General features: G+C 70.8%; 50 protein-coding genes, 1 pseudogene and 1 riboswitch (1 of these 52 cut by a window edge). Of the genes and pseudogenes, 36 read left to right on the forward strand and 15 right to left on the reverse strand.

Annotated features, from left to right (window positions below):
* Positions 1–770, reverse strand: partial view of a bifunctional adenosylcobinamide kinase/adenosylcobinamide-phosphate guanylyltransferase gene (locus OOK38_RS22180; RefSeq protein ID WP_266757879.1) — the 5' portion only. The gene continues 430 nt to the left of window position 1, outside the view; only the first 770 of its 1,200 coding nucleotides appear in the window; its start codon is at positions 768–770; the stop codon falls past the left edge of the window.
* A gap of 113 nt (positions 771–883) precedes the next feature.
* On the opposite strand from OOK38_RS22180, the gene OOK38_RS22185 reads away from it, so the two are divergent.
* On the forward strand, positions 884–1,096 hold the full coding sequence (locus OOK38_RS22185; RefSeq protein ID WP_261706966.1) for a hypothetical protein: 213 nt from the start codon (positions 884–886) through the stop codon (positions 1,094–1,096).
* An 800-nt stretch (positions 1,097–1,896) separates the two neighbouring features.
* Here the strand turns inward: OOK38_RS22185 and OOK38_RS22190 are convergent.
* Complete coding sequence (locus OOK38_RS22190; RefSeq protein WP_266848729.1) at positions 1,897–2,598, reverse strand: bifunctional 2-polyprenyl-6-hydroxyphenol methylase/3-demethylubiquinol 3-O-methyltransferase UbiG; 702 nt, start codon at positions 2,596–2,598, stop codon at positions 1,897–1,899.
* 83 nt (positions 2,599–2,681) lie between these two features.
* Entirely contained in the window at positions 2,682–3,308 is a 627-nt protein-coding gene (locus OOK38_RS22195; RefSeq protein WP_266757877.1) for a DUF3043 domain-containing protein, read from the reverse strand.
* Between the two features lie 246 nt (positions 3,309–3,554).
* On the opposite strand from OOK38_RS22195, the gene OOK38_RS22200 reads away from it, so the two are divergent.
* From OOK38_RS22200 to OOK38_RS22225, 6 genes are all read left to right on the forward strand, one after another.
* Positions 3,555–4,349 carry a PspA/IM30 family protein gene (locus OOK38_RS22200; RefSeq protein WP_266765642.1) on the forward strand — a complete coding sequence of 265 codons (795 nt, stop codon included), beginning with the start codon at positions 3,555–3,557 and terminating at the stop codon, positions 4,347–4,349.
* A gap of 30 nt (positions 4,350–4,379) precedes the next feature.
* Positions 4,380–4,658 (forward strand): hypothetical protein, encoded by a 279-nt coding sequence (locus OOK38_RS22205; RefSeq protein WP_266757876.1) that lies wholly within the window; start codon positions 4,380–4,382, stop codon positions 4,656–4,658.
* Between the two features lie 516 nt (positions 4,659–5,174).
* Positions 5,175–6,395, forward strand: coding sequence for a sensor histidine kinase (locus OOK38_RS22210; protein ID WP_266757875.1), 1,221 nt, complete (start codon positions 5,175–5,177; stop codon positions 6,393–6,395).
* Positions 6,392–7,072, forward strand: a complete 681-nt coding sequence (locus OOK38_RS22215) for a response regulator transcription factor (protein ID WP_266757874.1) — start codon at positions 6,392–6,394, stop codon at positions 7,070–7,072. The genes OOK38_RS22210 and OOK38_RS22215 overlap by 4 nt, the downstream gene beginning before the upstream one ends.
* Before the next feature lie 156 nt (positions 7,073–7,228).
* Positions 7,229–10,354 carry an efflux RND transporter permease subunit gene (locus tag OOK38_RS22220; RefSeq protein WP_266757873.1) on the forward strand — a complete coding sequence of 1,042 codons (3,126 nt, stop codon included), beginning with the start codon at positions 7,229–7,231 and terminating at the stop codon, positions 10,352–10,354.
* A 210-nt stretch (positions 10,355–10,564) separates the two neighbouring features.
* Positions 10,565–11,677 carry a glycoside hydrolase family 19 protein gene (locus tag OOK38_RS22225; RefSeq protein ID WP_266848731.1) on the forward strand — a complete coding sequence of 371 codons (1,113 nt, stop codon included), beginning with the start codon at positions 10,565–10,567 and terminating at the stop codon, positions 11,675–11,677.
* A gap of 116 nt (positions 11,678–11,793) precedes the next feature.
* Here OOK38_RS22225 and nadA read toward each other — a convergent pair whose 3' ends face one another.
* Positions 11,794–12,978 carry a quinolinate synthase NadA gene (nadA, locus tag OOK38_RS22230; RefSeq protein WP_266757871.1) on the reverse strand — a complete coding sequence of 395 codons (1,185 nt, stop codon included), beginning with the start codon at positions 12,976–12,978 and terminating at the stop codon, positions 11,794–11,796.
* A 338-nt stretch (positions 12,979–13,316) separates the two neighbouring features.
* Between nadA and OOK38_RS22235 the strand changes: the two genes are divergently transcribed.
* The gene (locus tag OOK38_RS22235) at positions 13,317–13,673 is read left to right on the forward strand and encodes an iron-sulfur cluster assembly accessory protein (protein ID WP_261706957.1); all 357 of its coding nucleotides are present in this window, start codon (positions 13,317–13,319) and stop codon (positions 13,671–13,673) included.
* 181 nt (positions 13,674–13,854) lie between these two features.
* Here the strand turns inward: OOK38_RS22235 and OOK38_RS22240 are convergent, their stop codons facing one another.
* Positions 13,855–15,960 carry a hypothetical protein gene (locus OOK38_RS22240; RefSeq protein ID WP_323178820.1) on the reverse strand — a complete coding sequence of 702 codons (2,106 nt, stop codon included), beginning with the start codon at positions 15,958–15,960 and terminating at the stop codon, positions 13,855–13,857.
* 209 nt (positions 15,961–16,169) lie between these two features.
* A complete protein-coding gene (locus OOK38_RS22245) occupies positions 16,170–16,391 on the reverse strand; it encodes a hypothetical protein (protein ID WP_266757870.1) in 222 nt (73 codons plus the stop codon).
* A 135-nt stretch (positions 16,392–16,526) separates the two neighbouring features.
* Between OOK38_RS22245 and OOK38_RS22250 the strand changes: the two genes are divergently transcribed.
* Entirely contained in the window at positions 16,527–17,501 is a 975-nt protein-coding gene (locus tag OOK38_RS22250; RefSeq protein ID WP_266848733.1) for a carbohydrate kinase family protein, read from the forward strand.
* Between the two features lie 93 nt (positions 17,502–17,594).
* Here OOK38_RS22250 and OOK38_RS22255 read toward each other — a convergent pair whose 3' ends face one another.
* Positions 17,595–18,977, reverse strand: coding sequence for a cysteine desulfurase/sulfurtransferase TusA family protein (locus tag OOK38_RS22255; RefSeq protein ID WP_266757868.1), 1,383 nt, complete (start codon positions 18,975–18,977; stop codon positions 17,595–17,597).
* A gap of 341 nt (positions 18,978–19,318) precedes the next feature.
* On the opposite strand from OOK38_RS22255, the gene coxB reads away from it, so the two are divergent.
* The 4 genes from coxB to OOK38_RS22275 all read left to right on the forward strand — a co-directional run bounded on the left by coxB (position 19,319) and on the right by OOK38_RS22275 (position 23,772).
* Entirely contained in the window at positions 19,319–20,245 is a 927-nt protein-coding gene (coxB, locus tag OOK38_RS22260; RefSeq protein ID WP_266765640.1) for a cytochrome c oxidase subunit II, read from the forward strand.
* Positions 20,242–21,975: a cytochrome c oxidase subunit I gene (gene ctaD / locus OOK38_RS22265; protein ID WP_266757867.1), complete on the forward strand. Its 1,734-nt coding sequence runs from the start codon at positions 20,242–20,244 to the stop codon at positions 21,973–21,975. Before coxB ends, ctaD begins: the two co-directional genes overlap by 4 nt.
* Positions 21,972–22,370, forward strand: a complete 399-nt coding sequence (locus OOK38_RS22270) for a cytochrome c oxidase subunit 4 (protein WP_266757866.1) — start codon at positions 21,972–21,974, stop codon at positions 22,368–22,370. Before ctaD ends, OOK38_RS22270 begins: the two co-directional genes overlap by 4 nt.
* Before the next feature lie 130 nt (positions 22,371–22,500).
* Positions 22,501–23,772 (forward strand): Ig-like domain-containing protein, encoded by a 1,272-nt coding sequence (locus OOK38_RS22275; RefSeq protein WP_266757865.1) that lies wholly within the window; start codon positions 22,501–22,503, stop codon positions 23,770–23,772.
* A 28-nt stretch (positions 23,773–23,800) separates the two neighbouring features.
* Here OOK38_RS22275 and OOK38_RS22280 read toward each other — a convergent pair whose 3' ends face one another.
* On the reverse strand, positions 23,801–24,202 hold the full coding sequence (locus OOK38_RS22280) for a hypothetical protein (RefSeq protein ID WP_266757864.1): 402 nt from the start codon (positions 24,200–24,202) through the stop codon (positions 23,801–23,803).
* Positions 24,203–24,404: 202 nt separating this feature from the next.
* Here OOK38_RS22280 and OOK38_RS22285 point away from each other — a divergent pair, with 202 nt between their 5' ends.
* From OOK38_RS22285 to OOK38_RS22310, 6 genes are all read left to right on the forward strand, one after another.
* The gene (locus OOK38_RS22285) at positions 24,405–25,025 is read left to right on the forward strand and encodes a heme-copper oxidase subunit III (RefSeq protein WP_266757863.1); all 621 of its coding nucleotides are present in this window, start codon (positions 24,405–24,407) and stop codon (positions 25,023–25,025) included.
* Positions 25,026–25,087: 62 nt separating this feature from the next.
* Positions 25,088–25,897, forward strand: a complete 810-nt coding sequence (locus OOK38_RS22290; protein WP_266757862.1) for a c-type cytochrome — start codon at positions 25,088–25,090, stop codon at positions 25,895–25,897.
* Positions 25,894–26,970 (forward strand): ubiquinol-cytochrome c reductase iron-sulfur subunit, encoded by a 1,077-nt coding sequence (locus OOK38_RS22295; protein WP_266757861.1) that lies wholly within the window; start codon positions 25,894–25,896, stop codon positions 26,968–26,970. The genes OOK38_RS22290 and OOK38_RS22295 overlap by 4 nt, the downstream gene beginning before the upstream one ends.
* Positions 26,967–28,607, forward strand: a complete 1,641-nt coding sequence (locus tag OOK38_RS22300) for a cytochrome bc complex cytochrome b subunit (RefSeq protein WP_266757860.1) — start codon at positions 26,967–26,969, stop codon at positions 28,605–28,607. The genes OOK38_RS22295 and OOK38_RS22300 overlap by 4 nt, the downstream gene beginning before the upstream one ends.
* A 137-nt stretch (positions 28,608–28,744) precedes the next feature.
* Positions 28,745–29,809, forward strand: coding sequence for an anthranilate phosphoribosyltransferase (gene trpD / locus OOK38_RS22305; protein ID WP_266757859.1), 1,065 nt, complete (start codon positions 28,745–28,747; stop codon positions 29,807–29,809).
* Positions 29,810–29,895: 86 nt separating this feature from the next.
* Positions 29,896–30,012: riboswitch (SAM riboswitch) on the forward strand.
* Positions 30,013–30,201: 189 nt separating this feature from the next.
* Positions 30,202–31,563 (forward strand): aminotransferase class V-fold PLP-dependent enzyme, encoded by a 1,362-nt coding sequence (locus tag OOK38_RS22310; RefSeq protein ID WP_266848735.1) that lies wholly within the window; start codon positions 30,202–30,204, stop codon positions 31,561–31,563.
* 37 nt (positions 31,564–31,600) lie between these two features.
* Here the strand turns inward: OOK38_RS22310 and OOK38_RS22315 are convergent, their stop codons facing one another.
* Together OOK38_RS22315 and OOK38_RS22320 are read right to left on the reverse strand one after the other, a co-directional pair.
* Positions 31,601–31,882, reverse strand: a complete 282-nt coding sequence (locus OOK38_RS22315) for an Lrp/AsnC family transcriptional regulator (RefSeq protein WP_266757857.1) — start codon at positions 31,880–31,882, stop codon at positions 31,601–31,603.
* Positions 31,883–31,924: 42 nt separating this feature from the next.
* Positions 31,925–32,680 (reverse strand): rhomboid family intramembrane serine protease, encoded by a 756-nt coding sequence (locus tag OOK38_RS22320; protein WP_266757856.1) that lies wholly within the window; start codon positions 32,678–32,680, stop codon positions 31,925–31,927.
* A 155-nt stretch (positions 32,681–32,835) separates the two neighbouring features.
* On the opposite strand from OOK38_RS22320, the gene OOK38_RS22325 reads away from it, so the two are divergent.
* The 5 genes from OOK38_RS22325 (at position 32,836) to OOK38_RS22345 (ending at position 38,510) form a co-directional block, all read left to right on the forward strand.
* Positions 32,836–33,075 carry a hypothetical protein gene (locus OOK38_RS22325; RefSeq protein ID WP_261706939.1) on the forward strand — a complete coding sequence of 80 codons (240 nt, stop codon included), beginning with the start codon at positions 32,836–32,838 and terminating at the stop codon, positions 33,073–33,075.
* Between the two features lie 34 nt (positions 33,076–33,109).
* Positions 33,110–34,459 (forward strand): NYN domain-containing protein, encoded by a 1,350-nt coding sequence (locus OOK38_RS22330; RefSeq protein WP_266757855.1) that lies wholly within the window; start codon positions 33,110–33,112, stop codon positions 34,457–34,459.
* A 454-nt stretch (positions 34,460–34,913) separates the two neighbouring features.
* On the forward strand, positions 34,914–35,948 hold the full coding sequence (locus tag OOK38_RS22335) for a C40 family peptidase (RefSeq protein ID WP_266757854.1): 1,035 nt from the start codon (positions 34,914–34,916) through the stop codon (positions 35,946–35,948).
* A 239-nt stretch (positions 35,949–36,187) separates the two neighbouring features.
* Positions 36,188–37,210, forward strand: a complete 1,023-nt coding sequence (locus OOK38_RS22340; protein WP_266757853.1) for an NlpC/P60 family protein — start codon at positions 36,188–36,190, stop codon at positions 37,208–37,210.
* A 64-nt stretch (positions 37,211–37,274) separates the two neighbouring features.
* Complete coding sequence (locus OOK38_RS22345) at positions 37,275–38,510, forward strand: hypothetical protein (protein WP_266848737.1); 1,236 nt, start codon at positions 37,275–37,277, stop codon at positions 38,508–38,510.
* 13 nt (positions 38,511–38,523) lie between these two features.
* On the opposite strand, the gene OOK38_RS22350 is transcribed toward OOK38_RS22345, so the two are convergent.
* Complete coding sequence (locus OOK38_RS22350) at positions 38,524–39,048, reverse strand: PadR family transcriptional regulator (RefSeq protein ID WP_266757851.1); 525 nt, start codon at positions 39,046–39,048, stop codon at positions 38,524–38,526.
* A 278-nt stretch (positions 39,049–39,326) separates the two neighbouring features.
* Between OOK38_RS22350 and OOK38_RS22355 the strand changes: the two genes are divergently transcribed.
* A complete protein-coding gene (locus OOK38_RS22355; protein ID WP_266848739.1) occupies positions 39,327–40,646 on the forward strand; it encodes an MATE family efflux transporter in 1,320 nt (439 codons plus the stop codon).
* Here OOK38_RS22355 and OOK38_RS22360 read toward each other — a convergent pair.
* Complete coding sequence (locus OOK38_RS22360) at positions 40,607–41,848, reverse strand: glycosyltransferase family 87 protein (protein WP_266848740.1); 1,242 nt, start codon at positions 41,846–41,848, stop codon at positions 40,607–40,609. The two genes, OOK38_RS22355 and OOK38_RS22360, sit on opposite strands and share 40 nt — an antisense overlap.
* A gap of 146 nt (positions 41,849–41,994) precedes the next feature.
* Between OOK38_RS22360 and OOK38_RS22365 the strand changes: the two genes are divergently transcribed.
* Entirely contained in the window at positions 41,995–43,137 is a 1,143-nt protein-coding gene (locus tag OOK38_RS22365; protein ID WP_266849376.1) for a glycosyltransferase family 4 protein, read from the forward strand.
* 323 nt (positions 43,138–43,460) lie between these two features.
* Here the strand turns inward: OOK38_RS22365 and OOK38_RS22370 are convergent, their stop codons facing one another.
* Entirely contained in the window at positions 43,461–45,257 is a 1,797-nt protein-coding gene (locus tag OOK38_RS22370) for a long-chain fatty acid--CoA ligase (protein WP_266848741.1), read from the reverse strand.
* 296 nt (positions 45,258–45,553) lie between these two features.
* Here OOK38_RS22370 and OOK38_RS22375 point away from each other — a divergent pair, with 296 nt between their 5' ends.
* The 6 genes from OOK38_RS22375 (at position 45,554) to OOK38_RS22400 (ending at position 51,217) form a co-directional block, all read left to right on the forward strand.
* Positions 45,554–46,351, forward strand: coding sequence for a metallophosphoesterase (locus tag OOK38_RS22375; RefSeq protein WP_266757846.1), 798 nt, complete (start codon positions 45,554–45,556; stop codon positions 46,349–46,351).
* A 124-nt stretch (positions 46,352–46,475) separates the two neighbouring features.
* Positions 46,476–46,913, forward strand: a complete 438-nt coding sequence (locus tag OOK38_RS22380; RefSeq protein ID WP_266757845.1) for an SRPBCC family protein — start codon at positions 46,476–46,478, stop codon at positions 46,911–46,913.
* A 496-nt stretch (positions 46,914–47,409) separates the two neighbouring features.
* A complete protein-coding gene (locus OOK38_RS22385) occupies positions 47,410–48,579 on the forward strand; it encodes an ArsA family ATPase (protein WP_266757844.1) in 1,170 nt (389 codons plus the stop codon).
* A 93-nt stretch (positions 48,580–48,672) separates the two neighbouring features.
* The gene (locus OOK38_RS22390; protein ID WP_266757843.1) at positions 48,673–49,158 is read left to right on the forward strand and encodes a DUF5304 domain-containing protein; all 486 of its coding nucleotides are present in this window, start codon (positions 48,673–48,675) and stop codon (positions 49,156–49,158) included.
* Positions 49,159–49,212: 54 nt separating this feature from the next.
* Complete coding sequence (locus OOK38_RS22395) at positions 49,213–50,166, forward strand: ROK family glucokinase (protein WP_266757842.1); 954 nt, start codon at positions 49,213–49,215, stop codon at positions 50,164–50,166.
* A 286-nt stretch (positions 50,167–50,452) separates the two neighbouring features.
* Positions 50,453–51,217: an endonuclease/exonuclease/phosphatase family protein gene (locus OOK38_RS22400; RefSeq protein ID WP_266848743.1), complete on the forward strand. Its 765-nt coding sequence runs from the start codon at positions 50,453–50,455 to the stop codon at positions 51,215–51,217.
* A 32-nt stretch (positions 51,218–51,249) separates the two neighbouring features.
* Here the strand turns inward: OOK38_RS22400 and OOK38_RS22405 are convergent, their stop codons facing one another.
* Both OOK38_RS22405 and OOK38_RS22410 read right to left on the reverse strand, forming a co-directional pair.
* Positions 51,250–52,032 carry a hypothetical protein gene (locus OOK38_RS22405; protein WP_266848745.1) on the reverse strand — a complete coding sequence of 261 codons (783 nt, stop codon included), beginning with the start codon at positions 52,030–52,032 and terminating at the stop codon, positions 51,250–51,252.
* Positions 52,025–52,834 carry a carboxylesterase gene (locus OOK38_RS22410; protein WP_266848747.1) on the reverse strand — a complete coding sequence of 270 codons (810 nt, stop codon included), beginning with the start codon at positions 52,832–52,834 and terminating at the stop codon, positions 52,025–52,027. Before OOK38_RS22410 ends, OOK38_RS22405 begins: the two co-directional genes overlap by 8 nt.
* 158 nt (positions 52,835–52,992) lie before the next feature.
* Between OOK38_RS22410 and OOK38_RS22415 the strand changes: the two are divergent.
* From OOK38_RS22415 to OOK38_RS22430, 4 genes and pseudogenes are all read left to right on the forward strand, one after another.
* A pseudogene (locus OOK38_RS22415) lies at positions 52,993–53,748 on the forward strand (lysophospholipid acyltransferase family protein); the annotation flags it as partial.
* A 258-nt stretch (positions 53,749–54,006) separates the two neighbouring features.
* Positions 54,007–55,236 (forward strand): MacS family sensor histidine kinase, encoded by a 1,230-nt coding sequence (locus tag OOK38_RS22420; protein WP_266757838.1) that lies wholly within the window; start codon positions 54,007–54,009, stop codon positions 55,234–55,236.
* A gap of 76 nt (positions 55,237–55,312) precedes the next feature.
* Positions 55,313–55,960 (forward strand): response regulator transcription factor, encoded by a 648-nt coding sequence (locus OOK38_RS22425; RefSeq protein WP_323178847.1) that lies wholly within the window; start codon positions 55,313–55,315, stop codon positions 55,958–55,960.
* A gap of 142 nt (positions 55,961–56,102) precedes the next feature.
* The gene (locus tag OOK38_RS22430; RefSeq protein WP_266757836.1) at positions 56,103–57,131 is read left to right on the forward strand and encodes a 6-phosphofructokinase; all 1,029 of its coding nucleotides are present in this window, start codon (positions 56,103–56,105) and stop codon (positions 57,129–57,131) included.
* The last annotated feature ends 48 nt before the right edge of the window (positions 57,132–57,179 follow it).

A 57,179-nucleotide genomic window follows, 5' to 3' on the forward strand; every position in this document is an offset into this window, starting at 1 on the left:
CGCGAGCCTCCCGTGGCGACGTAGAGGACGTCGGGGAACGCCTCCAGCCGTCGTTCCGCCTCCACCGACTTGCCCGAACGCGCCCCGCCGAGCACCAGCGTCCTGCGCGGCACGTCGGGCACGTCCTCGTAGACGCCCACGTCGAGCGTCGCCCCGTCGGGCACGGCCCGCGCGCCCGCCGCGGCGAGCCGCCGCCGCAGTTCGGGACCCGGGGGCACGTCGTGGTCGAGGTGCACCGCGATCACGTCCGTCGTCGGGCCGACCGCGCCGACCGATCGCAGCTTCGCCAGGGCGTCCGGCCGCCCCACCACGTCGAGGAGCACCATGTGGTAGGCGTCGCCGTTCTCGTCCAGACCGGCCGGGGCCGCCCCCGGCGGCAGGTACAGCAGCCGCTGCCCGTCCGGTCCGGTCACCGCGTACCCCGTGCCCGGCGAGTCCATCGGCACCGCCCGCACCCGGTGTCCCGTCATCAGCGCCAACTCCCGTCCGTCGGGCACCCGGCCGGGCTGCGGCAGCCCGGCCGGCACCTCCACGGCGGGTCCGTCGTGCGGATGCGAGAGCAGTACCTGCCGTACGCCGCCCAGCGAGTGTCCGGCCCGGGCGGCCGCGAACGCGGCGCCGGGGGTGAGGTCGAGCAGCAATGTGCCGTCCACGAGCAGCGCGGTGGCCGCCCGCGCCCTCTCGCCGAGCGCGGTCGCGCAGGCAGCGCAGGGACAGTCGGGGCGGGGCAGGCCCGCGGGGGCGCCGGTGCCGAGCAGAGTCAGTTCCACGCCGTCGATTTTTGCGTGTCCCCGCAGGTCTTGCGCGTCCGGCTAGGCTTCGGACGGGAGCCGGATCTTGTCCGGCGCCCGCTGTGCAGTGTGCTCACACCTTGGAGGCGTACATGGCGGCATGGACGTGGCGGTTCGAGAAGTCCGACGGGACAGAGGTCCAACCCGCGGTGCAGCCCGAGGAGTTCACCACCCAGGGCGACGCCGAGTCCTGGATCGGCGAGGTGTGGAAGGACCTTCTGGCGGGCGGCGCGGACCAGGTGTTCCTCTTCGAGGACAGCACGCAGATCTACGGTCCGATGAGCCTGCACGCCGAGCCGGAGTAGGCCGGTCGGGGTTGCCGGGGGCACACCCCGGCAACCCGCCACGCCCCTCGAGCGAGCGGCACCACCGGCTCCCCCGGCGCCGCGATCCCGCCGACCCGACCGACTCCTCGTCGTCCACCACGGCCAGAAACGGGCAGCCGCCCGGCGCCACCGGGAAGGGCTGGTCGTCCGGCTCTGCCGGGAAGGACCAGTCGTCCCGGCGCCCTGAGGAAGCACAGTCATCCGCCCCGGCCAGGAGGGCTGGTCGTCCGGCTCCGTGAGGAACCACGGTGGTCCGGCTCTGCCGGGAAGCGACGGTGATCCGGCCCGGCCAAGAGAGGACGCTCGTCCGGCGCTCCGTGGAAGCACGGTCATCCGGCTCCCGCCGGGAAGGGCTGGTCGTCCGGCTCCGTGAGGAACCACGGTGGTCCGGCTCTGCCGGGAAGCGACGGTGGTCCGGCCCGGCCAAGATGGGACGTTCGTCCGGCGCCCCGTGGAAGCCTGGTCGTCCAGTTCCCGCTGGGAAGGGCTGGTCGTCCGGCTCCGTGAGGAAGCACGGTCGTCCGGCCCGGCCAAGAGGGGACGCTCGTCCGGCGCTCCGTGGAAGCACGGTCATCCGGCTCCCGCTGGGAAGGGCTGGTCGTCCGGCTCCGTGAGGGAGCGTGTTCGTCCGGCGGGAATGTCCGGCTTCGCCGGGAAGGGGAGGGTCTCCGGCTTCGCCGGGAAGGAAGCCCCGACGGCATCCGGGGTGTCCGGCCCCGGTCGGGGGGCGGAATCCCGTCTCCCCCCGAAGGGGTCGTCCGGCCCCGCCCCGAGGGGGGTCAGCCCCGCACGCCGCACAGGTGCAGCAGCGCCGCCACCTGGCGGTACGGATCCGTCCGTCCGGCCCGCTCCTCCGCGGCCAGCAGCGTCTCCGCGTCCGGCGGAAGCGGCGCGCCGTCGGCGGCCGTGTCCGTGAAGACCCGCACGCCGTACCAGGCGTGCAGCGGAGCCCCGATCCCGGCGAGCGTGCCGGTCAGCGTGGCGAGCCGGTCGGCGCGGACGTCGAGGCCGAGCCGGTTCGTGTACGCGGTCGTGTCGAACGAGGCCAGCGTCGTCGCCCAGTCCCCGCCGAGCCCGGGCCGCATGGCCAGCGCGTCCGCGTTGCGCACCAGCAGCGAGAGCAGCCCGCCGGGGGCCAGCATCCGGGCCATGCCCGCCAGCAGCGCGTCCGGATCCTCGACGTACATCAGGACGCCGTGGCACAGCACCACGTCGAAACTGCCCGGCAGGAAGTGGACGCCGGTCTCGCGCCCGTCGCCCTCGATGAGGCGCACCCTGCCGCGGATGCCCTCGGGCTCGGCGGCCAGGGCCTCCCGGGCCACGGCCAGCATCGTCGCGTCCTGCTCGAGCCCGGTCACCTGATGGCCGGCCCGGGCCAGCCGCAGGGCCTGCGTGCCCTGGCCCATCCCGACGTCGAGCACCCGAAGCCGCTGACCCACCGGATACCGCCCGGCTATCTGCTCGTCGAGCTGCCGGGCCACCAGTTCCTGTCGTACGACATCACGCAGCCCGCCCAGCTTGTTCAGCCAGGCATCCGCCGCGCCCCCGGAGAAAGACGTCGTGCTCAGGGCCGCTCTCCGCGCTTGACCTGCGGCTTCGGCAGCCGGAGTCGACGCATCTGGAGGGTGCGCATCAGCGCGTAGGGGACCGCGCCCTTCTTGGGCAGGTCGGGGAAGCGCGTGTTGAGCTGCTTCTTCAGGCGGATCGCGATGCCGATCGAGTCGACCACGATCATCACGATGACGACCAGCCACAGCAGCAGCGCGATGTTCTGGAGCGAGCCGACCCGCACCATGCTCAGGACGAGGATGACCACGGCCATCGGCAGGAAGAACTCGGCGATGCAGAAGCGCGAGTCGACGAAGTCACGCGCGAACCGGCGGACCGGGCCCTTGTCGCGTACGGGCAGATAGCGCTCGTCGCCACTGGCCAGCGCCTGGCGCTGCTTCTCCATCTGGGCACGGCGGTCGTCGCGCTGCCGCTTGGCCGCCTCCTTGCGCGTCGTCGGCGTCTGGGCGACGCTGCGACGCTGGGTCTGGGCCTCACTGCGCTTGGGCGTGGGGCGGCCCTTGGGGGCCTGCGGATCACGGGTCACTTTGGAGTCGGTCACCGGCGCCTTGTCGGCGGGGGCCTTCTCTTCCTTCGCACGGCTACGGAACACAAAACCCAAGGGTACGGGGTCCGCGGGCATGGACGTCGTTCGAGTGGGGAACGATCCGGCAACGCCGTGCGTCTGTAGTGGGACAGAGGGGACGTCCTTCCCGGGTGGACCCCGGGTGTCACCTACTCCCTACGCCGGAGCGGTGGAGAACGCAGTCGTCCTTGGGGATGAGCGCATCCGTCCCCGAACAGTGCGGTAATGGATGCAGGGCCCGTACTGTGGGTCCTGTTGCAGTACCTGGAGCTGGAGTCCGTCAGAAGGGGGCGCGCGAAGCCCATGAGCGGTGTCATGAAGCGTATGGGGATGATCTTCCGCGCGAAGGCGAACAAGGCCCTTGACCGGGCCGAGGACCCGCGCGAGACCCTCGATTACTCGTACCAGAAGCAGCTGGAGCTGCTCCAGAAGGTCCGGCGCGGTGTCGCCGACGTGGCGACCAGCCGAAAGCGCCTCGAACTGCAGCTGAACCAGCTCCAGAACCAGTCCTCCAAGCTGGAGGACCAGGGGCGCAAGGCTCTCGCGCTCGGTCGTGAGGACCTGGCCCGTGAGGCGCTGTCGCGCCGTGCCGCGCTCCAGCAGCAGGTCACCGACCTGGAGACGCAGCACCAGACCCTGCAGGGCGAGGAGGAGAAGCTCACCCTCGCGGCCCAGCGTCTCCAGGCCAAGGTCGACGCCTTCCGCACCAAGAAGGAGACGATCAAGGCGACGTACACGGCGGCCCAGGCACAGACCCGGATCGGGGAGGCCTTCTCCGGCATCTCCGAGGAGATGGGTGATGTGGGGCTTGCCATCCAGCGTGCCGAGGACAAGACCGCGCAGCTCCAGGCGCGGGCCGGCGCGATCGACGAGCTGCTCGCCTCCGGAGCGCTCGACGACCAGTCCGGGCTGGCCAAGGACGACATCCAGAGCGAGCTGGACCGGCTCTCCGGTGGTACGGATGTAGAGCTGGAGCTGCAGCGCATGAAGGCGGAGCTGGCAGGCGGCTCCTCGTCACAGCAGGCGATCGAGGGCGGCACGGGCCAGTCCCAGCCGTCGTCGCAGCCCCAGGACACGCCGCGCTTCGACAAGCAGTGACCGACAGGGCCCACGCCTGAGGAGGGCGACATGATCGTACGGATCATGGGGGAGGGGCAGGTGAGGCTGGACGACGGCCACCTCACCGAACTGAACAAGCTGGACGACGAGCTGCTCTCCGAGATGGAGCGCGGCGACGAGTCCGGCTTCCGTCGCACCCTGGGAGCCCTGCTGGACGCGGTGCGCGGCGCCGGGAGCCCGCTCCCCGACGACTCGCTGGAGCCGTCGGAGCTCATCCTCCCCTCTCCGGACGCCACGCTCGAAGAGGTCCAGGAGATGCTCACCGGCGACGGCCTGATCCCCGGCTGAGCACTACCTCCCCGACCGAGCGCGGCCGCTCCCCACTCTCCGCTCCCGCGTGCCCCGGTCCGCAGCCGGGCGAGGCCGGTCCGGCCCTCGGCCAGGCGAGGTCGACCCCACCTGGCCTCTCGCCGGGGGTGAGCGCACCGCACCGTCCGCCAGTCGGCGGGCCTCGGTCCGCAGCTCGGTGAGGCCGGTCCGGCCCTCGGCCAGGCGAGGTCGACCCCACCTGGCCCCTCGCCGGAGATGAGCGCACCGCACCGTCCGCCAGTCCGGCGTGCCCCGGTCCGCAGCTCGGTGAGGCCGGTCCGGCCCTCGGCCAGGCGAGGTCGGCCCCACCTGTCCCCTAGCCGGGGATGAGCGCACCGCACCCTCCGCCAGTCCGGCGGGCCTCGGTCCGCAGCCGGGGCGAGGCCGGTCCGGCCCGCGCGCTCGGCGGGGTCGGCCCCGCCTGGCCCCCGGCCCGGCGAGAGCGGGCCGTACCGTCCGGTTCCCCGCCCGGCAGGGACCCGTACCGTTGAGCGGGTGAGCACCCTGGAGCGCACGAGGGACTGGCTGCGTGCCCACCCCCTCGCCCTGGACGCCGCCCTCGCCGCAGGCGTCCTCGTCTGCATGGTGGCCGGCTCCTTCGTCGACCCGCACGGCGCCGACGGCACGACCTGGGGCGTCCGCACGCCGGACGCCCTGAGCCTCGCCCTGATGGTCCTCGGCGCCGCCGCCCTGGTCTTCCGCCGCCGCGCCCCGATGAAGGTCCTCGCGGCGACCGTCGCCGTCTCCCTGGTGGAACTGGTCACCGGCGACCCCCGGGCCCCGGTGGCGATGTGCGCCGTCGTCGCCCTCTACACCGTGGCCTCGGCCACCGACCGCCCCACCACCTGGCGTGTCGGCCTGGTCACCATGACCGTGCTGACGGCGGTCGCGATGCTCGCCGGGCCATTGCCCTGGTACGCCCAGGAAAACCTCGGCGTCTTCGCCTGGACCGGCATGGCCGCCGCGGCGGGCGACGCCGTCCGCAGCCGGCGCGCCTTCGTGCACGCGATCAAGGAGCGCGCCGAACGGGCCGAGCGCACCCGCGAGGAGGAGGCGCGCCGCCGTGTCGCCGAGGAGCGGCTGCGGATCGCCCGCGATCTGCACGACGTCGTCGCCCACCACATCGCCCTCGTCAACGTGCAGGCCGGAGTCGCCTCCCACGTCATGGACAAGCGCCCCGACCAGGCCAAGGAGGCGCTCGCCCACGTACGGGAGGCCAGCCGGTCCGCGCTGAACGAACTGCGCGCCACCGTGGGGCTGCTGCGCCAGTCCGGCGACCCCGAGGCCCCGACCGAGCCGGCCCCCGGGCTGGCCCGGCTCGACGAGCTGGCCGACACCTTCCGCAACGCGGGACTCCCGGTGGAGGTGGCCCGCTCCGACCACGGCACCGCGCTGCCCGCGGCCGTCGACCTCGCCGCGTACCGCGTGATCCAGGAGGCCCTCACCAATGTGCGGAAGCACGCCGGCGCCGGGGCGAAGGCCGAGGTCAGCGTGGTCCGGGTCGGGCCGAACGTGGAAGTGACCGTCCTCGACAACGGGCCCGGACAGGACACGGCCCCGCAGGAGGGCGGCGGGCACGGACTGCTCGGCATGCGCGAGCGGGTCACCGCGATCGGCGGGAGCTGCACGGCGGGTCCCCGATACGGAGGCGGCTTCCGCGTCCATGCGATCCTTCCGGTCAAGAACCGCGTGCCTGCCCTGGGGGACCCCGTATGACGATCCGTGTCGTGCTCGCCGACGACCAGGCACTGCTGCGCAGCGCGTTCCGTGTCCTGGTCGACTCGGAGCCGGACATGGAGGTCGTGGGGGAGGCGTCCGACGGCGCGGAGGCGCTGGCCGTGACCCGGGACGAGCGGGCCGACGTGGTGCTGATGGACATCCGGATGCCCGGGACCGACGGCCTCACCGCCACCCGGCTGATCACCGCCGACCCGGGCCTCGCACACGTACGGGTCGTGATGCTGACGACCTTCGAGGTCGACGAGTACGTGGTGCAGTCGCTGCGGGCCGGCGCGTCCGGGTTCCTCGGCAAGGGCGCCGAGCCCGAGGAGCTGCTGAACGCCATCCGGATCGCCGCCGGCGGCGAGGCGCTGCTGTCCCCGGCGGCGACGAAGGGTCTGATCGCCAAGTTCCTCGCGCAGGGCGACGGTGACGACGGGCGGGGTCCCATCGGCTCCGACCGGCTCGACGCGCTCACCGGCCGTGAGCGCGAGGTGCTCGTCCAGGTCGCCGGAGGCCACTCCAACGACGAGATCGCCGAGCGCCTCGAAGTGAGCCCGCTCACGGTGAAGACACACGTCAACCGGGCCATGGCCAAGCTCGGCGCCCGGGACCGGGCGCAACTGGTGGTCATCGCGTACGAGACCGGCCTGGTACGTCCGAGGGTGGACTGACGGTTACCTGCGCGTACTGCGCCTGGAGTAGGTTCCCGGTAAGGAAATGGACCCAGGGGCTACGGATCGTCGCCCGTTCATGGCCCAAGGTGTGACGTGGGGCGTTCCCCAGTCCACCGCCTTCCGCTCGAACCACAGAAGAGAGACCCACCACCCATGTCCTGGCTGTCCAGATTCAGCCTCGCGCAGCGGGCCCTCATCGGGCTGATGTCGATCATCGCGCTCGCTTTCGGGGCGATAGCGATCCCCCAGCTCAAGCAGCAGCTGCTGCCCACCATCGAACTGCCCATGGTGTCCGTGCTCGCGCCGTACCAGGGTGCGTCTCCGGATGTGGTCGAGAAGCAGGTCGTCGAGCCCCTCGAGGACAACCTCGAAGCCGTCGACGGCATCACCGGTGTCACCTCCACCGCCAGCGAGGGCAACGCCGTGATCATGGCGTCCTTCGACTACGGCAACGACACCAAGCAGCTCGTCGCCGACGTCCAGCAGGCCGTCAACCGGGCTCGCGCCCAGCTCCCGGACGACGTCGACCCGCAGGTCATCGCCGGTTCGACGGACGACATGCCGACCGTCGTCCTCGCCGTCACCTCCGGCAAGGACCAGCAGGCCCTGGCGGACCAGCTCGACCGCACGGTCGTCCCCGCCCTCGACGGCATCGACGGTGTCGGCCGGGTCGCGGTCACCGGTGTGCGGGACCTCCAGGTCACCGTCACGCCCGACGAGAAGAAGCTGGCGAAGGCCGGCCTCACCACGGCCGCCCTCGGCCAGGCCCTCCAGGCGGGCGGGGCGACCGTCCCGGCCGGTTCCTTCGACGAGCGCGGCAGCAACCAGACCGTGCGGGTCGGCGGCGGCTTCACCTCGCTGGGGCAGATCCAGGACCTGATGGTCGCGGGGCAGCCCGGCAAGAAGCCGGTGCGCCTCGGCAGTGTCGCCACCGTGAAGCAGGAGCAGGCCAAGGCCGACTCCATCACGCGCACCGACGGCAGCCCGAGCCTCGCCGTGATGGTGACCATGGACCACGACGGCAGCGCCGTCGCCATCTCCGACGCGGTCAAGGACAAGCTGCCCGGCCTGCGGGCGGACCTGGGCGCGGGGGCGAAGATCACCGTCGTCAGCGACCAGGGCCCGGCGGTCTCGAAGTCCATCCACGGACTGACCACCGAGGGCGCCCTCGGTCTGCTCTTCGCGGTCCTGGTCATCCTGGTCTTCCTGGCGTCGGTCCGCTCGACGCTGGTCACCGCCGTGTCCATCCCGCTGTCCGTGGTGCTGGCCCTGGTCGTGCTGTGGACCCGGGACCTGTCGCTCAACATGCTGACGCTGGGCGCGCTCACCATCGCGATCGGCCGGGTCGTCGACGACTCGATCGTCGTCCTGGAGAACATCAAGCGGCACCTCGGGTACGGCGAGGAGCGTGAGGAAGCGATCCTCACGGCGGTCCGCGAGGTGGCCGGCGCGGTCACCTCCTCGACCCTCACCACGGTCGCCGTCTTCCTGCCGATCGGTCTGACCGGCGGCATGGTGGGCGAGCTGTTCGGCTCCTTCAGCCTGACGGTCACGGCGGCGCTCCTCGCCTCCCTGCTCGTCTCGCTGACGGTCGTCCCGGTGCTCTCGTACTGGTTCCTGCGTGCCCCCAAGGGCACCTCCGCGGACGCGGAGGAGGCCCGGCGCCAGGCCGAGGCGAAGGAGGAGCGCAGCCGTCTGCAGCGCTTCTACGTCCCCGTCCTGCGCTTCGCGACCCGTCGCCGGCTGACCAGTGTGCTGATCGCGGCCGCGGTGCTCGTCGGCACGTTCGGCATGGCGCCCCTGCTGAAGACGAACTTCTTCGACCAGGGCGAGCAGGAAGTCCTCACCGTCAAGCAGGAGTTGAAGCCGGGCGCCAGCCTGGCGGCGACCGACGAGCAGGCGCGGAAGGTCGAGAAGCTCCTCGACGGCGTCAAGGGCGTCAAGGACTACCAGGTCACCATCGGATCCTCCGGCTTCATGGCGGCCTTCGGCGGCGGTACGGACACCAACCAGGCGTCGTACCAGGTCATGCTGGAGGACTCGGCGTCCTACAAGGACGTCCAGGACCGCATCGAGAAGGGCCTCGGCGAGCTCTCCGGGCTCGGCACCACCACGGTCGCGGCCGGTGACGGTTTCGGCAGCCAGGACCTCAGCGTCGTCGTGAAGGCGGCCGACGGGGACGTGCTGCGCAAGGCGGCCGACCAGGTCCGCGACGAGGTCGCGAAGCTCGGCGACGTCACGGACGTCACGAGCGACCTGTCCCAGAGCGTGCCGCGCATCTCGGTCGAGGCCAACTCCAAGGCGGCGGCGGCCGGTTACAACGACGCCACGCTCGGCGCGGCCGTTGCCCAGGCGGTACGCGGCACGACCAGCGGCAAGGCGATCCTGGACGACACCGAGCGGGACATCGTCATCAAGTCCGCCGAGCCGGCGACCACGCTGGCGGAGCTGCGCGGGCTGAAGCTCGGCGCGGTGAAGCTCGGTGACATCGCGAAGGTGGAGGTCGTCGACGGGCCGGTCTCGATGACCCGGATCGACGGCCAGCGGGCGGCCACCATCACGGCCAGGCCGACCGGTGACAACACCGGCGCGGTCAGCGCGGACCTCACGGCGAAGCTGAAGAAGCTGAAGCTGCCGGCCGGTGCCACGGCATCGATCGGTGGTGTCTCGCAGGACCAGGACGACGCGTTCGCGTCGCTCGGCCTCGCGATGCTGGCGGCGATCGCGATCGTCTTCATGCTGCTGGTGGCGACCTTCCGCTCGCTGGTCCAGCCGCTGATCCTGCTCGTGTCGATCCCGTTCGCGGCGACCGGCGCGATCGGCCTGCTCGTCGTCACGGGCACCCCGATGGGTGTCCCCGCGATGATCGGCATGCTGATGCTCATCGGCATCGTGGTGACGAACGCGATCGTGCTGATCGACCTCATCAACCAGTACCGCGCGCAGGGTCACGGCGTGGTCGAGGCCGTTATCGAGGGCGGCCGTCACCGGCTCCGCCCGATCCTGATGACGGCACTGGCGACGATCTTCGCCCTGCTGCCGATGGCGCTGGGCGTGACCGGCGAGGGCGGCTTCATCGCGCAGCCGCTCGCGGTGGTCGTGATCGGTGGCCTCATCACGTCGACACTGCTGACGCTGCTGCTCGTTCCGACGCTCTACGCGATGATCGAACTCCGCAAGGAGCGCCGGGCGAAGAAGAAGGCGGCCAAGCGGGAGGCGAAGGCCGGCGGGACTGCCGTCGGCCAGGAGGACAAGTCCCCGGAGCCGGCCGGAGTCTGACCCGGTTCCAGGAAGGGGCCCCCGCCCCGGCGTTCACGCGCCGGGGCGGGGGCCCCTTCCTTTTCGGCCTGCTCCGAGCCGCCCGTAAATGGTCCATACCAAAGCCTTGACGAGGTTTTACTCACGCCTTAAAACAACTGATGAAGACCTCTCTTTCGACCCCCCACCGGAGCGCCAGGAGCGCACCTCGGCGAAAGGTATGACATGGGCATGCATATGAGATGGAGACGAGCCGCGTACGCCGCGGCCGGCACCCTTGTCCTCGGACTGCTGAGCGTGCTCCCGGCGTCGCCCGCCGCGGCCGCCACGGGGCAGATCAGTGGCCTCGCGGGCAAGTGCGTGGACGTGGCGGGAGCGGGCACCGCCAACGGCACGGCCGTCCAGCTCTACGACTGCAACGGCACCGCCGCACAGCAGTGGAACGTCGGTGCGGACGGCACGATCCGGGCGCTCGGCAAGTGTCTGGACGTCACCGGCAACTCGACCGCCTCCGGCGCCCAGCTCCAGCTGTGGGACTGCAGCGGCGGCCCCAACCAGAAGTGGGTCGTCACCGCGGCCCGGGACATCGTGAACCCCCAGGCCGACAAGTGCGCCGACGTCACCGGGAACAACTCGGCCAACGGCACCCGGCTGCAGATCTGGACCTGCACCGGCGGTGCGAACCAGAAGTGGACGGCGCCGGCCACCGGCGGCGGCACCCCGAGCGGATTCGTCGTCTCCGAGGCGCAGTTCAATCAGATGTTCCCGAACCGGAACGGCTTCTACACCTACAGCGGCCTGACCGCGGCCCTCGGCGCCTACCCCGCCTTCACCGGAACCGGCAGTGACACGGTCCGGAAGCAGGAGGCGGCCGCGTTCCTCGCCAACGTCAACCACGAGACCGGCGGTCTGGTCTACGTGGTGGAGCAGAACACCGCCAACTACCCGCACTACTGCGACTGGAGCCAGTCCTACGGCTGCCCGGCCGGCCAGGCGGCGTACTACGGGCGCGGCCCGATCCAGCTCAGCTGGAACTTCAACTACAAGGCCGCGGGCGACGCCCTCGGCATCGACCTGCTGGGCAACCCCTGGCTCGTCCAGAACGACTCGGCCGTGGCCTGGAAGACCGGCCTCTGGTACTGGAACACCCAGTCCGGTCCCGGCACCATGACCCCCCACAACGCGATGGTCAACAGCGCCGGCTTCGGCCAGACCATCCGCAGCATCAACGGCTCGCTGGAGTGCGACGGCAGGAACCCCGCACAGGTGCAGAGCCGCGTGGACGCCTACCAGCGCTTCACCTCGATCCTCGGCGTCGCGCCGGGAGCCAACCTCTACTGCTGATGGCTCATCGGCAAGGGGCGCTCCTCGTGTCCGAGGGGCGCCCCTTGCCGATGAGCCAGGTCCGCGGCGACGACGTGTCGCCTCCGGGCCGGAGGCGGCGCCGCGTGACGCGCGGTCTACGGCAGTGCCAGCATCCGCTCCAGCGCCAGCTTCGCGAACGCCTCGGTCTCCTTGTCGACCTCGATGCGGTTGACGAGGTTGCCCTCGGCGAGGGACTCCAGGGTCCACACCAGGTGCGGCAGGTCGATGCGGTTCATCGTCGAGCAGAAGCAGACCGTCTTGTCGAGGAAGACGATCTCCTTGCCCTCGGGCGCGAAACGGTTCGCGAGGCGCCGTACGAGGTTCAGCTCCGTGCCGATCGCCCACTTGGAACCGGCAGGGGCGGCCTCCAGGGCCTTGATGATGTACTCCGTGGAGCCGACGTAGTCCGCCGCCGCGACGACCTCGTTCTTGCACTCGGGGTGCACGAGGACGTTGACGCCGGGGATGCGCTCGCGCACGTCGTTCACCGAGTCCACGCTGAAGCGGCCGTGCACCGAGCAGTGGCCGCGCCACAGGATCATCTTCGCGTCGCGCAGCTGCTCCGCGGTCAGCCCGCCGTTCGGCTTGTGCGGGTTGTAGAGCACGCAGTCGTCCAGGGACATGCCCAGGTCGCGGACGGCGGTGTTGCGGCCGAGGTGCTGGTCGGGCAGGAACAGCACCTGCGAACCCTGCTCGAAGGCCCACTCGAGGGCCCGCTGGGCGTTCGACGACGTGCAGATCGTGCCGCCGTGCTTGCCGGTGAAGGCCTTGATGTCCGCGGACGAGTTCATGTACGAGACGGGCACGACCCGGTCGGCTATGCCGGCCTCGGTCAGCACGTCCCAGCACTCGGCGACCTGCTCGGCGGTGGCCATGTCGGCCATCGAGCAGCCCGCGGCGAGGTCCGGCAGGACGACCTTCTGGGCGTCGCCCGTGAGGATGTCGGCCGACTCCGCCATGAAGTGCACACCGCAGAAGACGATGTACTCGGCCTCCGGACGGGCCGCCGCGTCCCGGGCCAGCTTGAAGGAGTCGCCCGTGACGTCCGCGAACTGGATGACCTCGTCGCGCTGGTAGTGGTGGCCGAGCACGAAGACCTTGTCGCCGAGCTTCTCCTTGGCCGCACGGGCGCGCTCGACCAGGTTCGGGTCGGACGGCGAGGGCAGGTCGCCGGGGCACTCGACGCCCCGCTCGCTCCTCGGGTCGGCCTCGCGGCCGAGCAGCAGCAGGGCGAGGGGCGTCGGCTGTACGTCGAGCTCCTGGGTCTGGGCGGTGGTCACGACACGCACCCTTTCTGTTTCTGCGGCTCGCCGGGCCTCGTAAGGAAGCGGGCCCGGCGGAACGATGCCTTTTCGTCGAATTGACGCTATCTATCATAACCGCTTCACGTCACGTTGACGATGGCCATAGCGTCCATGTGACGTGAATCCCGGTCGCCTCTCCGGCGGGGGACACCCGGGTGTACGTGGGGTTGTCCACAGGCCGGTGTTCGTGCGCAGGCGCATGTGCGAGCATGAAGAGACAAGGCAAAGACATGAGCTCGGCCCGGAATGAATCCGCGGCCCCGCCGGTTGCAACCGTCGGCAAGCAGTCTCCGTACAACCCGGGAGAGAAGCAGATGTCCGTATCGGACGAGACCACCACCGTGAGCGACGGCATCATCCTGTCCGACGCCGCCGCGGCCAAGGTCAAGGCCCTGCTCGACCAGGAAGGCCGCGAGGATCTGGCGCTGCGCGTCGCCGTTCAGCCCGGCGGCTGCTCCGGCCTGCGGTACCAGCTCTTCTTCGACGAGCGCTCGCTCGACGGCGATGTCCTCAAGGACTTCGACGGTGTGAAGGTCGTCACCGACCGTATGAGCGCCCCGTACCTGGGCGGCGCCTCGATCGACTTCGTGGACACCATCGAGAAGCAGGGCTTCACGATCGACAACCCGAACGCGACGGGCTCCTGCGCCTGCGGCGACTCCTTCAGCTAGGTCCGGGACCGGCGGGGCCCGGGATCGACCGGGCCCGGTTCGGTCGGCCCCGATTGCCACTGAGCCGAGCCCGCGGCTCACGGCTCCGGCTGAACGCGCACGCACGCGCCGAGTACGGACGAAGGCGGCGTCCCCCTCCGACAGGGACGCCGCCTTCGCGTATCCGGGACCGGGACGGCCGTTAGCGGGGCCCCGCGGACGCCGCTCCGGACGCCTCGGGCATCGTGATCCTGCCCTCGTGGATCGCCTGGCCGTCCGTCCCCACGACCTTCCGGCCGTCGAGCGGCTTCTCCAGGTGCACCGTCTTCTCGTAGATCTTGGCGATCAGGATGCAGACCTTGTTCTTCCAGGGCTTCTCCGTCACGGTCACGGTCACCGTGCCGGAGCTCTCGCTCGCCGACACCGTGTAGTCGGCGCACACCCCGCCGGTGAAGCCGACCGTCAGGTCCTTGCCCTCCGCGGTGTAGCCCTGGATGTCCACGTCACGGGTGGCCGCCGGCGAGGACGGCTCGTCCTGCGGCGCGGTCGGCACCGGGGTCGGCTGCGCCGACGGTGCCGTCGAGGCCAGGAACTTCGGGTCGACCGCCGGATGCGTCACGGTGTAGGTGTCCTCGGAGCCCGGCGACCGCACCTCGAACAGCCAGGACGGCACGAGGGCCTGCCGCCCGTTCGCGCGGTGCGCCGCCAGTCCGAAGGTGGCCTTCTCGACGGTCACCGCCTCCGGCTTCGGCGCCGGGGTCGGGTGCTCGCACGGCATCTCGTCCCGGTCCTTGAGCGGTACGGGGCTGGCGCAGCCGCCGATGCCCATGCGCCCGTCGCCCGACGCCGACCCGTTCATCAGGTCCAGCGTCTTCTGCGCGCCGACGACCGGGTAGGTGTCCCCTTCCACGGGCGCCTTCAACTGGCCGCTGCCGCCGATGACATGACCGTCCACGTCGATCCGGAGGCCGGTCGTCCATCCGTACGTGGGCAGTCCGCCCACCAGCGGGTCGGCGTTCACCACCCGCACCCGGTCCATGAGCTGGCTCGCGTCCAGCTTCGCGTCGTCCTGGCCGACGGCCTTCAGCACGGGCGCCGCCGCCTTCTTGGCCGCCGCCTCGCTCACCGGGTCCGGCGCGAACTGGGTCAGAGAGCCGGAGCCGATGGGCCGGCACAGCTTGCTGCTGGGGCAGTTGTCGGTTCCCGGAATGTAGGAGCTGAAGGTCCAGGTCCCCGGTGCGTCCGCGTTCACCCGCAGGTTCGGCTCGGCGGCGTCCTTGACGGAGCCGACCGTCCAGGTGTCCCCGGCCAGCCGTGGGGTGCCCGAGAGGCGCAGGGCCTTCGCGAGCCGGGCCACCTCGGCCCCGGTCACCCTGCCCTCGGCCCAGCGGACGCGCGCCGAGCCCGGTCCCGCGGGGAGTTCGCCGTCGGCGCGGTAGGTCGCGCCGTAGGGGTTGGGCTCGCCGGGCGCGATGCCGGCGGTGCCGCCCGTGGACCCCGTGCTCGTGGTGCTCTCCGAGTAGCCGTCGAGGGCGAGCGGCGGGGGAGTGGCGTCGCCGCCGGGCGTACCGGAACGGCCACCGCCGGACGCGGTCGCGGCGAAGTACGCTCCGCCGCCCCCGACGAGCAGCACCGCGGCGACGACCGAGGCGACGACCGCCGGCGTGTTCCGCCGCCGCGCCCCACCCGCCCCGGCACCCACGACGGGCCCTCCGACGATCCCCGAGAAGGAACCTTCGCCGGTGCCGTCGGCAGGACCCACGACGCTGCCTTCGGCGGGCGCCTCGGCAGGACCCTCGACGCTGCCTTCGCCAGCCTCCTCGGCGTGACCTTCGGCAGACCCCTCGGCGTGACCTTCGACGCTGCCTTCGCCGGCCCCCTCGGCGTGACCTTCTGAAGTGCCTTCGCCGGGCCCCTCGGATCGCCCTTCGGCCGCGCCTTCGACGGGCTCCTGGGCGGGACCGTCCCCGGTGTCCTCGCCATGACTCCCGGCCGCGCCCTCCGCGGGCCCTTGGACCGGGCTCTCCGCGGGCCCTTGGGCCGCGCCCTCGGTCCGCGCTTCGACAGGGCGCTCGGCGGTTTCCCCGGTGGAGTCACCGGCGGTGGCCTCGCCGGGGGCCTCGGCGGAACCTTCGGCGGGCGCCTCGGTGGGCTCATCGACGGGGTTCTCGACGGCGCCCTCGGTGGGACCCGCGTCGGGGCCCACGACAGTGCCGTCGACGGCGCGCTCGGTGGCGCCCTCGACGGGACCCTGGGCGTGACCCTCGACGGGGTCCGTCGCGTCGTTGTCGGGTCGCTCGGTGCTCACCGCATCGCTCCTTCGGCTCCACTGCTGTCCCATGACCCGGCCCTGTCAATGACGGGCTCTCCAGGGTCGTATACCGCATCCCCTTTACGGGGGACAGCGATGGGACGCAGCGGGGGAGCGCACGGTTCCCTGCGGGCGCTCTCCGTACTCACCCGTTCGGCGCCGCCGGACTCTCACCCGTACGGCGGCACCGCTCGGGCCGGGGCCGATCAGTCCCCGTAGTCGGACATCGCGTCCAGCAGTCGTGCGGAGGTGGGCGGAACGGTCACCCCGTGGATGAGTGAGGGGGAGACGGGGAGGGAAGAGACCGGTGCGGGAGCCGACCAGTGGCCGGCCATCCGGGCGCAGTCGCCGCGCAGCGACGCCATATCGCCTTCCAGGTCGCTGACCGGGCCGAGCGGAGCGGTGTCATGGACCTTGAGGTTCGTCATACCGGAACCGTATGCACCGTTGCCGTCACGAAGAAAGATCTACTATCGGGTAGTTTTGGCCGCTTCAGAGGGCGTCCACCGACCCGGTAGCGTTAACTGTCAATCCCCCTCCCCTCGCAGGAGCGTGTCCTAGCCGTGCGTATCGCAGTCACCGGCTCCATCGCCACCGACCACCTCATGACCTTTCCCGGCCGATTCGCCGACCAGCTGGTCGCGGATCAGCTGCACACGGTCTCCCTCTCCTTCCTGGTCGACAACCTCGACGTCCGCCGGGGAGGGGTCGGCGCGAACATCGCGTTCGGTATGGGCCAGCTCGGTACCGGTCCGGTCCTGGTCGGGGCGGCAGGCTCCGACTTCGACGACTACCGTGCCTGGCTGGACCGGCACGGCGTCGACACCGAGTCCGTCCGGATCTCCGAGGTGCTGCACACCGCGCGCTTCGTGTGCACCACGGACGCCGACCACAACCAGATCGGCTCCTTCTACACGGGCGCGATGAGCGAGGCCCGCCTCATCGAGCTCAAGGCCGTCGCGGACCGGGTCGGCGGTCTCGACCTCGTTCTGATCGGTGCGGACGACCCCGAGGCGATGCTCCGCCACACCGAGGAGTGCCGCTCGCGCGCGATCCCGTTCGCCGCCGACTTCTCGCAGCAGATCGCTCGCATGAACGGCGACGAGATCCGGATACTGCTGGACGGGGCGACGTACCTCTTCTCGAACGAGTACGAGAAGGGACTCATCGAGTCCAAGACCGGCTGGAGCGACGAGGAGATCCTCTCCAAGGTCGGCCACCGGGTCACCACCCTGGGCTCGCGCGGTGTCCGTATCGAGCGCTCCGGCGAGGACCCGATCGAGGTCGGCTGCCCCGAGGAGGAGCTCAAGGCGGACCCGACCGGCGTCGGTGACGCGTTCCGCGCCGGCTTCCTCTCCGGTCTCGCCTGGGGTGTCTCCCTGCAGCGCGCCGCCCAGGTCGGCTGCATGCTCGCCACCCTCGTCATCGAGACGGTCGGCACCCAGGAGTACCAGCTGAGCCGCGCCCACTTCATGGACCGCTTCACCAAGGCGTACGGCCATGACGCCGCCGCCGAGGTCCGGGCCCACCTCTCCTAGGGGAGGGTCCGGGCCGGACACGCCCGGGCGGCGGCGGGAGTCCGCCTCGCCCGGGTCGAGGTCCCGGCCCGGCCTCCGGGACCGGGGTCTGTCCTAGGACAGCCGGCGGACCACATAGGCCGAGCCGTGGTCCGCCGCTTCCTCGCCGACGTACTCCTGGCCCCGCATCTCGCACCACGCCGGGATGTCGAGACGGGCCGCCTCGTCGTCGGAGAGGACCCGGACCGTGCCGCCGACCGGCACGTCCCCGATGACCTTTGCCAGCTCGATGACGGGGATCGGGCACCTCCTGCCCAGCGCGTTGACCACCAGCGAGTCGACGGAGGCGGGGGTCTTCGTCGCCGTCTCCGTCACGCCCAGCTTCTCGCGGACCCCCGAGACCGCGCCCGGGAGGACCGACAGGAAGCGGTCGACGTCCTCCTCCGGGGTGCCGGGCGGCAGCGACACCCGCACGTTGCCCTCGCTCAGCACGCCCATGGCCTTCAGGACATGACTGGGGGTGAGGGTGCTGCTCGTGCAGGACGAGCCCGAGGAGACCGAGAAGCCGCTCCGGTCCAGTTCGTGGAGCAGGGTCTCCCCGTCGACGTAGAGACAGGAGAAGGTGACGATCCCCGGGAGCCGGCGGACCGCGTCTCCGACCACCTCGACATCCGGCACCAGCGCGGGCACCCGTGCGCGGATCCGCTCCGTCAGTTCGCGCAGCCGTGCCGCCTCCCCGGCCGCCTCCGCGCGGACGGCTCGCAGCGAGGCCGCCGCCGCCACGATCGCCGGGATGTTCTCGAACCCGGCCGCCCGCCCCGACTCCCGCTCGTCAGCGGGCCCTTGGGGCGCGAACCGGACCCCCTTGCGTACGACGAGCAGTCCGACGCCCGAAGGGCCGCCCCATTTGTGGGCACTTGCCGTCAGCAGGGACCAGTCGCCCTCCACCCGCCCCCAGCCCAGCGACTGCGCCGCGTCCACCAGCAGCGGCACCCCCGACTCCCGGCACATCTGTGCTACCTCGGCCACCGGCTGCTCGGTGCCCACCTCGTGGTTGGCGGACTGAAGACAGGCCAGCGCGGTGTCGGGGCGCAGGGCCGCGGCGTAGGAAGAAGGGGACACCCTGCCCGCGCGGTCCACCTGAACCTGGGTCACCGCGCCGCCCGACGCCTCGTGGACGTCTGCCGAATGGAGCACCGACGAATGTTCGACGGCTGACACGATCAGGTGGCGTCCGACTCGCCGGCGGCCCGCCAGGGCGCCCTCGATCCCGGAGTGCACCGCGCGGGTGCCGGAGGTGGTGAAGGCCAGTTCGTCGGGGCGGCAGCCCACCGCGTCGGCCGCCGCCTCGCGGGCCGCGTCGAGGAGCAGCCGGGCCCGGCGGCCCTCGCGGTACAGGCGGGCGGGATCGGCCCACCCCTCATCGAGCGAGGCCTGCAGGGCCTGTCGGGCGACCGGGTGCAGCGGAGCCGCGGACGCGGCGTCGAAGTAGGACACGCCACCACGCTAGCCCGTGCTCCGGAGGGGGCGTCAGAAGCCATCCGGACTGGGGCATTCCAGGAGCCCTGAGAGCGCCTTCCAGGAGAAACAGCACTCCTTCGGGGAGTCGGGCGGCGCGTTGGGCACCCTCCCCGCGCGACCCCAAATAGCGTCCAGTAGGGTTTGGTCCGCATAAACATCCAAACCCCTGCCCGACGCAGGGCGGCGACCGACCAGCGAGAAGGCCGCAGCCAACAGCGCGGGCGAGACTCTCGGGAAGGCGCTACGTGAGTCCCAACGGCTCCGACCTCCCCCACGCCCTGGGGGGCGCGGGCGGTACCCCCACGCCGCGGCGCCCGATGCGGCGGAAGCTGCTGCAGGCAATGACTGCGGGCCTGGTCCTGGCGACAGCCACTGGTTGCTCGTACAACTGGGAAGACTTCCCCCGCCTTGGTATGCCCACCCCGGTCACGGAGGAGGCTCCGCGGATCCTCTCCCTCTGGCAGGGCTCGTGGGCGGCCGCGCTCGCCACGGGCGTGCTGGTCTGGGGCCTGATCCTGTGGAGCGTCGTCTTCCACCGGCGCAGCCGGACCAAGGTCGAAGTTCCTCCGCAGACCCGGTACAACATGCCCATCGAGGCGCTGTACACGGTGGTCCCGCTCATCATCGTCTCGGTGCTGTTCTACTTCACCGCCCGCGACGAGACGAAGCTCCTCAGCCTCAAGCCGAAGCCCGACGTCACGGTCAACGTGGTGGGCTTCCAGTGGAGCTGGGGCTTCAACTATGTCGCGGACGTCCCCGGTTCCTCCGGGAACGCCAAGACGGACCCGAACCTGGCCGCCATTCCGGACCGGTTCAAGGCTGACTTCCCGGCGAACGCCGGCGGTGTCTACGACGTCGGTACCCCCGGTACGAAGAACCCGCAGACGGGCAACCCCGGTCCGACCCTCTGGCTCCCCAAGGGCAAGACGGTCCGCTTCGTCCTCACTTCGCGTGACGTCATCCACTCCTTCTGGGTGGTGCCGTTCCTCATGAAGCAGGACGTCATCCCGGGGCACACCAACTCGTTCCAGGTGACCCCGAACCGCGAGGGCACCTTCATGGGCAAGTGCGCCGAGCTGTGCGGCGTCGACCACTCCCGGATGCTCTTCAACGTGAAGGTCGTCTCCCCCGAGCGCTACGAGGCCCACCTCAAGGAGCTCGCGGCGAAGGGACAGACCGGTTACGTCCCGGCCGGCATTGAGCAGACGGGCCACGAGAAGAACCGGGAGACGAACAACCTGTGAGCATCCTCAATGAACCCCAGGGTGCCGCCGCCGAAGACTCGTACGAGAACGAGCTGCCGGTACGGCGCAAGCAGCCCGGCAGCGTAGTGATCAAGTGGCTCACCACCACTGACCACAAGACGATCGGCACGCTTTATCTGGTGACGTCGTTCGTGTTCTTCTGCATCGGTGGCGTCATGGCGCTGCTCATGCGTGCCGAGCTGGCGCGTCCCGGTCTGCAGATCATGTCGAACGAGCAGTTCAACCAGGCGTTCACGATGCACGGCACGATCATGCTGCTGATGTTCGCGACGCCGCTGTTCGCCGGTTTCACGAACTGGATCATGCCGCTGCAGATCGGCGCGCCCGACGTGGCGTTCCCGCGGCTGAACATGTTCGCCTACTGGCTGTACCTCTTCGGTTCCACGATCGCCGTGGGCGGCTTCCTCACCCCGCAGGGTGCGGCCGACTTCGGCTGGTTCGCCTACAGCCCGCTGTCGGACGCCGTCCGCTCGCCGGGCATCGGCGCCGACATGTGGATCATGGGTCTGGCCTTCTCCGGCTTCGGCACCATCCTCGGCGCGGTCAACTTCATCACCACGATCATCTGCATGCGCGCTCCGGGCATGACGATGTTCCGGATGCCGATCTTCGTCTGGAACGTGCTGCTCACCGCGGTCCTGGTGCTGCTGGCCTTCCCCGTCCTCGCGGCGGCGCTGTTCGCCCTGGAGGCGGACCGGAAATTCGGTGCCCACATCTTCGACCCGGCCAACGGCGGGGCCCTGCTCTGGCAACACCTCTTCTGGTTCTTCGGCCATCCAGAGGTGTACATCATCGCGCTGCCGTTCTTCGGAATCATTTCCGAGGTCATCCCGGTGTTCTCGCGCAAGCCGATGTTCGGCTACATGGGCCTGATCGGCGCGACCATCGCGATCGCCGGTCTGTCCGTGACCGTGTGGGCGCACCACATGTACGTCACCGGTGGCGTGCTGCTCCCGTTCTTCTCCTTCATGACGTTCCTCATCGCCGTACCGACCGGCGTGAAGTTCTTCAACTGGATCGGAACGATGTGGAAGGGCTCGCTGTCCTTCGAGACACCGATGCTCTGGGCCGTCGGCTTCCTCATCACCTTCACCTTCGGTGGTCTGACCGGCGTCATCCTGGCCTCGCCGCCGATGGACTTCCACGTGTCCGACTCCTACTTCGTGGTGGCGCACTTCCACTACGTGGTCTTCGGCACCGTGGTGTTCGCGATGTTCTCCGGCTTCCACTTCTGGTGGCCGAAGATGACGGGCAAGATGCTCGACGAGCGTCTCGGCAAGATCACCTTCTGGACGCTGTTCGTCGGCTTCCACGGCACGTTCCTGGTGCAGCACTGGCTGGGTGCCGAGGGCATGCCGCGTCGTTACGCGGACTACCTCGCGGCCGACGGCTTCACCGCGCTGAACACGATCTCGACGATCAGCTCGTTCCTGCTCGGCCTGTCGATCCTGCCGTTCCTCTACAACGTGTGGAAGACGGCCAAGTACGGCAAGAAGGTCGAGGTCGACGACCCGTGGGGTTACGGCCGTTCGCTGGAGTGGGCGACCTCGTGCCCGCCGCCGCGGCACAACTTCCTCACCCTGCCGCGGATCCGCAGTGAATCCCCGGCGTTCGACCTGCACCACCCGGAGATCGCCGCTCTCGACCAGCTCGAGAACGCCGGTCACGGTTCGGCGTCCCTCGCTGGTGGCAAGGAGGCCGGCAAGTGAAGGTCCAAGGCAAGATGTTCATCTGGCTGGCCGTGTTCATCCTCGTCATGGGGATCGTCTACGGCGTGTGGTCCAAGGAGCCGGCCGGTACCACGGCCCTCTTCATGGGCTTCGGCCTCAGCATCATGATCGGCTACTACCTGGCCTTCACGGCCCGGCGTGTCGACCAGCTGGCGCAGGACAACAAGGAGGCCGACGTCGCGGACGAGGCCGGCGAAGTGGGCTTCTTCAGCCCGCACAGCTGGCAGCCGCTCTCGCTCGGCGTCGGTGGCGCCCTCGCCTTCCTGGGCGTCGTCTTCGGCTGGTGGCTGCTCTACTTCTCGGCCCCGCTCATCATGCTCGGCCTGTGGGGCTGGGTCTTCGAGTACTACCACGGTGAGAACCGCACCCAGTAGCACGCGCTGAACGCCCGGGAGCCCGGACACTCCGTCAGGAGAGTCCGGGCTCCCTCGTTTGCCACGACTTTTGTCCCTCGGTCGGCTCACTCGGCGCGCCGTGCTTGACGAGCGTTCATAGCGTGAGCTCATGAAGCACTCACCGCGAATCCGCACGGTCGTCAGCTGCACCGCGCTGGTGGTCGCCCTCGGCGCGGGCACCACCGCCTGCGGCTCCGACGGCCACCCGCTCTCGGCGAAGCCGTACGACGCGGCGGAAGAGATCTCGTTCAAGGGTCCCGCCGGAGACAGCGAGAAGTCCGGCAAGGTCGACCCCGACAAGCCCCTGGAAATCACCTCCGAGAGTGATGACGGGCGCATCACCGACGTGACCGCCACAGACGCCTCAGGACGCTATGTCGCCGGCGAGCTGGCTGCCGACGGCAGCCGCTGGCACAGCACTTCGCCCCTGGCCGCCGGCACCCACTACACGGTGCGCGTGAGCACCGAGGACGAGGACGGCGCGCCCGGCCGCAAGGTCATCGGCTTCGACACCAGCACGCCGAAGACCAAGAAGCTGCTGAACGTCGAATTCGGCCCCAAGGCGGGCAAGTACGGCGTCGGCCAGCCCATCACGGCCGAACTCAGCGCTCCCGTCAAGGACAAGGCGGCCCGCAAGGTCGTCGAGCGCGGCCTCAGGGTCGACTCCACTCCCGAGGTGGCCGGCACCTGGCACTGGGTGGACGACAAGACGCTGCACTACCGCCCCAAGGAGTACTGGCCCACCCACGCCACCATCACGGCGCACAGCAACCTCGCCGGCGTCAGGGTCGGCGAGCGGCTGTGGGGCGGCAACGCCAAGACTGTGAAGATCACCACGGGCGACCGCCTGATCGCGCTGACCGACGCCGCCACGCACTCCATGAAGGTCTACCGCAACGACGAGGTGATCAAGGAGATCCCCGTCACCACCGGCAAGCCCGGCTTCGACACCCGCAACGGCGTCAAGGTCGTGCTGGGCAAGGAGTACTTCGTACGGATGCGCGGGACCAGCATCGGTATCGCGGAGGGCAGTTCGGACTCCTACGACCTGCCCGTCTACTACGCGACGAGGGTCACCTGGAGCGGCGAGTACGTGCACGCCGCGCCCTGGTCGACCGGCTCTCAGGGCTATGCCAACGTCAGCCACGGCTGCACCGGCATGAGCACCGGCAACGCCGAGTGGTTCTTCAACACCTTCAACGAGGGCGACCTCGTCAAGGTCGTCAACTCCGACGGCAAGACGATGGACCCGTTCGGCAACGGCTTCGGCGACTGGAACCTCGGCTGGAAGAACTGGCGCGAGGGCAGCGCACTGGTGGCCGGGTCCCCGGACGCTCCCAGCCCGGCCCAGCGCGCGAGGCTGCGCCCCGAGAGTGTGTGAGGCCGCGCCCCTCGCGGGGCGCGGGTCCTCAGGCGCTCAGAAGGTTCTTGCGACGCAGCAGAGAGGCCAGGGAGGCGGCGAACTCCACCGGGTCGACCGGCAGGGTCACCGCGGCGTCGGCACGGCTCCAGGTGGCCAGCCAGGCGTCCTGCGGGCGGGCGATGAGCACCAGCGCGGGCGGGCAGTTGAAGATCTCGTCCTTGATCTGCCGGCACACCCCCATGCCGCCCATGGGTACCGCCTCGCCGTCCAGCACGCAGACGTCGATGCCGCCCCTGTCCAGCTCCTTGATGACGGCCGCCGGCGTCGCGCATTCGATGAACTCGACGACGGGCACGTCCGGGGCGGGCCTGCGCCCGGTGGCGAGCCGCACCTGTGCGCGGGTGTTGGAGTTGTCGCTGTAGACCAGCACCGTGGCGGTCGGCTGCATTCTTCCTCCGAGACGTCAGCGTCGTACGGACATCGAGCCATCGGGCTGATCCATCCCTGCCCGATGCGCGGATGCTACTCCCTTGAACACCTCGTCAGCACCGGTTCGGACACGGCTTCGATGGGCCATACGGGCTGGACACACCCCATCAACACTCCGAACGGCACCCCCCGGGGTGAGGGCGGGATAAGCGACCGACATAATGTCGGTCGTGGCGACAGCAACGACAGTAGAAACCGGGCACGCGCACCCGTCGGTCAATCGGCCGAACCTCACCAGCGTCGGAACCATCATCTGGCTGAGTTCCGAGCTGATGTTCTTCGCGGCCCTCTTCGCGATGTACTTCACCCTGCGATCGGTGACCGGGCCGGATCACTGGAAGGAAATGGCGTCCAGCCTGAACCTTCCGTTCTCGGCGACGAACACCACGATCCTGGTGCTCTCCTCCCTGACCTGTCAGCTCGGCGTCTTCGCCGCCGAGCGCGGGGACGTGAAGAAGCTCCGGATGTGGTTCATCGTCACCTTCATCATGGGTGCGATCTTCATCGGCGGTCAGGTCTTCGAGTACACCGAACTGGTCACGAAGGACGGGCTCTCGCTCTCCTCCGACCCGTACGGCTCGGTGTTCTACCTGACCACCGGCTTCCACGGACTGCATGTGACGGGCGGCCTCATCGCCTTCCTGCTGGTCCTCGCTCGCACCTACGCGGCTCGGAGATTCACTCACGAGCAGGCAACCGCCGCCATCGTCGTGTCCTACTACTGGCACTTCGTCGATGTCGTCTGGATCGGCCTTTTCGCCACGATCTACCTGATCAAGTAATCGGGCCCACGCCCGAACATCCAGAAGCACCGACGCAGAAGATCCTGACACCGGGGTAATCCGTGAAAAAGCTCTCCGCACGACGACGCCATCCGCTGGCGGCGGTCGTCGTCCTACTCCTCGCGCTGGCGGCCACCGGGGGGCTGTACGCCGCGTTCGCACCCGCGGGCAAGGCGCAGGCCGATGAAACCGCCCAGTCCCTCGGCATCACCGAGGGCAAGAAGCTGTACGCCGTGGGCTGCGCAAGCTGCCACGGAGCCGGCGGTCAGGGCACCACCGACGGGCCGAGCCTGGTGGGTGTGGGCGCCGCGGCGGTCGACTTCCAGGTCGGCACCGGCCGTATGCCGGCCCAGCAGCCGGGCGCGCAGATCCCGAAGAAGAAGGTCATCTACTCGCAGGCCGAGATCGACCAGCTCGCGGCCTTCATCGCCTCGCTCGGCGCGGGTCCCACGATCCCGACGAAGAGCCAGGTCAGCCCCGAGGGCGCGGACATCGCCAAGGGCGGTGAACTCTTCCGCACCAACTGCGCCCAGTGCCACAACTTCACCGGCAAGGGCGGCGCGCTGACACACGGCAAGTACGCGCCCGACCTGGAGGGTGTCGACCCGAAGCACATCTACGAGGCCATGCAGACGGGCCCGCAGAACATGCCGTCCTTCCCCGACACCACGCTGACGGAGAAGAACAAGCAGGACATCATCGCGTACCTCGACGCGGTCAACGGTGACGACACCGTGAGCCCCGGCGGTCTTGAGCTGGGCGGCCTCGGGCCGGTCAGCGAGGGCCTGTTCGGCTGGGTCTTCGGTCTCGGAACCCTGGTCGCCGTCGCCGTCTGGGTCGCCGCTCGGACCGCAAAGGCCAAGAAGTCATGAGTAGCCAAGACATTCCAGAAGAGAACGTGCCCGCTGAGCGGGCCTCCGACGACCACACCGGGCACGGTCGTGGCTCGGTAGCCGTCGCGGACGAGCAGAACCCGTTCGCGGACCCCGGGCTTCCGCCCCATGAGCACCGCATCCAGGACATCGACGAGCGGGCCGCCAAGCGGTCCGAACGCCTTGTCGCCATGCTGTTCGTGCTGTCGATGCTGGCCACCGTCGGGTTCATCGCCTCGTACGTGGCGATCCCGAACGACAAGTCGGTCTTCGTCTTCCCGCTCGGGCACATCAGCGCGCTGAACTTCGCGCTGGGCATGACGCTCGGTGTGGCGCTGTTCGCGATCGGCGCGGGTGCGGTCCACTGGGCCCGCACGCTGATGTCCGACGTGGAGATCGCCGACGAGCGTCACGCGATCGAGGCGGAGCCCGAGGTCAAGGCCAAGGTCATGGCCGACTTCAAGGCGGGTGCCAAGGAGTCCGCGCTCGGCCGTCGCAAGCTGATCCGCAACACGATGTTCGGCGCGCTGGCCCTGTTCCCGCTCTCCGGCGTCATGCTGCTGCGCGACCTCGGTCCGCTGCCGGGCACGAAGCTGCGCCACACGCTGTGGTCAAAGGGCAAGCTCCTCGTCAACATGAACACGAACGAGCCGCTGCGTCCCTCGGACGTGGCCGTCGGTTCGCTCACCTTCGCCAAGCCCGAGGGCCTGGAGGAGCACGACGAGGACTTCCAGAAGGAGATCGCCAAGGCGGCCCTGATGATCATCCGGCTCCAGCCGGACAACATCAAGGACAAGCAGGAACTCGAGTGGTCCTACGACGGCATCGTGGCCTACTCGAAGATCTGCACCCACGTCGGCTGCCCGATCTCCCTGTACGAGCAGCAGACGCACCACGCCCTGTGCCCGTGCCACCAGTCCACCTTCGACCTCTCCGACGGTGCCCGGGTCATCTTCGGCCCGGCGGGTCACGCCCTGCCGCAGCTGCAGATCGGCGTGAACGCTGAGGGCTACCTCGAGGCTCTCAGCGACTTCCAGGAGCCCGTCGGTCCTGCATTCTGGGAGCGCGGATGAGCACTACCACCACCTCCGGCTCGCGCTCCTCGCGCGAGAAGGCGCCCGCCGGTGAGCGGGTGGCCGACTGGGCCGACGGCCGTCTGGGGATCTACTCCCTGGCCAAGTCCAACATGCGCAAGATCTTCCCCGACCACTGGTCGTTCATGCTGGGTGAGATCTGCCTGTACAGCTTCATCATCATCATCCTCACGGGTGTGTACCTGACGCTGTTCTTCCACCCGTCGATGAACGAGGTGGAGTACCACGGCAGCTACGTCCCGCTGCAGGGCCAGCTGATGTCCGAGGCGTTCAACTCGACCATGCACATCTCCTTCGATGTGCGCGGTGGTCTGCTGATCCGGCAGATCCACCACTGGGCGGCGCTGATCTTCCTCGCCGGCATGTTCGTGCACATGATGCGCGTGTTCTTCACGGGTGCGTTCCGCAAGCCCCGTGAGGTCAACTGGGTCTTCGGATTCCTGCTGTTCGTCCTCGGCATGTTCACCGGCTTCACCGGTTACTCGCTCCCGGACGACCTGCTCTCCGGCACCGGTGTCCGCTTCATGGAGGGCGCGGTCCTGTCCGTGCCGATCGTGGGCACGTACCTGTCGTTCTTCCTGTTCGGCGGCGAGTTCCCGGGCGGCGACTTCGTCGCGCGCTTCTACTCGGTGCACGTGCTGCTGCTGCCGGGCATCATGCTCGGCCTGGTGGTGGGCCACCTGATCCTGGTCTTCTACCACAAGCACACGCAGTTCGCGGGCCCCGGCAAGACGAACAACAACGTCGTCGGCATGCCGCTGCTGCCGGTCTACATGGCCAAGGCCGGAGGCTTCTTCTTCCTGGTCTTCGGTGTCATCGCGGCCATCTCCGCGATCGCCTCGATCAACCCGATCTGGGCGATGGGTCCGTACCGTCCGGACATGGTGTCCACGGGCGCCCAGCCCGACTGGTACATGGGCTTCTCCGAGGGCCTGATCCGTGTCATGCCGGGCTGGGAGATCAACCTCTGGGGCCACACGCTCGTCCTGGGCGTGTTCATCCCGCTGGTGATCTTCCCGCTGGTCCTGGTCGCGATCGCGGTCTACCCGTTCATCGAGTCCTGGGTCACCGGCGACAAGCGCGAGCACCACATCCTGGACCGCCCGCGCAACGTCCCGACCCGGACCGCGTTCGGTGCCGCCTGGATCAGCTGGTACTTCGTCCTGCTCGTCGGCGGCGGCAACGACATCTGGGCCACGCACTTCCACCTGTCGATCAACTCGATCACCTGGTTCGTCCGGATCTCGTTCTTCGTCGTGCCGGTGCTCACGTTCATCGCCACCAAGCGGATCTGCCTCGGCCTCCAGCGCCGGGACCGGGACAAGGTGCTGCACGGCCGCGAGTCGGGCATCATCAAGCGCCTGCCGCACGGTGAGTTCATCGAGGTCCACGAGCCGCTCAGCCAGGACGCGCTGCACACGCTCACCGCGCACGAGCAGTACAAGCCGGCCGAGATCGGCCCGACGGTCGACGAGAACGGTGTCGAGCGCAAGGTCTCGGGCACGCAGAAGCTGCGCGCCAAGATGAGCGAGGGCTTCTACGGGGAGGACAACCAGATCCCCAAGCCCACCGTCGAGGAGTACAAGGAGATCACGAGCGGCCACGGCCACCACTGATCCCCGGTAGTTCGCCACGGCGAGAGCCCCGTCCAGGCAATGGACGGGGCTCTTTGCCGTCTCGCGGGCTGGATAGGGTGGACTCACCCCGCGCAAGGGGTGAGTCCCTTCGCGTCACCTACGAACCAGGAGCGACCATGAGCGCTGTGAACCCCGCTGGAGGCGACACCGCGGCGGTCCGTTCCTGGCCCCAGGTACTGAACGGTCTGCTCGAAGGCCGCGACCAGAGCGCGGACGACACGGCCTGGGCGATGGACCGCATCATGCGCGGCGAGGCGACCGACGCGCAGATCGCCGGGTTCGTGGTGGCGCTGCGGGCCAAGGGCGAGACCGTCCAGGAGATCTCCGGACTCGTCCGGGCGATGTACGAGCACGCCAATGTGATCGAGGTGCCCGGGCGCACCGTCGACATCGTCGGTACGGGCGGCGACGGCGCGAAGACCGTCAACATCTCCACGATGTCCTCGATCGTGGTGGCCGGCACCGGCGCCAAGGTGGTCAAGCACGGCAACCGGGCCGCGTCCTCCGCGTCCGGCTCCTCGGACGTCCTGGAGAAGCTCGGCGTCAATCTCCAGCTGCCGGTGAAGCGGGTCGCCGAGGTGGCGGAGGAGGCCGGGATCACCTTCTGCTTCGCGGTGAAGTTCCACCCGGCGCTGCGTCATGCGGCCGCGGCCCGCGGCCAGTTGGGCATCCGGACGACCTTCAACGTGCTCGGCCCGCTGACCAACCCGGCGCGGGTGAAGGCCCAGGCGGTCGGAGTCGCCGACCCCCGCATGGCGCCGATCGTGGCGGGTGTGTTCGCCGAGCGAGGCAACTCCTCGCTGGTGTTCCGCGGTGACGACGGCCTCGACGAGCTGACCACCACCGCGGGCTCCCACGTCTGGGTGGTCCGCGACGGCAAGGTCACCGAGGAGCGCTTCGACCCGCGCGACGTCGGTCTCGACATCGTCCCGGTGGAGGCCCTGCGCGGCGCCGACGCCTCGTTCAACGCGGAGGTCGCCCGGCGCCTGCTGGACGGCGAGACCGGGCCCGTACGGGACGCGGTCCTGCTGAACTCGGCGGCGGCCCTCGTGGCCCTGTCTCCGACCGGCGCTCCGCTCGCGGACCAGCTCCGCGCCGGAATGGAGAAGGCGGCCGAGGCGATCGACTCCGGGGCCGCGAAGCGCACCCTCGACCGGTGGGTGGCCGCCAGCAACGCCTGATCCCCGGGCGGGACGACGCGGGGGCGCAGTCCACGATCCGGACTGCGCCTTGCGCGTCGAAGATCTTCTGGCAAGATGCTGTACCAGGTCATGAGTGACAGTCATCAGGCCCCGGCCGACTGTCCGGCAACCCTCCGTCCGTGGCGGGGTGCCCCGGGTGAAGACCAGGTCGTAGGCAGCGAGGCCTACGGCAAGCGCGGACCCCTCCCGCTCTTCCGAGCGGATGCAACCAGGGGTCCTGGTCGTTCGAGGGAGCCTTCTGTGAGCAAGCGAATGCGATAGGGCGTCGAGCCCCGCCTCCGCGCACCCTTTTCACCTTTCCTTGCGCTGAGCCCTGCCTCCGGGCGGCCGGCTCGCGCAGCGATCCCGCCTGCCTCTCACAGGAGCTCGCCATGTCTGTCTCCACCGCTGCCGCCGACCGGACCGTTTGTGCCCCTCTGGCCGTTCTGGGCCGGGATGTCACCGTCCCCCTCGTCACCGGCGGCGAGGTCACCTACGCCGCCCTCGACTACGCCGCCAGCGCGCCCGCCCTCCAGCGGGTGTGGGACGACGTGGCCGCGTACGCGCCGTACTACGGCAGCGTCCACCGGGGCGCCGGCTACCTCTCGCAGCTGTCCACCGACCTCTTCGAGAACGCCCGCAGGACCGTCGAGGAGTTCCTCGACTGCCGCGCCGGGGACCAGGTGGTCTTCACCCGCTCCACCACCGACTCGCTCAACCTGCTCGCCGCCGCGCTCCCGGCCGACTGCCAGGTCTTCGTCTTCGAGACCGAGCACCACGCCTCGCTGCTGCCCTGGCGCGACGCCCGGGTGACGTACCTGAACGCCCCGCGCACCCCGGGCGAGGCCGTCGCCACCCTGGAGCGCGCCCTCGCCGGCCGTGACCCCCAGGGGCCGGCCCTCGTCTGTGTCACCGGCGCCTCGAACGTCACCGGGGAGCTGTGGCCGGTGCGTGAGCTGGCCGCCGCCGCGCACGCCCACGGTGCCCGGATCGTCCTCGACGCCGCGCAGCTCGCCCCGCACCACCCGGTGTCGGTCCAGGACCTCGACGTCGACTGGGTCGCCTTCTCCGGGCACAAGCTGTACGCGCCCTTCGGCTCCGGTGTCCTCGCGGGCCGTTCCGACTGGCTGCGCGAGGCCGCCCCGTACCTCGCGGGCGGCGGCGCCAGCCGCAAGGTCACCCGGCGCGCGGACGGCGGCGTGGACGTGGAGTGGCACGACAGCGCCGCCCGGCACGAGGCGGGCTCGCCGAACGTCATCGGCGCCTACTCGATCGCGTCGGCCTGCAAGGCGCTCACCGAGGAGGGTTTCGACACCCTCGTCGCCCGTGAGCAGCACCTGATCCGTACCGTCCGCGCGGGTCTCGCGGAGGTCCCGGAGGTCCGGGTCCTCTCCCTCTTCGGCGACGACGCCCCGCGGGTCGGCGTCATCTCCTTCGTCGTCGAGGGCTGGAACAGCTCGCACTTCGCGGCCGCGCTCTCCGCCGAGTACGGCATCGGCGTCCGCGACGGCCTCTTCTGCGCCCACCCGCTGGTCCGCACGCTGCTCGGCAGCGACCCGGAGACCCAGGGGGAGTGCGGCGCCCCCGAGGCGGCTCCCGGGGAGAAGTCCCTCAACGCCATCCGCGTCAGCTTCGGCGCCGGTACCCCCGACGAGCACGTGGAGCGTTTCGTCCGCGCGGTGCGCGAGCTCGTCCGGGACGGCGCGCGGTGGCAGTACCGCACCGAGGACGGCCGCTGCGTCCCGGCCGTCTGACACGCGCGGGTCGCGCCCGGAGGCGGTGTCCCGTCGGTCAGGAGTCGAGACCGATGGCGAACGCCGCCTCCAGGTCGTGCTCGGAGTACGTACGGAACGCCACATGCGTGTCCGTGGCCTCGACGCCCGGGATCTTGCTGATCTTGCCGGGGATGACGTCCGCCAGGTCGTCGTGGGCCTTGACCCGGACCATCGCGATCAGGTCGTAGGTGCCGGTGACGGAGAAGACCTCGCTGACGCTCTCCAGTGACGCGATCGACTCGGCGATCTCGGGGATCCGGTCCACGCTGGTCTTGATGAGGACGATCGCGGTGATCACGGCTGGTTCTCTCCCTCGGGGGCCACTGCTGGGGATCTCACCCTACTCGCGGTCCACCCGGCCCGGCTGCGGCGCCGGGGGTCCCGGCAGAGCCCCCGGGGAGGGTGCGGCGGCCGTACGGCGCCCGAACCGCGCCCACGCGTAGACGAACCCCAGCGAGAAGCCCACGAGGTGGGCCAGATAGGCGACCCCGGGTCCGGAGTCGCTGCGGCCCGCCGCCAGCCACTGCAGGGCGAACCAGAACGGCAGCACCACCCAGGCCGGGAACCGCAGCGGCATGAAGAAGAGGAACGGGAAGAGACTGGTCACCCGGGCCTTGGGGAACAGGTACAGAAACGCGCCGAGCACCGCGGAGATCGCCCCGGACGCCCCGACCAGGGATTGCTGCGAGCCGGCGTTGGCGGCGGCGTAGCCGAGCAGGGCCAGATATCCGCAGCCCAGGTAGAAGAGGGCGAACTCCACATGGCCCATGCGTTCCTCGGTCATCACCCCGAAGACGTAGAAGAAGAGCATGTTGCCCAGGAGGTGGAGCCAGCTGCCGTGGATGAACAGGGCCGTGGCCGGGGTGAGCGCCTCGCGCGGGGCCCCGCCGAAGAGGTCGGACGGCACCACGCCCCAGCGGCGGAAGTACGCGCGCTGGGCGACCAGCAGTTCGTCCCCGGTGCCGTACGCGGGATTGAGGCCCGAGGCGGGACCGATCACGAAGATCAGACAGCACAGGACGATCAGCCCGTACGTCACCGGCGCGGACTGGCCCCGCACCGCCCTGCCGACCGCCGTACTCCAATTGCCGATCATGGTACAGAGCATGACGCAACCGGACCGATCGGAGCAGACCGCCTCGCCGCCGCGGACACCAGAGCGTCGAGTACCCGCCAGGCCGTAGGGTTACGAGCCACATGCACCGGGAGACCGGCGCCGGACGGACACTAGAAGGAAAGAGCGACTGCCCTATGACGGTTCCCCTGCCCGACGCCAAGACTCGCTGGCGCTGTGCCCTCTGCGGCAACCTCACGCGTTTCGACGTGACCCGCTCCTCGAAGGTCGTCGAGTATGTGCACCTCGACCTCGCCGGTGAGCCGAAGGTCGAGGAGCGCGAGGTGGTCAGTGAGACCATCGAGTCGGTGCGGTGCCGCTGGTGCAACGCGGTGGATCAGGTCGAACTCGTGGACAGGCCGGGTGCCGGCTCCTGAGGGAGCGGGCCCCGCACGGATATTGGGGTGACGGATGGTGGAGACCACAGGCGGGGAGCCGGACGACGGCACCGCTGAGGTGCTCGACCGTCCGCTGCCCGACGGCGTGCGCCGACGCGTCGTACAGATCGTCTCGGACGGCTTCGGCGGACTGACGGTGGCCGAACTGCCCGTCCAGTTGAGACAGTACGCCCGGTTCGCGCCGAACCGGCGGGCCAAGTTCGCCGGCAACGCCATGGCCGCGGCGCTGGAGACGGACCCGCTGTTCAGACAGCGCATCGCCGAGAAGCTGAGAGAGGCCCAGCCCGAGATCGTCGGGGCCCTCGAATCGGGCGCGCCGCCCCCGGCCGCGGATCCGCTGGACGTGGCGGCCGCGGCCTATGTGCTGCGCCCGGCGGGCTGGGTGAAGCTGGTCACCGCCGCGGGCGAGGAGGCCCTGCGGGCGGACGCGGAGCGTGCCGACGAGGAGAACCGCGCCGAGCTGGAGCGGCTGCGCGAGGAGCTCGAAGAGGCCCGCGGGCAGACGAGGGCCGAGACCGAACGGCTGCGCGCGGAAGTGGAGTCGGCCAGGAAAGAAGCGGAATCGCTTCACCGCAAGCTGCGCGGGGCCCTCAGTGACGTCAAGCGCGGCGAGGCGGCCCTGCGCAAGCTCCAGGCCGAGACGGACACGGTGAAGGCGGAGGGGCAGGCCCAGGTGTCCGCCGCCGAGAGCGAGACCCGGCGGCTCAAGGCGCGCCTCTCGGAGGCCGAGGCCGCCCTGGAGGCCACGCGCAAGGCGGCGCGCGAGGGGCGCAGTGTCGAGGACATGCGCGTCCGGCTGCTGCTCGACACCGTGCTGGACGCGGCCCAGGGCCTGCGCCGGGAACTGGCGCTGCCTCCCGTCTCCGTCCGGCCCGCCGAGACCGTGGACGCGGTCGAGCCGGGACGCATGACGCCGAAGGACATCGCCGCCCGCGCGCTCTCCGAGAACGACCCCGCGATCCTGGACCAGTTGCTCGCGCTGCCCCAGGCGCATCTGGTCGTCGACGGCTACAACGTCACCAAGACCGGCTATCCCCAGATGCCGCTGGAGAAGCAGCGGCTGAGGCTGCTCGGGCAGCTCTCGCAGCTGGCCGCGCAGACCGGCGCCGAGGTCACCTGTGTCTTCGACGGGGCCGAGCTGGCCGCGCCGGTGCTGCTCGCGCCGCCGCGCGGGGTCAGGGTGCTGTTCTCCAAGCCCGGCGTCACGGCGGACGAGCTGATCCGTCAGCTGGTGCGGGCCGAGCCGCCCGGGCGGCCGGTCATCGTCGTCTCGACCGACCGTGAGGTGGCGGACGGCATCGCGAAGGCGGGCGCCCGGCCGGTGGCGTCCGTGGTGCTCCTCAAGCGCTTCTCGCGCGGCTGAGCGACCCCTTTCGCCTTCTTTCTCCCTCGCGTTTCCTTTTGCTCGTTTCGTTCCGGGCGATTCCTCCCGTTCGCCCCCTTCCGCGCTTCTTCGCGCGCGCCTTCGGGAGCGCCATCTCCCGCCTCCGGCCCCGGGTTTCGCGTGGACGGCGATCCGGGGCCTAAGTCGCATCAGTCACCTACACCCCATGCGTAACCTCTGGGCTTGATGCCCGAATTGACAGGACCTTCACGCGACGTAGTGTCAAGCGCACATCACTGCAGGTGAGTTGAGTGCAAAGAATCCGCTCCTGACAAAGAATTTTCAGGTTTGGATTTGAACTGATCACAAGTAGGTCACTAGGGTCATGCCTCGAACCTCCAACTAGGGTGATCACTCATGAGGAGTGACGGTGGAGGGGCACCGCCCGTCGGCGTCTTCGGCAGGCGGCTGGAGGAAGAAGGAGCTCGCCTTCGTGGCGTCCCACCGTCGACCCAAGCAGCCGAGCCGCACCCGTGTGACCGTGCTCACCACCGCCGCCGCTGCAGCCGTTGCCCTCAGTGCCAACGTCGCCAATGCCGCGCCGTCCGAGAAGCCCAACAAGGACGAGGTCAAGACCAAGGTCGACAAGCTCTACGAAGAGGCCGAGCAGGCCACGGAGAAGCTCAACGGCGCCAAGGAGAAGCAGGAGAAGCTGCAGAAGCAGATCAGCTCCCTGCAGGACAACGTCGCCCGCGGCCAGGAGGAGCTCAACGAGCTCCGTGACGGCCTCGGTTCGATGGCCAGCGCCCAGTACCGCACCGGTGGCATCGACCCCTCCGTGGCGCTCTTCCTCTCCTCGGACCCGGACGACTACCTGGACAAGGCGTCCGCCATGGACCAGCTGAGCGGTCAGCAGGTCGAGTCGCTCAAGAAGGTCCAGGAGAAGCAGCGTTCGCTCGCCCAGCAGCGTTCCGAGGCCTCCGAGAAGCTCAAGGACCTCGCCGACACGCGGACCGAGCTCGCCAAGAAGAAGAAGGAAGTCCAGGGCAAGCTGGGCGCCGCGCAGAAGCTCCTGAACTCCCTGACGGCACAGGAGAGGGCCGCGCTCGCGGCCAAGGAGAAGGAGCGGGCGACCCGCGCCAGCGAGCGCGTCGACCTCGGCGGCGCCAAGGCCGCCTCCGGCCGCGCCGGCGCCGCGTTCAGCGCCGCGCAGACCCGGATCGGATCGCCGTACGTGTACGGCGCCACCGGCCCCAGCTCCTTCGACTGCTCCGGCCTCACCTCCTGGGCGTACGGCCAGGCCGGTGTCGCCATACCGCGCACCTCGCAGGCCCAGGCCAACGCGGGCACGCGCATCTACTCGCAGAGCGACCTGCAGGTCGGTGACCTGGTCATCTTCTACGGCGACCAGCACCACGTCGGCCTCTACGCGGGCAACGGCCAGGTGCTGCACGCCCCGCGCACCGGCACGGTCGTCCGCTACGAGTCGATCGGCAACATGCCCTTCCAGTTCGGCGTCCGGGTCTGATCCGGCCGGCGGGCCGGAGCTGACTCCGGCCGCCCGCGGGAACGCCTTGCCGCGCCGCCCAAACGGGCGAATTGCGACAACTTCCGCTGACCCCACGCCCCGTCGGTGACCTGCGTCTCCGGCGGGGCGTCACTTTGTGTGCCCGCGAGGGTCTTTGGCCGGTGCGTAGTCGCACGGCTACTGTCTGGCGCGTTTCCCCCAACAGCGGGGGACCGTCAGCGGAGGGAGAGCGGCTACCTGTGGGGTTCCATCGCCGCCTTGAACCGACCGGCTTCGACCGGGGCGCCGGCGCCTTCGGCATCGCCGCCTGCGTGATGTCCGCGGCGGCCGCCGCACTCGGCACCCTGCCCGCCTCGGCGGCACCGCAGGACGACACCCGGGCCGAGGTGGACCGCCTCTACACCCAGGCCGAGAAGGCCACCGAGGCGTTCAACAAGGCCGACGAGCGTGCCGACACGCTGCGCGAGCAGGTCGGCACGGCACAGGACGAGATCGCCCGGCAGCAGGAGCGCATCAACACCATGCGCGACTCGCTCGGTTCGCTCGCCGGGGCGCAGTACCGCTCCGGCGGCCTCGACCCCTCGCTCGCGCTGCTCTTCTCCGACGACCCGGACGACTACCTCGACAAGGCCGCCGCCCTCGACCGGATCACCGCCCACCAGGCCGGCGAGCTCGAGGACCTCCAGCTCGCCATGCGCGACCTCGCCCAGAAGCGCGAGGAGGCCGACGGGAAACTCGCCGAGCTGGAGCGCAGCCGCAAGGCGGTCGCCCGGAACAAGCGGGTCGTCGAGGGCAAACTGGCCAAGGCGCGGCAGCTGCTCAACTCGCTGCCGTACGCCGACCGCGCCGCCTACGAACGGGCCTCGCGCTCGGCGCGCGCCGGCATGCCCGACCTCGGGGGCGCCGTCCCGTCCTCGGCGCGCGCGGCCGCCGCCGTCGCCGCGGCCCGCTCGGCGCTCGGCCGTCCCTACGTGTGGGGCGCCAACGGGCCGGGCGGCTTCGACTGTTCGGGCCTCATGCAGTGGTCGTACGCGCGGGCCGGGGTCGGTCTGCCGCGCACCTCGCAGGCCCAGCGGTACGCCGGACGGCAGGTGCCGCTCTCCCAGGCGCAGCCCGGTGACCTGGTCACCTACCGGTCCGACGCCAGCCATGTCGGGATGTACGTGGGCAACGGCCAGGTGATCCACGCGCCCTACCCGGGCGCCCCGGTGCGCTACGACCCGGTCGGGATGATGCCGGTCTCGTCCGTCACCCGGCCCTGACGGGGCGAGGCGACGGCACCACGCGGAACCGGTGGGCCGGCGCGGGCACCGTACGATCGGGAAGATGGCTGGTCGAAGGCGTGCGTCGCGAGCGGGACTTTCCCTGGTGCTGCTGCTCGCCGTGCTCGTCGGCTGCGGCGGCCGGGTGCCGTCGGACACCGCGTCGGCCGATGTGCAGCGGGTCCTCGACCGGCGCGCGGCCGCGGTCGTGGACCGGGACGAGGCGGCGTTCCGGGCCACCGGGGAGGCGGCCGGCGCCGGAAAGGCTTTCGCGAACCTGCGTGACGTGCCGCTGGCGGCCTGGTCCTACCGTCTGACCGAGCTGCACCGCTCCGGCGACCGGGCCACGGCCCGGGCCGAACTGCGCTACCGCATCGAGGGCTACGACGCCGCACCGGTCTCCGCCGACCGCACCCTGCGTCTGACCCGCGCCGCCGGAGCCTGGCGCGTCGCCTCCGACGAGCCCGCGGGCAAGGCCGGAGACCAGCTCTGGGATCAGGGCGCCGTGACGACCGTACGGGGTGAGCGCAGCCTCGTTCTCGGGGTCGGGCAGTCCGGCGAGCGGCTGCGTTCCTTCGCGGGCCTGGCGGACCACGCCGTGCCCGCCGTGTCGGAGGCCTGGGGCACGGACTGGGCGCGGCACGTCGTCGTCCTCGTACCGAAGTCGCTGGAGGGGATGGCGGGGCTGCTCGGGGCTCCGGCGTCCGGATACCGGGGGATCGCGGCGGTCACCACCGGCGAGGTGGGCGAAGCGGGACGGGGGTCCCCCCGGCCGGGGGCCGGGGGAGGTCCCGCGAAGGCGCCCGCGGACCGGATCATCGTCAACCCGGACGCCTACGGCGTCCTCGGCGCCCTCGGAAAGCAGGTCGTGCTCACCCACGAGACCACGCACGTCGCCACCCGCGCCCACACCACGGCCGTCACCCCGCTGTGGCTCTCCGAGGGGTACGCGGACTGGGTCGGCTACCGCGGCAGCGGGCGGGCACCCGGGCAGGTCGCGCCGGAGCTGGAGCGCTCCGTGGCCGAGGGGCGTCTCCCGGCCGCGCTGCCCGGCGACGGGGACTTCGGGTTCACCGCGGACGCGGGCCGGCTGGCGCAGGCCTACGAGGGCGGCTGGATGGCCTGCCGGCTGATCGCCGACCGCTGGGGCGAGGTCCGCCTGAACGACTTCTACCGGGCGGTGGGCGACCACCGGAAGCGGGCCGGGGCGGTCGAGGGCGCGCTGCGGGACGTGCTGCACACGACGCCGGAGAAGTTCACCGAGCTCTGGCGGCAGTACCTCAGGGACCAACTCGGCTGACCCGCCGGTCCGTTCATCCCTCGAGCCGGTGGATGGCCTCCGCGAGCCACGTCCGCTCCGCCTCGCCCGTCGCCCGCGCGACCCGCAGCATGCCCTGCCGGAACAGATCGTCGGCCTCCTCCGCGCGCACCGGCCGGCCGTCCCGGTAGAAGAAGCTCGCCGGGGTCTCCAGGAACTCCTGGCGGCGGCGCAGTACCGCGGCCTGCTCGCGGGGGTCGGCAAGGTGGCGCAGGAACGCCAGGAGCGTGTTGAAGCGCACCTGGTCGGTGATCTCGGCCTGCTTGGGGTGGCGCAGCCGCTCCAGGAGGTCCTCACGGCCCTTCCCGGTGAGCGACAGGATGCGCCGCGGGGCCGCGCCGCTGCCGGGCTCGGTGTGCTGGTCGAGCAGGCCCGCGGCGACCAGGCGGGTGATCGCCGGGTAGAGGGCCCCGTCGCTGACCGGGCGGACATGGCCGCTGAGGGCCTTGATGCGCTCCTTCAGCTCGTAGCCGTGCAGGGGCTCCTCGTACAGAAAGCCCAGGATCGACAGCTCCAGCATCCGGTCGGCTCCTAGCTCGTGGGTCATCGGGGTACGGCGCGTCTGCCGTACCACCGTTCGCTTCGCGGCTCCCCGCGTACGGGCTTCCCGCGCCTTGGTGCTCACGGGCGTCCCGGGTCCGTGTGTTCGCGGTCGTCCCGCTGCCGTCGTGCCCGCGGTCCGCCCGCGTCTTCATGCTTGCGGTCCGCCCGCGTCTTCATGCTTGCGGGCTCCCCGCACCCATGGTACCTCTTATCGAGCTACCTCTAAACGAGGTAGCTCGTATCGAGGGAGCCTCCGTGAACGCCCATCGCAAGCAGCTCGTAGCGCTCGCCCACCCCGTCTATCTCTCGCTGCTCGCGTCCGTCGCCGCCGGAATCATCAATACCGTCTGGGTCTCCCGGCTCGGCGGTGACGCCGTGGCCGCCGTCGCCGTCGCGACCAACACCGAGAACGTGCTGCTCGGCGTCGCCCTGGTCTTCGCCTCCGGCACCACCGTCCTGGTCTCGCACGCCCGGGGCGCCCGCGACCCGGGCGCGGTCCGGGCGGCCGTACGCGGAGGCTGGGCACTGTGCGCCGTGGTCACGCCGGTGATCGCCCTCGGCGGCTACCTGCTGCGCGAGCCGCTGGCCCGGCTGGTGCTCGGCGGCGACGGACGCGCGCTGACCCTCGCCGTCCAGTACTTCGCGATCTCGCTGCCCGGCATCGCCGTCTTCTTCGCGCAGAACCTCGTCGACGGCATCCTGAAGGGCACCGGCGACACCCGCACCCCGATGCGCCTCGCCCTGCTGGCCAACGGCCTGATCCTCGGCCTCGACCCGTTCCTCATCCACGCGTACGGCGTCCGGGGCGCCGCCGTCTCGACGGTGCTGTGCCGCGGCGTGGCGCTGGCCGCGGGCCTGCGCGCCCTGCGCCGGAACGCCCTCCTGTCCGAGGCGGCCACCGCGGTGCCCGCCGAAGCCACCGGCGCCGCCCTGCGCCGCACCCTCACGACCGGGCTGCCCATGTCCGCCGACTTCACGGTGCGGCAGGGCGGCGCGCTCGTGCTGGTCGCGATCGTGGCCCGGCTGGGGACGACGGCCGTCGCGGCGTACGCGATCGCGTACAAGGTCATGTACGTCGCCACCATGGCGTTCTACTCCGTGCGGCAGGCCGCCTCGATCCACACCGCGCACACCCGGGGCGCGGGCCGCGACGAACGGGGCGCCATCGGGCGGCAGGCCGTCCTCGTCTCGGGGGCCGCCGGCCTGCTCGCCGCGGGACTCCTCGCCGCGCTGGCTCCCTGGCTCATGCGGGCCTTCGGCGCCGGCCCCGCGGTCGCCCACGACGGCGTGCTCTTCCTGCGCTGCGTCGGTCCCTACCTGCTGCTGATGGCCTGCTTCATCGCGCTCGGCGGGGTCTTCGAGGGCAGCGGGGGAGCGCCGGTGCTGCTCCGGGTGACGCTGGCCGGTACGGCGGTCCAGCTCCCGCTGGCCCACGTCCTGTCCGGACTCGGGCTCCCCGGGATCTGCCTCGCCCTCGTGCTCTCCATGACGGTGCAGTGCGCCGCCCTGTGGTGGTGGACCAGGCGGGCCGGGCGTCAGGAGGACGCCAGGGTCTCCTTGGTGCGGGCCGCCTGAGCGGGGAGGGCCCGGGCCGGCTCGGACACCGTGCCCCGCCACAGCACCCGGGCGGCCAGCAGCGCGGCGATCACCAGCAGGCCGTTGCGGACGACGAGGAGGGTGATGCCCAGCGGGGTGCTGCCCACGACGTCCGCGAACCAGACCGGGAACTCCAGCACCGTCACGAAGCACGCGATCAGCACCAGGCAGGCGGGCACCGCCATCCGGCTCGCGCGAAAGCACAGGCAGACGGCGGCGAGCCCGACCAGCCACACCAGGTACTGCGGGCTGATGACCCGGCTGGTGGCGGTGAACATCAGGACGGCGACGAACGCGGCGTCGGCGAGCGTGTGCGTCAGGAACCGCTTGGCGCGCAGGCGCCACAACAGCAGCCAGCCGAAGGCGAGCGAGGTCAGCACCAGGGCCGCGGTGCTCACCAGGTCGACGTAGGGTCCGAGGAACTCCACCGAGCCGTAGTTGAGCAGCACGCGCCCGTTCCAGCCGTGGTGCCGGGCCACGTGGAAGACGAGGGAGCCCAGCGACTCCACCTCGGTACCGCGGTCACGCTGGGCGGTCAGGAAGCCGAACGCGCCCGGCATCGTCGCCCAGAACAGCACCGCGATCGCGCCCGCCGACGCCGCGGCCCAGACCCAGGCCCGGCGGCGCACCGCGGCGACCAGCAGCAGCACCGGCCACACCTTGACCATCGCGCCGAAGCCCACGAGCATCCCCATGACCCGGGGATGCCGGGCCCCCGCGAGCAGCGCGGCCACCGCGACGGCCGTCACCATCACGTCGTAGCGGGCGTACACGGTCGGCCCGAGCAGCGGAACCCCGATCACCCACACCCAGGCGCCGCGCCGCGTCTTGCCGGAGCGCGAGCCCGCGTACAGGAGGAGCCCGAACACCACCAGGTCGGCGACGAAGGCCAGCACGAAGAAGGCGTGCTGGTAGTCGAGGAACGGCAGCAGGCCGGGGGAGAGGACCGCGAGCGAGGCGGCCGGCGGGTACTGCCAGGTCACGTCGTTCTGCGGGAAGCTGCCGTGCCGCAGGACCTCGTACCAGCCGTGGTAGATCACGGACACGTCGCTGGTGACGTCCGGGCCGGGGAAGACGTACACCTTGGCCACGAAGAGCAGCAGCGTCAGCCTGGTCAGGCCCCAGATCCCCAGCAGTGCCGCCAGGCCGAACGGGAACCTCGTGCTCCGTGCCCCCGTCATGCCCTGCCCACCTGGCCCTCTTCGTCCGGATCGAGTGCGTCGCCGCCGCGTTCTTCGCGGAGTCATGATGGCGCGCCGGTCTGTGTGCGAGCCGTCAAGCGCGGTCGTGCGGAGCTGTGAGTATAGATTCGATAGTGTCGAACACGATGCACAAGACCCTGATCGTGACGAACGACTTCCCGCCCCGCCCCGGCGGCATCCAGGCCTTTCTGCACAACATGGCGCTGCGTCTGGACCCCGGGCAACTCGTCGTCTACGCGTCGACGTGGAAGCGCGGCCGCGAGGGTGCCGAGGCGACCGCCGCGTTCGACGCCGAGCAGCCCTTCACCGTCGTACGGGACCGTACGACGATGCTGCTCCCGACGCCGGGCGCCACCCGACGGGCGGTCGGGCTGCTGCGCGAACACGGCTGTACGTCGGTGTGGTTCGGGGCCGCGGCCCCGCTCGGCCTGATGGCGCCTGCGCTGCGCAGGGCCGGCGCGCGGCGCATCGTGGCGACCACGCACGGCCACGAGGCCGGCTGGGCGCAGCTGCCCGCGGCCCGCACCCTGCTGCGCCGGATCGGTGAGTCCACCGACACGATCACCTACCTCGGGGAGTACACGCGCTCGCGGATCGCCTCCGCGCTGACCCCCGAGGCGGCCGCGCGCATGGTCCAGCTGCCGCCCGGCGTCGACGAGGGGACCTTCCACCCCGGCTCCGGCGGCGACGAGGTCCGGGCCCGGCTCGGTCTCACCGACCGGCCGGTCGTCGTCTGCGTCTCCCGCCTGGTCCCGCGCAAGGGCCAGGACACCCTCGTGCTCGCGATGCCGCGGATCCTGGCCAAGGAGCCGGACGCGGTGCTGCTGATCGTCGGCGGCGGGCCGTACGAGAAGGAGCTGCGCAAGCTCGCGCGCGACACCGGCGTCGCCGGCTCGGTCCGGTTCACCGGGGCCGTGCCCTGGTCGGAGCTGCCCGCGCACTACGGGGCCGGGGACGTCTTCGCGATGCCGTGCAGGACGCGCAGGGGCGGGCTCGACGTCGAGGGGCTCGGCATCGTGTACCTGGAGGCGTCGGCGACGGGCCTGCCGGTGGTGGCCGGCGACTCGGGCGGCGCGCCCGACGCCGTGCTCGACGGCGAGACGGGCTGGGTCGTGCGCGGAGGCTCCGCCGAGGAAGCGGCCGACCGCATCGTCACCCTGCTCGGCGACTCCGAACTGCGCCGCCGGATGGGCGAACGGGGCCGCGCCTGGGTCGAGGAGAAGTGGCGCTGGGACCTCCTGGCAGAACGCCTGCGCGAGCTGCTCTAGCGTTCACCGGGTGCGCCTACGGGGGTGCCGCTCGCGGCCCGTCGGCGCCTGCGGGCCGCCAGCGGCCGGCCGCGCAGTCCCCGCACCCCCAGACGGCCGGCCAGGGACGGCGCGCCCGTCAGGGGCGCGGGGAACTGCGCGAGCAACCACGACGCACCTCCCGCCCGGGAACGACCTGCACCGCCTACGGCGGCCCCCGGTGGGGCGGCCCCCGGCGGCCCCCGGAAACACCTCGACCGGGACGGAAAACGGCTCGGCCCCCTCCAGTGAAGGGGGCCGAGCCGTGCAGTTCCCGGCTGGGGTGGAACCCGGTCGCTCGGGCATCAGCCCCGATAGATCGCCTCGATCTCGTTGGCGTAGTCCTTCGCGACCACGTTGCGCTTCAGCTTCAGGGACGGCGTCAGGTGGCCCGACTCCTCGGTGAACTGATGGGCGAGGATGCGGAACTTGCGTACCGACTCCGCCTTGGACACCGCCGCGTTGCCGTCGTCGATCGCGTCCTGGATGGCGGCGATCAGGTCCGCGTCCTCGCTCAGCGACGCCGCGGTCGAGCCGGCCGGCTTCCCGTGCTCCTCGGCCCAGCGGACCAGGAACTCCTCGTCGACCGTGACCAGCGCGCCGACGAACGGGCGCCCGTCGCCGACGACCATGCACTCCGCGACCAGCGCGTGCGCGCGGATCCGGTCCTCGATCACGGCCGGGGCGACGTTCTTGCCGCCCGCGGTGACGATGATCTCCTTCTTGCGGCCGGTGATGCGGAGGTAGCCGTCCTCGTCGAGGGTGCCGATGTCACCGGTGTGGAACCAGCCGTCGGCCAGCGCCTCGGCGGTCGCGCCCTCGTTGTTCCAGTACTCCTTGAACAGGTGCTCGCCGTGCAGCAGCACCTCGCCGTCGTCGGCGATGCGGATCACGGAGCCGGGCAGCGGCTGGCCGACCGTGCCGATCTTCGTACGGTCCCACGGGTTGAAGGCCGTGGCCGCGCAGGACTCGGTGAGGCCGTAGCCCTCCAGGACCGTGAAGCCGATGCCGCGGAAGAAGTGGCCGAGCCGCTCGCCCAGCGGCGCGCCGCCCGAGATCGCGTACTCGCCGCGCCCGCCGAGGACGGCGCGCAGCTTGCTGTAGACGAGCTTGTCGAACGTCTTGTACTTGATCTTCAGACCGAGCGACGGGCCCGAGGGGGTGTCCAGCGCGCGGCTGTACGCGATCGCCGTGTCCGCCGCCTTGTCGAAGATCTTGCCCTTGCCGTCGGCCTGAGCCTTGGCGCGTGCCGAGTTGTAGACCTTCTCGAAGACGCGCGGCACACCGAGGATCAGCGTCGGCCGGAACGCGGCCAGCTCGTCGGTGAGGTTCTTGATGTCCGGGACACAGCCCAGCTTGATCGGCGCCATCATCGGCGCGATCTGCACGAGCCGCCCGAAGACGTGCGCGAGCGGGAGGAAGAGCAGGACGGAACACTCGCCCGTGCGGAACAGCGGGCGCAGCCGCTCCACGATGTTGCCGCACTCCGCGAAGAAGGCGCGGTGCGTGAGGACGCAGCCCTTGGGCCGGCCGGTGGTTCCGGAGGTGTAGACGATGGTCGCCGGGTCGTCCGCCTTGGCGAGCGAGCTGCGCTCCTCGACGGTGGCGTCGCTGACGTCCTTGCCCAGGCGCCCCAGCTCCTCGACGCCGCCGGCCTCGATCTGCCAGACGTGCTTGAGGGCGGGCAGCCGGTCGCGCACCGACTCGACGGAGGCCGCGTGCGTGCTCAGCTCCACGATGCATGCGGTCGCACCGGAGTCGCCGAGGATCCACTGGACCTGCTCGGCGGAGCTGGTCTCGTACACCGGCACGGTGACGGCGCCGGCGCTCCAGATCGCGAAGTCGAGCAGCGTCCACTCGTAGCGGGTACGGGACATCAGGCCGACCCGGTCACCGGGCTGCACGCCCGAGGCGATCAGGCCCTTGGCCGCGGCACGCACCTCGGCGAGGAAGGTGGTGGCGCTGACGTCCGTCCACGTGCCGCCCACCTTGCGGGCGATGACGGCCACGTCGGGATGCTGCGCGGCGTTTCTACGGACGATATCGGTGAGATTTCCGTCCGCAGGGACCTCGTACAAAGCCGGAAGGCTGAACTCGCGCAAGACTGCTGCTCCTCATAGGGCGCCGACGCCACGACTCTGTGTGATGCGACGGTGCGGTCCAAGGCTCGGGCAGGTACTCAAGAGATCACTTGTTGAATTCCTGAGTACGACTGGACTGCCCGGACGTTACCCGTCGGTATGGCTTCTTCGACAGGGGGTCCCGACGAGATGTTCTATGCGTCACACGTGTTGGCGTTCCTTCGCGCACAGTAGTCCACCCCCTTCCTGACTAGCCAGTAATCGCAGGTCCGGCCGCCTCTGTTCACGTTTGCCGCACAGGCCTACGCTTGATCGTCATGGCATCCACACCGGTCGGTAATCCGCGGACGCGCGTTCATGTGGTCAGTGACGTGCACGGCAACGCCCGGGACCTGGCCCGCGCGGGCGACGGCGCCGACGCCCTCATCTGCCTCGGTGACCTGGTCCTCTTCCTCGACTACGCCGACCACGCGCGCGGCATCTTCCCGGATCTGTTCGGCGTGGAGAACGCCGACCGCATCGTCGAGCTGCGCACCGCCCGCCGCTTCGAGGAGGCGCGCGCGTTCGGCGCCCGGCTGTGGGCGGGCATCGGCACCGACCGGGCCGCCGCCATCGAGAAGGCGGTACGCAAGCAGTACGCCGAGATGTTCGCCGCGTTCCCCGCGCCGACGTACGCGACCTACGGCAATGTCGACATGCCGGCCCTGTGGTCCGAGTACGCCGGGCCCGGCACCACCGTCCTCGACGGCGAGCGGGTCGAGATCGGCGGCCGGGTCTTCGGCTTCGTCGGCGGGGGTCTGAGGACGCCGATGCGGACGCCGTACGAGATCAGCGACGAGGAGTACGCGGCCAAGATCGAGGCCGTCGGTGAGGTCGACGTGCTGTGCACGCACATCCCGCCGGAGGTGCCGGAGCTGGTGTACGACACCGTGGCGCGCCGCTTCGAGCGCGGTTCCCGCGCGCTGCTGGACGCGATCCGGCGTACGCGCCCCCGGTACGCGCTCTTCGGTCACGTCCACCAGCCCCTTGTCCGCAGGATGCGCGTCGGGGCGACGGAATGCGTGAATGTGGGGCACTTCGCGGGGTCGGGCCGGCCCTGGGTACTGGAGTGGTGAGCCGGCGGCGGCGCTGAACGGCAGGTGGGGTGACAGCGCCCGTGGTCGTGCGCGGTAGCCTTCACGCTGCACACACGTGCGCACCGACCTCCCTCACCGGACCGCATCTGGAGGAGCCACCGCGATGGCGGAACACACCAGTTCGAGCATCACGATCGAGGCGGCACCGGCTGACGTCATGGCGGTGATCGCCGACTTCGCCCGCTACCCGGACTGGACGGGTGAGGTGAAGGAGGCGGAGGTGCTCGGGACGGACGAGCGGGGCCGCGCCGAGCAGGTCCGCCTCGTCATGGACGCCGGCGCCATCAAGGACGACCAGACCCTCGGTTACACCTGGACCGGCGACCACGAGGTCTCCTGGACCCTGGTCAAGTCCCAGATGCTCCGCTCCCTGGACGGCTCCTACATCCTCAAGGCCGCGGGCGACGGCACCGAGGTCACCTACCGGCTGACCGTCGACGTCAAGATCCCGATGCTCGGCATGATCAAGCGCAAGGCCGAGAAGGTCATCATCGACCGTGCCCTGGCAGGCCTGAAGAAGCGCGTCGAGGAGACGGTCTAACCCCTCACCGGCACCCGCCCCCACCCCTGGGCGGCCCGCGCCTCACCCTGGCGAGCCCCAAAAGGCCCCCCGCCAGACCCTCAACCTTCTTTCGCCCCCTCCGCCCCTACCCGTCCCGTACCTGGGGCTCCGCCCCAGACCCCGCTCCTCAAACGCCGGAGGGGCTGAATTTTCCCCGGCCGGGACTGAAACCGGAGGGGCTGGATCTTCGCCACGTACGACCCGCAGCCGGGATCCGGCGGGAGGGGCCGTGCCGGTACATCCCTGATGTCCGTCGCTTACGTTCGGATCGAGCAGCGGTTCGCGTCAGAACTGACGTCTGATCCAGCGGCGACGGACTGGGATGTACCGGCACGGCCCCGACCCACCCACCGGACCGGCACCGAGGCGAGCACGAGCACGAGCGCGCACCCGGCCCCCGGGCGGCACCCGGACCCCCGGGTGACGAGGTAGCGCGGTCCGTCCCCGCGGCGGAGCACCGGTAGCGTTCACCCCCATGCGCACCATCCTGATCACCGGCCAAGGCGGCACCGGCCGTACCACCGTCGCCGCGGCCACCGCGCTGCAGGCGGCCCGCGAGGGCACCCGCACCCTGGTGCTCACCGCCGACCGCACCGACACCCTCGGTGCCGTCCTCGGCGTCCCCACCGGCCCGGACCCCGTCGAGGCCGCCCCCGGTCTGACGGCCTGGCGCCCCGACGCCGCCGCCCGATTCCGCGACGACCTCACCGCGTTCCAGCGTCGCGCCACCACCGCCCTCGACCTCCTCGGCGCCTCCCGACTGGACGCCGAGGAAGTCACCCCGCTCCCCGGCGCCGAGGAACTCGCCCTGCTGCGCGCCCTGCGCGACGCCGCGCTGTCGGAGACGTACGGCCTGCTCGTCGTGGACCTCCCCCCGGCCCCCCAGGCCCTCGCGCTCCTCGCCCTGCCCGAGGAACTCCGCCGCTACCTGCGCCGCCTGCTCCCGCCGGAACGCCAGGCGGCCCGCGCCCTGCGCCCCGTCCTCGGCCGGCTCGCGGGCGTGCCCATGCCCGCCGAGTGGCTGTACGAGACGGCGGCGCGCTGGGACCTCGAGCTGGCCGCCGTGCAGGCCGTCGTCGAGGACCGCGCCACGACCGTAAGGCTGGTCGCCGAGCCGGGACCGGCCGGCGCGGACGCCGTCCGTACCGCCGCCACCGCCCTCGCCCTGCGCGGCCTGCCCGTCGACAGTCTGGTCGCGAGCCGGGTGCTGCCCGGCGCCACCAACGACGCCTGGCTGGCGGCCCTCGCGGCCCAGCAGCGCAAGGCGCTGGACGAGTGGCAGGAGACGTACGACCTGCACGAGGTCCCGCACCGCGGCCACGACCCGCGCGGCACCGACGACCTCGCCGCGCTTCCCGTGCCCGGCGTCAACACCGCGCCCACCCCCGTCGAGTGGCCCGTCACCGACCACCTCGCCGACGACGGCGTGCTCGTCTGGCACATTCCGCTGCCCGGCGCGATACGCGACGAACTCGACCTCATCCGGCGCGGAGACGAACTCGTCGTCACCGTCGGCCAGTTCCGCAGGATCGTCCCGCTCCCCTCGGCGCTGCGCCGCTGCACGGTGGCGGGCGCGGCACTGCGCGAGGGCGAGCTGCGTATCCGGTTCACGCCCGATCCCGGGCTGTGGCCGCGCGAGAACTGACCGCATCGCGACAAGGGGCACCGGAGACGGTGAACGGGATACCCCCGTTCGGGTAACGTCGAAGGCACGAAGAACGCTAGGCAGGAGTCCGCCATGAGCGAAGAGCGCCCCACATCCGACGCCGCTCAGGAGGAGACGGCCGACGAGGTGCGCGTCGAAGAGTCGCACGCCACCGACGACGACGCGTGGGCGACGGCCTGTGCCGAGGACCTCGCGCAGGAGAAGGCCCGCCGCCGCGCCCAGCACGGCCCGCCGCCGGGCTCGGCCGCCGAGGAACTGCGCAAACTCGTCGACGCCGTCGCCGACAAACTCTCCGGGCTCCAGTCCCCGCTGTTCGGCGCGGTCGCCTCCGGCACCGCCCAGCAGATGGTCAGCCAGGTCGTGCAGCAGGCCAAGGCCGCCGTCGAACCGGTGATGGAGCGCAACCCGGAGGTCTTCGACCACCTCGCGGCCGCGGGCACCGAACTGCTCGCCGCCTACCGCTCGGCCGTCGAGAACCAGGAGCGCCGCTGGACCACCCGGGGCACGGGATCCCCCGACGGGGAACCCGGTCCAGGCGAACACATCGACCTGGACTAATCGCCCCTCGGGTACGGTTGGCCGTAGCGGGGCTCGACCGAAACTGAGGGATTCATGGGACTCACCATCGGCGTCGATATCGGCGGCACGAAGATCGCGGCCGGTGTGGTCGACGAGGAAGGCAACATCCTCTCGACGCACAAGGTGCCGACCCCGACCACGTCGCAGGCCATTATTGACGCCATCGCCTCGGCCGTGGAGGGCGCGCGCGCCGGTCACGACATCGTGGGTGTCGGTATCGGTGCCGCCGGATACGTGAACCGCCAGCGCTCGACGGTGTATTTCGCGCCGAACATCGACTGGCGCAACGAGCCGCTCAAGGCCGAGGTCGAGCAGCGTGTCGGTCTGCCGGTCGTCGTGGAGAACGACGCGAACGCGGCCGCCTGGGGCGAGTACAAGTTCGGCGCGGGCAAGGGCCACCGCAACGTCATCTGCATCACCCTGGGCACGGGCCTCGGCGGCGGCATCATCATCGGCAACAAGCTGCGCCGCGGCCACTTCGGCGTGGCCGCGGAGTTCGGTCACATCCGGATGGTGCCGGACGGTCTGCTGTGCGGCTGCGGCTCGCAGGGCTGCTGGGAGCAGTACGCCTCCGGGCGCGCCCTCGTCCGCTACGCCAAGCAGCGGGCCAACGCGACCCCGGAAGCCGCGGAGGTCCTGCTGGGCCTCGGTGACGGCACCCCCGATGGCATCGAGGGCAAGCACATCTCCATGGCCGCCCGCCAGGGCGACCACGTCGCGGTGGACTCCTACCGCGAGCTGGCCCGCTGGGCCGGCGCGGGTCTGGCCGACCTCGCCTCGCTGTTCGACCCGTCCGCCTTCATCGTCGGCGGCGGCCTCTCGGACGAGGGCGAACTGGTCCTCGACCCGATCCGTAAGTCGTACAAGCGCTGGCTGGTCGGCGGCAACTGGCGCCCGGTCGCCGATGTGATCGCCGCCCAGCTGGGCAACAAGGCGGGTCTCGTCGGAGCGGCGGACCTGGCCCGGGAGCCCGACCCGATCATGTAGCGCACGCACCCCTGTCGCACGGCAGCGCCCGTCGCACCCCCACGGGACGGCGGGCGCCGCCGTATCCGGCCTCACCCGATCGAGTGACCGTCGGAGCCACCAGACGCCCGGCTGCACAGGCTCGGGGCGCCCCCGCACAGGGGCAGGGACGGAACCGACCGCGCCCAGGCACGGCGTACGCGGGCGCCGGGAGGGGGGCCGCCCGCCAACGGCGGGCGTGATGCACCCGGAGTCGGAGCGGCCCTTCGCCCCTTCCGGAAGGCTCTCGGCGCGTATCTTGATCGCCATGCCGACCAGCCCTTCCGCCAGTCCGCTGCCCGCGTCCCGCACCGAATCCGACGGTTCGGCCGTCATCCGCGTGCTCAGCTACAACATCCGCTCGATGCGCGACGACACCGCCGCGCTCGCCCGCGTGATCAGCGCCTGCGCACCGGACCTCGTCCTGGTCCAGGAGGCGCCGCGCTTCTTCCGCTGGCGCAAGAAGCTCGCGCGTCTCGCGGCCGCCTCCGGCCAGGTCGTCCTGTCCGGCGGTGCCACCGCCTCCGGCCCCGCCCTGCTGTGCACCCTGCGGGCCACCGTGGAGCGCACCGAGGACGTGCTGCTCCCGCTCACCCCCGGCCGGCACCGACGCGGCTTCGCCACGGCGGTCGTCCGGTTCGGCGGCGCCCGGCTCGGCGTGCTGAGCTGCCATCTGTCGCTCCACAAGGACGAGCGGTACGAGCAGAGCGGCATGCTCCTCGACCGGCTCGCCGGTCTCGGCACCCCGCACGCCGTCGCGGGCGGCGACCTCAACGAACGCCCCACCGGCCCCTCGTTCCGGCGCCTCGCGGGCACGCTCCAGGACGGCTGGGCGACCCGGCCCTGGGGCACGGAGCACACCTGGACGCGTACGGGGCCCGACCGGCGCATCGACGCGATCTTCGCCACGCCCGGCATCGAGGTCCTCGGGTGCGGGGTGCCGCTCGGCCTTCCCGGCATCACCGGGACAGACCTGAGGGCGGCCACGGACCACCTGCCCGTACTGGCCGCCCTCAGAGTGCCCGCGTCCTGAGGCGTGTCCTGGCGCCCCTGGCCGGAGCCCGGTCAGACCACCGCGCCGCGCCCCGGGTCGTCGAGGTCCTCGTCGTCGCCCTTCATGCGCGTCACCAGCGTGGCGAAGCCGCCGAGGAAGCCGCCGATACCGAGCGTGGTGAGCCACCAGGTCATGTCCCAGCCGAGCAGAACGGCCAGCAGCAGCAGGGCGGGGCCGCCGAGCACGCCGAGCCAGGCGAACTTGGCGGTCGTGTCCGCGGCCGGCAGCGGAGGCGGCTCCGGCGGTACGAAGTGACCCTCGTCGTCCTCGTCGAAGTCGTCCTCGGCCGGCTCGGGCGCCCGGTAGTCACGGGGGCCGCCGACGCCCGGGGCGAAGGCGATCGAGCTGCCGAGGGGCTTGACGGCGGGGGGCTGGTCGCCGGAGGCGGCCTCCGGCTCGGACGCGGCTCCCGGAGCCGACGCGTCGACCGCCTCGTCCGTGCCGTCCTCGGCACTCTCGGCATCCTTGGTGCCCTTGGCGCTCTTGGCACCGGCCTCGGGTCCTGCGGCAGTCACCGTTCCGGGCTCCGGGAGCGCCAGGTCCTCCACCGACCTGAACGGCTTCGAGCCGGGCGGGTCCGGCGGCTCCTCGCCGTAGCTCTCGACGATCGACCGCCAGGCGGCGTCCTCGTCGAAGGGCACGCTCTGCTCGTCGCCGAGCGACTCCCCGCGGGCATCACCGAGCGACTCGCCGAGGGAATCCCCGCGTCCCTCGCCGAGGGCCCCGTCGAGCGGCTCGCCGACAGGTACGCCCTTCTCCTCGGAATCGCCGCGGTCCGCGTCGTGCTCAGCCACCGGCTGCCGTCCCTTCCTGCCGACCCACCTGACCCGCGTCGGCCTCCTTGCCGGCACCGGGCGCGAGCCGGGTGACGAAGGAGTAGCTCTCCTCGAAGACACGGTCCGCGTCGTGGTCCAACGTCGCGACGTGGTAGCTCTGTTCCAGCACGATCTCCGTCACGTCCGTGGACGACACCCGGCCGAGGACGCGCGCCGAGTCGGCGGGGGGGACCACATGGTCCTGGAGGCTGTGCAGCAGCAGGAGCGGCTGGGTGACCTGCGGCAGCTCCGCGTCCACGACCGCGCACAGCTTTCGCATCGAGTGCGCGGCGTGCAGGGGCACCCGGTCGTAGCCGATCTCCTCCGAGCCCTCCTTAGCGATGTCGCTCGCGATGCCCTTCGACGAGGGAACGAGGTGACGGAGCACAGGCAGGGCGCGCGCGGCGAGGCCGTGCACCTTGTTCAGCGGGTTGACCACCACGACGCCGCTGATCTCGTCGCCGTGCTTGGCCGCGAGCCGCATGGCCAGCGCACCACCCATGGAGAGCCCGAAGACGAAGACCCGGGAGCAGCTCTCACGCAGGGCACGCAGCTCGCGGTCCAGCTCCGCGTACCAGTCCTGCCAGCCGGTGAGCTGCATGTCCTCCCAGCGCGTGCCGTGTCCCGGCAGCAGGGGCAGCGCGACGGTGAGACCGCGCTCGGCGAGAAACTCCGCCCAGGGGCGAAGCGACTGCGGGGTGCCGGTGAAACCGTGGCAGAGAAGGACACCGACCTCTCCGCCCTCGTGGCGGAACGGCTCGGCTCCAGGAAGGACCGGCACCTCGGTCTCCTGTTCATGAGAAGGGCGGGAACGACTCCAGGTGTGCTTCACCGTACGCGACCGTACTGACACCGACCAGGGTCGTCGGGTCCTTTGGCGGTGCTCCGGGTTAAGGTCTGATCTACGACACAGGAGGCACTCGGGTGATCTACGGCGCAATGAAGTTTTCCATCGGAGGGCCACTGAAGCTCGCCTTCAGGCCCTGGGTGGAAGGCCTCGAGAACATCCCCGCCGAGGGCCCGGCCATTCTGGCGAGCAATCACCTGTCGTTCTCGGACTCGTTCTTCCTGCCCGCGGTCCTCGACCGCAAGGTGACCTTCATCGCGAAGGCCGAGTACTTCACGACCCCCGGTATCAAGGGACGGATGACCGCCGCCTTCTTCAAGGGCGTCGGCCAGCTCCCGGTGGACCGTTCCGGCGCGCGCGGCGCGGGCGAGGCGGCCATCAAGAGCGGCATAGACGTGATCGAGCGCGGTGAACTGTTCGGCATCTACCCGGAGGGCACGCGCTCGCCCGACGGCCGTCTCTACCGGGGCAAGCCCGGTGGCCTCGCGCGCGTGGCCCTCGCCACCGGCGCGCCCGTCATCCCCGTCGCGATGATCGACACGGAGAAGATCCAGCCGCCGGGCAAGGTGATGCCCAAGCTGATGCGCCCGGGCATCCGCATCGGCAAGCCGCTGGACTTCAGCCGCTACAGCGGGATGGAGCACGACCGGTTCGTGCTGCGCGCGGTGACCGACGAGGTCATGTACGAGATCATGAAGCTCTCCGGCCAGGAGTACGTGGACATGTACGCGACGGCCGCCAAGCGGCAGATCGCGGACGCGGCCAAGGCCGAGAAGGACGCGGAGAAGGCGGCGAAGGCGGCGCTCGCGCAGGCCGAGAAGCAGGCGGCCAAGGAGCAGGCCGAGAAGCAGGCGGCAGAACAGGCCGAGAAGCAGGCGGCCGAGCAGCGGGCGGCCGAGGAGCAGGCCGAGCAGCAGGCGGCCGAACAGGCGGAGAAGCAGGCGGCCGAGGAGCAGGCCGAGCAGCAGGCGGCCGAACAGGCGGAGAAGCAGGCGGCCGAGAAGCAGGCCGAGCAGGGGACCGCCGGGGAAGCCGAACCGACCGACAGGCAACGGTCCGGCTCCTAGAAGCGTCCGTCAGGACGTCGGCAGTGTGGGGTGGGGGGCATGGCCAAGCGCGAGAGAGTCATGAGGATGTCGGTCGAGCAGCCGCTGTGGCGTGCGCTGACCGGGTACCGGGTCCTGACGGTGCTGTACGCGATCGGGCTCTTCGCCACCGCGTACGACACGTTCACCCGCCCGTGGGTGGCCGTCGCGTTCTTCGCGTTCCTGCTCGTCTGGACGCTGGCCACTCTCCCGAAGGTCGCCGGCGCGGCGAACTGCACCAAGCGGTTCCTCGCCGCGGACCTGACCGTCGCGCTGGTCGGCATCATGCTCACCCGGGTCGCCGACTCCGGCGCGCGCATCGAGTCGGGCGGCCCGACGCTGCCGTCGATATGGACGGCGGGTGCCGTCCTCGCCTTCGCGATCAAGGGCGGCTGGCGGTGGGCGGCCTTCGCCTCCACGCTCGTCGCCGCGGCCAACATCGTCGAGCGCGGCGCCCCGACCCGCGACACCGTGCACAACGTGATCCTCGTCTGGGTCGCGTCCATCGCCATCGGCTATGTCGTCGAGGTCGCCCGCGCCTCCGAGCGAACCCTCGCCCGCGCCCTGGAGATCGAGGCCGCCACCCGGGAACGCGAGCGCCTCGCCCGTGACATCCACGACGGCGTGCTCCAGGTCCTCGCCATGGTGCAGCGGCGCGGCAGCGCGCTCGGCGGCGAGGCGGCCGAGCTGGGCCGGATGGCCGGTGAGCAGGAGGTCGCGCTGCGCACGCTCGTGTCGGGCGGTCTGGTGCCTGTCTCCCGCGTGTCGGAGGACGCCGCCCTCGGCGCGGTCGTACGAGCCGTCGACGAACCCGACGACGAGGACCTCGCGGGCACGGACGCCGTCGACCTGCGTGCCCTGCTCGCCCCGTACGCCACCGCGCGCGTGACCTTCTCCGAGCCCGGCGCGCCGGTGCCGCTCACCCCGGCCGCGGCGCGGGAACTGGCCGCGGCCGTCGGCGCCGCGCTGGACAATGTGCGCAAGCACGTGGGCGCGGACGCCCGTGCCTGGATCCTGGTCGAGGACGAACCGGACGCGGTGATCGTGACGGTGCGCGACGACGGCCCCGGCATCCCGGAGGGGCGGCTCGCCCAGGCCGAGGGCGAGGGGCGGCTCGGGGTGGCGCTGTCGATCCGCGGCAGGCTGCGCGAGCTGGGCGGCACGGCCGAACTGATCTCGGTCCCGGGGCAGGGCACCGAGGTCGAGCTGAAGGTACCGAAGGACGCACGGGGGAAGGCGAAGACACGATGACGAAGGCGATGGTAGGGCGATGACGAGCGGGACGACGGTGGCGGAGCGCCGGGCGGGGGAGGGCCCCATCAAGGTCATGGTGGTGGACGACCACCCCATGTGGCGCGACGCCGTGGCCCGTGACCTGGCTGCCGCCGGGTTCGACGTGGTCGCCACCGCGGGCGACGGCGAGCAGGCGGTGCGCCGCGCCCTGGCGGCGGCGCCCGACGTGCTCGTCCTCGATCTGAACCTGCCCGCCAAGCCCGGTGTCCAGGTCTGCAAGGAGCTGGTCGGAGCCAATCAGGCCCTGCGTGTTCTGGTCCTGTCGGCCAGTGGTGAGCACGCCGACGTGCTCGAGGCGGTGAAGTCCGGCGCGACCGGCTACCTCCTGAAGTCGGCGTCCGCCGAGGAGCTGACCGACGCGGTGCGCCGCACGGCCGTCGGCGACCCGGTGTTCACACCGGGCCTCGCGGGCCTGGTCCTCGGCGAGTACCGCCGGCTGGCCTCGGAGCCGGTCACCGCCACGGGCGGCGACGAGCCGAGGGCCCCGCAGCTGACCGACCGTGAGACCGAGGTGCTCCGCCTGGTCGCCAAGGGGCTGAGCTACAAGCAGATCGCCGAGCGCCTGGTCATCTCCCACCGCACGGTCCAGAACCATGTGCAGAACACCCTGGGCAAGCTCCAGCTGCACAACCGCGTCGAGCTGGTCCGCTACGCCATCGAGCGCGGCCTGGACGAGGCCTGACCCGCCCGGTACGACCTTTTGGGTGATCTGTCTTGATCAACTACCCGACAATTCACCGGAATAGACCTTCCGCACCATGCCGAAGTGACCTGGATCACTATTAGCGTGAGTCCGACAGCCAACCATGGCGAAGGGACTTTCCATGCGGGTCGGAGTACTGACCGGAGGCGGCGACTGCCCCGGGCTCAACGCCGTCATCCGGGGCATCGTCCGCAAGGGCGTGCAGGAGTACGGCTATGACTTCGTCGGTTACCGGGACGGCTGGCGGGGGCCGCTCGAAGGCGACACCGTCCGGCTCGACATCCCCGCCGTGCGCGGCATCCTGCCGCGCGGCGGCACCATCCTCGGATCCTCGCGCACCAACCCCCTCAAGCACGAGAACGGCATCCGCCGGATCAAGGAGAACCTCGCCAAGCAGGAGGTCGACGCGCTCATCGCGATCGGCGGCGAGGACACCCTCGGCGTCGCCGCGCGGCTCGGCGACGAATACGGCATCCACGTCATCGGCGTGCCGAAGACCATCGACAACGACCTCTCCGCCACCGACTACACCTTCGGCTTCGACACGGCGGTCAACATCGCGACCGAGGCCATCGACCGCCTCCACACCACCGCCGAATCGCACATGCGCGTCCTCGTCTGCGAGGTGATGGGCCGCCACGCGGGCTGGATCGCCATCCACTCGGGCCTGGCCGGCGGCGCGAACGTCATCCTCATCCCCGAGCAGCGCTTCGACGTCGAGAAGGTCTGCGCCTGGGTGACCTCGCGCTTCAAGGCGTCGTACGCGCCGATCGTGGTCGTCGCCGAGGGTGCCATGCCCAAGGACGGCGACATGGTCCTCAAGGACGGCACGCTGGACTCCTTCGGACATGTCCGGCTCTCCGGAGTCGGCGAGTGGCTGGCCAAGGAGATCGAGCGGCGCACCGGCAAGGAGGCACGCACCACGGTCCTCGGGCACGTCCAGCGCGGCGGGACGCCCAGCGCCTTCGACCGCTGGCTCGCCACCCGCTTCGGCCTGCACGCCATCGAGGCCGTCCGGGACGGCGACTTCGGGAAGATGGTGGCCCTGCGCGGCACGGACATCGTCCGCGTTCCGATCGCGGAGGCCACCGCCAAGCTGAAGACCGTCGACCCGAAGCTCTACGAGGAGGTCGGCGTCTTCTTCGGCTGACGGCGGCGCGTCCGCGATCTGCGGAGCCTCTGCGACCTGGGGGTACGG

Source organism: Streptomyces sp. NBC_00568, assembly GCF_026341855.1.
Lineage (GTDB): Bacteria > Actinomycetota > Actinomycetes > Streptomycetales > Streptomycetaceae > Streptomyces.

Excerpts from the sequence above, each read along its gene's own strand:
- OOK38_RS22185 (WP_261706966.1), top strand. The coding sequence starts at position 884 with ATGGCGGCATGGACGTGGCGGTTCGAGAAGTCCGACGGGACAGAGGTC.
- OOK38_RS22195 (WP_266757877.1), bottom strand. The coding sequence starts at position 3,308 with ATGCCCGCGGACCCCGTACCCTTGGGTTTTGTGTTCCGTAGCCGTGCG.
- OOK38_RS22200 (WP_266765642.1), top strand. The coding sequence starts at position 3,555 with ATGAGCGGTGTCATGAAGCGTATGGGGATGATCTTCCGCGCGAAGGCG.
- OOK38_RS22205 (WP_266757876.1), top strand. The coding sequence starts at position 4,380 with ATGATCGTACGGATCATGGGGGAGGGGCAGGTGAGGCTGGACGACGGC.
- OOK38_RS22215 (WP_266757874.1), top strand. The coding sequence starts at position 6,392 with ATGACGATCCGTGTCGTGCTCGCCGACGACCAGGCACTGCTGCGCAGC.
- OOK38_RS22220 (WP_266757873.1), top strand. The coding sequence starts at position 7,229 with ATGTCCTGGCTGTCCAGATTCAGCCTCGCGCAGCGGGCCCTCATCGGG.
- OOK38_RS22225 (WP_266848731.1), top strand. The coding sequence starts at position 10,565 with ATGCATATGAGATGGAGACGAGCCGCGTACGCCGCGGCCGGCACCCTT.
- OOK38_RS22235 (WP_261706957.1), top strand. The coding sequence starts at position 13,317 with ATGTCCGTATCGGACGAGACCACCACCGTGAGCGACGGCATCATCCTG.
- OOK38_RS22245 (WP_266757870.1), bottom strand. The coding sequence starts at position 16,391 with ATGACGAACCTCAAGGTCCATGACACCGCTCCGCTCGGCCCGGTCAGC.
- coxB (WP_266765640.1), top strand. The coding sequence starts at position 19,319 with ATGCGGCGGAAGCTGCTGCAGGCAATGACTGCGGGCCTGGTCCTGGCG.
- OOK38_RS22275 (WP_266757865.1), top strand. The coding sequence starts at position 22,501 with ATGAAGCACTCACCGCGAATCCGCACGGTCGTCAGCTGCACCGCGCTG.
- OOK38_RS22280 (WP_266757864.1), bottom strand. The coding sequence starts at position 24,202 with ATGCAGCCGACCGCCACGGTGCTGGTCTACAGCGACAACTCCAACACC.
- OOK38_RS22285 (WP_266757863.1), top strand. The coding sequence starts at position 24,405 with ATGTCGGTCGTGGCGACAGCAACGACAGTAGAAACCGGGCACGCGCAC.
- OOK38_RS22295 (WP_266757861.1), top strand. The coding sequence starts at position 25,894 with ATGAGTAGCCAAGACATTCCAGAAGAGAACGTGCCCGCTGAGCGGGCC.
- OOK38_RS22300 (WP_266757860.1), top strand. The coding sequence starts at position 26,967 with ATGAGCACTACCACCACCTCCGGCTCGCGCTCCTCGCGCGAGAAGGCG.
- trpD (WP_266757859.1), top strand. The coding sequence starts at position 28,745 with ATGAGCGCTGTGAACCCCGCTGGAGGCGACACCGCGGCGGTCCGTTCC.
- OOK38_RS22310 (WP_266848735.1), top strand. The coding sequence starts at position 30,202 with ATGTCTGTCTCCACCGCTGCCGCCGACCGGACCGTTTGTGCCCCTCTG.
- OOK38_RS22320 (WP_266757856.1), bottom strand. The coding sequence starts at position 32,680 with ATGATCGGCAATTGGAGTACGGCGGTCGGCAGGGCGGTGCGGGGCCAG.
- OOK38_RS22325 (WP_261706939.1), top strand. The coding sequence starts at position 32,836 with ATGACGGTTCCCCTGCCCGACGCCAAGACTCGCTGGCGCTGTGCCCTC.
- OOK38_RS22330 (WP_266757855.1), top strand. The coding sequence starts at position 33,110 with ATGGTGGAGACCACAGGCGGGGAGCCGGACGACGGCACCGCTGAGGTG.
- OOK38_RS22345 (WP_266848737.1), top strand. The coding sequence starts at position 37,275 with ATGGCTGGTCGAAGGCGTGCGTCGCGAGCGGGACTTTCCCTGGTGCTG.
- OOK38_RS22350 (WP_266757851.1), bottom strand. The coding sequence starts at position 39,048 with ATGCTGGAGCTGTCGATCCTGGGCTTTCTGTACGAGGAGCCCCTGCAC.
- OOK38_RS22360 (WP_266848740.1), bottom strand. The coding sequence starts at position 41,848 with ATGACGGGGGCACGGAGCACGAGGTTCCCGTTCGGCCTGGCGGCACTG.
- OOK38_RS22365 (WP_266849376.1), top strand. The coding sequence starts at position 41,995 with ATGCACAAGACCCTGATCGTGACGAACGACTTCCCGCCCCGCCCCGGC.
- OOK38_RS22375 (WP_266757846.1), top strand. The coding sequence starts at position 45,554 with ATGGCATCCACACCGGTCGGTAATCCGCGGACGCGCGTTCATGTGGTC.
- OOK38_RS22380 (WP_266757845.1), top strand. The coding sequence starts at position 46,476 with ATGGCGGAACACACCAGTTCGAGCATCACGATCGAGGCGGCACCGGCT.
- OOK38_RS22385 (WP_266757844.1), top strand. The coding sequence starts at position 47,410 with ATGCGCACCATCCTGATCACCGGCCAAGGCGGCACCGGCCGTACCACC.
- OOK38_RS22390 (WP_266757843.1), top strand. The coding sequence starts at position 48,673 with ATGAGCGAAGAGCGCCCCACATCCGACGCCGCTCAGGAGGAGACGGCC.
- OOK38_RS22395 (WP_266757842.1), top strand. The coding sequence starts at position 49,213 with ATGGGACTCACCATCGGCGTCGATATCGGCGGCACGAAGATCGCGGCC.
- OOK38_RS22400 (WP_266848743.1), top strand. The coding sequence starts at position 50,453 with ATGCCGACCAGCCCTTCCGCCAGTCCGCTGCCCGCGTCCCGCACCGAA.
- OOK38_RS22420 (WP_266757838.1), top strand. The coding sequence starts at position 54,007 with ATGGCCAAGCGCGAGAGAGTCATGAGGATGTCGGTCGAGCAGCCGCTG.
- OOK38_RS22425 (WP_323178847.1), top strand. The coding sequence starts at position 55,313 with ATGGTGGTGGACGACCACCCCATGTGGCGCGACGCCGTGGCCCGTGAC.
- OOK38_RS22430 (WP_266757836.1), top strand. The coding sequence starts at position 56,103 with ATGCGGGTCGGAGTACTGACCGGAGGCGGCGACTGCCCCGGGCTCAAC.